The following is a 57,671-nucleotide window of genomic DNA, read 5'->3' as shown; positions in this document are numbered from 1 at the left end:
TAAATTATGGATAATATATACTTATATATGATAATTGCTTTAGCTATATTGGCTATCGCCGATTTAGTAGTAGGAGTAAGTAATGATGCAGTAAACTTTTTAAATTCTGCCATAGGATCTAAAGCTATTTCCTTTAAAACTATCATGATAGTTGCAAGTATAGGTGTAGCTGTTGGAGCTGTTTTTTCTAGCGGAATGATGGAGGTTGCACGTAAAGGAATTTTTAATCCTGGAGAATTTATGTTTAATGAAATCATGATTATTTTCATGGCAGTAATGATAACAGATATTCTTTTATTAGATTTCTTTAACACCATTGGTATGCCAACCTCAACTACAGTATCTATTGTATTTGAATTACTAGGAGCTGCTGTTGCCATGGCTTTAATTAAAATTGGTAACGATGGAGGAACTTTTACTGATGTTGTTAATTATATAAACACCTCTAAAGCATCACAAATTATATTTGGTATTCTCCTCTCTGTAGTAGTCGCATTCTCTATAGGTGCGTTAATACAATGGTTTACTAGATTATTATTGTCTTATAATTTTGAAAAGAAAGCAAAATGGGTTGGTGCACTATTTGGCGGTCTTGCACTTACAGCAATTACGTATTTTATTTTTATGAAGGGTTTAAAAGGCACATCGTATGCCAGTCAACCTTTTGATCTTTTGGGTGGTGATACCATGAAAGACTTTTTAGAGCATCAAGTATTCTCTATCATAATTGTAAGTTCTGTAGTTTGGTCTTTATTATCTTTTGCTTTTATAAGCTTTTTAAAAGCTAATATTTACAAACTAATTATTGTTGTTGGTACTTTTGCTTTAGCCTTGGCTTTTGCAGGAAACGATTTAGTAAACTTTATTGGTGTACCAATTGCAGCATATAATGCCTTTACAGAATGGACAGCTTCTGGTTTGGCTGCAAATAATTTTCCGATGGATGTATTGGCAGAAAAAGTACCAACAAACAACTTGTTACTATTTATAGCAGGAATGATCATGGTATTAACTTTATGGTTTTCAACTAAAGCTAAAAAAGTAGTAAAAACTTCTTTAGATTTATCTAGCCAAAGCGCAACCAAAGAACGTTTTCAACCAAACTTTTTATCTCGTGGATTTGTTAGAGTTGCTATGGGAATGTCTCAAATGTCATCGTATATCTTACCAGAAACTTGGCAAGTAAAAATTGAAAAACAATTTGAAGCTCCTGTAATAAAAATATCTAAAGACAAAGTACATGAGTTACCTGCTTTTGACATGGTTCGTGCTGCTGTTAACTTAATGGTTGCTGCAGTATTAATTTCATTAGCAACCTCCTATAAACTACCACTATCTACAACCTATGTAACATTTATGGTTGCTATGGGTACCTCTTTAGCAGATAGAGCCTGGGGAGCAGAAAGTGCTGTATACAGAGTTGCTGGTGTTCTTAATGTAATTGGAGGTTGGTTCTTTACTGCTTTTAGTGCATTTCTTGCAGCTGCTTTAGTTGCGTATTTATTAAACCTTAACCTGCAAGTAATGTTCCCTATACTTCTTGTAGCTGCTTTTGGTTTATTATTAAGAAACTATATAGCACACAACAAAAAAAATAAAGAAGTAAAAGCTGAAGATAGCTTAACAAAAGCCGAAAGCAGTTCTGTACAAGGTGTTATACACGAAAGTGCAAGCAATATTGCAAGTGTAGTAAAACGCGGAAACAGAATATATACCAATGCTGTTAAAGGGCTTGCAAAACAAGATTTAGCATTACTAAAAAAGAATAAAAAACAAGTTATTAAACTGTCTGAAGAAATTGATGAGTTACGTGATCATATTTTCTATTTCATAAAAAACCTAGACGAATCTAGTGTTGGTGCTAGTAACTTTTACATAAACATTTTAGGATACTTACAAGACATGACACAGTCTTTAGAATACATATCTAAAGTAAGCCATAAGCATATTAACAATAACCATAAGAAGTTAAAATTTAATCAAATTAAAGAGTTAAAGCAAGTAGATGATAAAGTGGAAGTTTTATTTAACGATATTCAAGATGCTTTTGATTCTGGTTCTTTTGAAAAAATTGGAGCTATTTTAAATGATAAAACAGAAGTATACAATTTAGTAAAACAAAAAATACAAGCACAAGTTTCGCGCACACGTACCGAAGAGTCTAGCCCTAAAAACACAACCTTATACTTTGGGTTGTTATTAGAAACAAAAGACTTACTGAACGCTACTATGAATTTACTAGAAGAATACCATGGTGCTCATGATAGCAGTATAGAACCTGCTACTATTATTGCAGAGGCAGAAGTAGAAGAGGAATAGATAGTAATTATTATTTTCTATATTATAAAAAACCACCTCATTAGAGGTGGTTTTTTATTTCTATAACACATACTTCATAAAAAGATATAGGTAACTTCTGTTTAATAATTACACATACATAAATAGCTTTTACTTCTAATATAAAACATCTTTATAATAGCTGTAAACAAAAAAACCATCTCCTTATGAGATGGTTTTTTTCAAATAACACTAATTAAATTATACTAATTAACCTTCGCAACTAGTACATTCTTTCTTTTGCTTAAATTTTTGAGCAGCATTCATACTGTGTTGGTAGTACAGTGATTTAACACCTAGCTGCCAAGCAGTAACATAAATTTTATTAATATCTTTTACAGGCATATCTGGGTGTACCATAATATTTAAAGACTGTCCTTGATCTATGTGGTTTTGTCTGTTTGCTGCTTGATAGATTATGGTCATCTGATCAATTTCAGAATAGGTTTTAAACACATCTTTTTCTTGCTCTGTAAGACCTTCTAAATGTTGTACAGAACCATCATAATCACGAATGCTTTTCCAAACATCTACCGTATTCATTCCTTTTTCTTCTAAAAGTGCTACTAAAAACGGGTTTTTAATAGTGGTTTTAATTTTAGCAATATCTTTTACATAACTGTTAGACCAAATTGGCTCAATACCTTGAGATACTTGCCCTAAAATAAATGCAGATGAAGTTGTTGGTGCTACTGCATTTAAGGTAGTATTACGTCTTCCGTAACCTTTTAATACTTCTGGTTCACCAAATAATTTTGCTAATTCTTCAGATGCTTTTTTAGATTTTTCGCCAATGGTTTTAAATATTTCACTGTTTAAATTAAAAGCTTCCTGACTATCAAAAGACAACATTTTAGATTGTAATAAAGAGTGCCATCCTAAGGCTCCCATACCTAGAGCTCTATTTTCTTTTGCAAAGTTATATGCTTTTTCCATAAACATAAATGTTTGCTGGTCGTCTCTATTACTAGAATCTCTATAATCTTCTAATTTGGTAATAAACTCTTCTAGAACGGCATCTAAAAAGTACACCATAGTTTCTACAGCATCGGTATCTTTCCATTTGTCATAGTGCAATAAGTTAATTGAAGAAAGTACACATACAAAAGACCATCTATCATTAGTTGGTAGCATGATTTCAGAACATAAATTACTTGCGTAGATTTCATGGTTCTTATCTTGGTACACATCTGGAGCAGTATTATTTGCATTGTCTTTAAAGAAGATATAAGGATATCCTATTTCTCCTCTACGTTGTAATACTTTTGCCCAAATAGCTCTTTTATCGGTATCACCATCAATCATTTCTTGCATCCAATCATTACCAACGGTTACACCATGTGTTAATTCTTGAATAGGGTTTCCTTCGGTACCAATTTCTAAAAACTCGTTAATATCTGGGTGATCTATTGGTAAATATGGTGAAAAACGACCTCTTCTTACCGAACCTTGACTTACTACATCTACCATTTTTTCAAAAAGTTGCATGATGTGTACAGCACCAGAAGACTCACCGTTATTTTTAACAGGAGCTCCGCGATGACGTAATTTACCAAAGTAACCAGAAGTACCACCTCCTAATTTAGACATCATTCCTACTTCTGATTGTGTATATAGAATATCTCCCATATCATCAGAAATATGCGAACCAAAACAGCTAATTGGTAAGCCTCTTCGTTTACCAAAGTTTGACCAAACTGGTGAAGCTAAAGAGTAATACCCTTCTGCCATATACCCATAAAACTTATCTGCAAAGCCATCTATTTTTAAAATAGCTTCTGCTCTTTCAGCAATTTCTCTAATTCTTTCTTCTGGTGTTGTATCTTCTGTTAAATACCCTGAAGATAAAAACTTGCGACTATTTTCTGTTAACCATTTAATTTCTGGTTGTGTAGCAGCTTCTTTTCTAGCTTCTTTTCTAGCGTTAATTAATTCATCATAGTTAGAAGCTTTTGCTTCTGGGCTAACATTAGCCTCTGTGTTTTGTTTTGTGTAGTTGCTCATTTTAAAATAGGTCGTCGCTGGTTATACTTTTTGTTCTTTTACTATAGTTAATAGATCTTTTCACGAAGAAATCTCCATGTTTTGTTCCTATAATCTCATCATCAAACCATTCGGTTTGTGCTACTAATTCTTGGTTTACTTCAAAAACTTTGTCAATTCCAATACTCTCTAAAGAGTTGTTAAAACGGTTTTTAATAAACTCATTAATTACATTCTTTGGTAAGAAATCTAATTCTCCTGCTTCAAAAATCCAGTCTATAATCTGACTTTCAGATTCAAAAGCTTCTTTACATAAATCTTGTACTTTGGTTGCGTGTTCTTGATCAAACCAAGTAGGATTTTCTTGTTTTATAATTTTAATAATATCGATCCCGAAATCTCCGTGAATTTGCTCTTCTTTAGAGGTTGCTTCTACTACATTAGAAACTCCTTTAAGCATATTTTTATGCTTATTAAATGCCATAATAATTAAAAACTGAGAAAATAAAGATACGTGCTCAATAAATAAAGAGAACAGTAAAACAGATTCTGCATACTCTTTATTGTCTTCACTTTTAGAGTTTTTAAGTGCCATTTCTAAATAATGCACACGACGCATAATTACAGGCTTTTTCTTAATATTTTTAAACTCGTTATTAAGTCCTAAAATTTCTAATAAATGTGAATAAGCATCTTGATGGCGTACTTCACTTTCGGCAAAAGTTGCACCTACAGAACCTATTTCTGGCTTTGGCATTTTATTATAGATTTCTCCCCAAAAGCTTTTTACAGCAACTTCTATTTGAGAAATAGCAAGCATGGTATTTTTAATGGCATTTTGCTCAACAATATTCAGTCTTGTTTTAAAATCTTGAATATCACTAGTAAAATTAAATTCAGAGTGAATCCAGTATGAGTGTCTAATAGCATCTACATAATCATTAAGCGCAGGATACTCATAAGGTTTAAGATTGATACGCTTTTCAAAAATATTTGTTTTTCTATTTCTAGCTTGTTCATCTCTGTATAAAATATATGCCTTAGCTACATCATGAAATGCGCTTTCCATTAATTTTTCTTCTACAAGATCCTGTACTTGTTCTACAGTAGGAACATATTTATAATCTAATTGTTTTCTATCTAATAAGGCTTTTAGTACATTAACAGAGATAGTATTTGCATCTTCTTTGGTACCATTACCAACAGAAAGCATGGCTTTTTCTATTGCATTAGAAATTTTATTTAAAACAAAAGGGCTTGTTTCGTAATCTCTTTTAATAATTTGGGTAATCTCCATAATACTTTAATTAATTAGCTAGCAGTTTGGTTTATATGAATGAAATATCAATCAAAAACTTAATAATAATCTATAAAAAACGTGTTATATTTTCCTTTTTGAGGAATAAAAAAGGGCGCATTTTTCAAAAAAAAAATAGATTTTTTTTCTCTTCATTTTTGATAAAATTTTAGAAAATCAATTCTATTTTTTGCCTTGAACAAAGATTAACAATTGTCTTTAAAAAAGAAAGAAGGTTTTATAAACGTTGTCAACAAGTTTTTAACAAATGAGTATTTACCTTGTTTTTCAAAGGATTTAACCCCTTTTTTACAACTTATTGAATTTCATAACATTAAAATTATCAAATTATGATAACCACAGTATAATAAGGACTTATAAAAAATTAAAAAACAAAAAAAAACGAGTGTTTTCACACTCGCTTTTCCTCCTAAAATAACTAACTGAAATAATAAAAAATCAATCTATATGTTTATATAATTTAGGTGTTTTTAAAATTATATAAGTTTACTAATAGTACATTAATATTGATTCTTTTTACAATTAATAGCATCACTAATATCTTGTTTTTTTACAACACTTTAATAAACAAATGTATAGTTGGTAAGTTATTATGTATAGTTGGTAACTTTATTAAATATCAAGTCTAAAAAATATAAAATCATGCTTATTACACACAAATAGTAACCAGCCATACATATTAAAGTTAAAGCCTCATTTTATATTATTATATTTGATATTATGATAAAAGCAGTAATTGTAGACGATGAGCAAAAGGCAATCCAAAGTTTAACTTGGGAGCTTGGGCATTTTAAAAAAGACATAGAAATTGTAGAAACATTTACTAGTCCAGAAATGGCTATCACTTATTTAAACAAGACATCAAATACACCTGACTGTCTTTTTTTAGATATACAAATGCCAACAATGGATGGGTTTCAATTTTTAGAAAAACTTAGCAATAAAGGTTTTGCTGTAATAATTACCACTGCTTATGATGAATATGCTATAAAAGCAATAAAACACGAAGCTATAGATTACTTACTAAAACCTATAGACTCCGATGATTTAAGCAGCACCATAAACAAGCTAAAGAATTTACTTATTAAAAATATTAATTATGATAAGCTAGAAGAATTGTTTTACAAGTTTAATAATGAAAACAGCAAACAAAAAATTACTATAAACACAGACGGAAAACTTATTTTTATAAATGTAGATGATATTATTTTTATAGAATCTGATGGTAACTATAGTACCCTTTTTTTACAAGACAATCAAAAACTTCTGGTTACTAAAAAATTAAAAGAAGTAGACGCTATATTACCCGATAAATTATTTTTTAGAATACATAACTCATACATAATAAACTTAAATAAAGTAAAAGAATTTATTAAAACAGAAGGCTATGTAGTTATGCAATCTAACCATAAAATACCTGTTGCCAGACAACGTAAGTTAGATTTTTTAGACCGACTTTAACACATGCAAAAGTTAAAAAATATAACAGCACTATTTTTTAAACTAACAACCATTTTGTTGTTAGCCCATAACACGTATGCACAGCAAACAGAAGTTACAAATTTTGATACGCAAATACAAAACGTTACTTACAACAAACCAAATAACTACCAAGCACTTTACACGTTATTTAACCCTGTTAGTAATGACACTATAAAAATGCGTTACCTAGCTACAAAAAGCAAAGAAACAGATTATTTTGAAGGAGAAAGTTATGCCTTAAATATGCTAGGTATTTTTTACAGAAACTCCTCTAAATACAACCATGCTTTAGAGCTACACCAACAAGCACTAGATCTTGCTAAAAAGGCTAACAATCTAGAATTACAAGTAATAAGCCTTAACATGCTTGGTGTTGTTAACAGAAGATTAGACCTAATACGCTATGCTTTAGACTTTCATAAACAAGCATTAGATCTTGCCGAAACCAACAAAAAAGCCTCTATACATTTACAAAAAAGCATTGCTGTTTCTAGAAACAGTATGGGAAACATTTATCTTGTTTTAAAACAATATGATTTAGCTTTATCTCAATTTAACCAGTCTTTAGAAATTGAAAAAGCCTTAGACAACAAATTAGGTCTAGCCATTAACTACCAAAACATTGGTTACGTAAAAGAAAGCAAGGGCTTACTAGAAGAAGCTATTAAAAACTACAACACCTCACTAAACTACAACAACCAAATAAACTCTAATATTGGTCGTGTAATATGCAACAACAGTATTGGTGTAATTTATATTAAGCAAGAAAAATTTATAGCAGCACAAAACGCACTTAATACAGCATTACAAAAAGCACTACAACTAAATGACCAATACCACATTGCTCCTGTTTATATTAATTTAGGATGGCTACAATTAAAACAAAAAAACTATGAAGCTTCTGAAATAAATTTAAAAAAAGGATTAAAAATTGCTAATGACTATAATTTAGTTTCCTCAAAAATTGATGCCTACAAACACCTTTCTGAGTTGTTTGAATTAAAATTAGACTACAAAAAAGCAAACACATATTACAAAGCTCATGTAGCTTTAGACCAAACAGTAACCAACGAGAGAAACCTACAATATGTAAATGATTTGGTAATTAAATATGAAAGCGAAAAAAAAAGCAATCAAATAAAAGCTTTAGCTAATGAAAATGAAATTGTAAAACTACGCTTAGCACAAAACAGAAAAGTACTACTATTAAGTGCTATTGGTGTACTTTTAATTTTAGGTTTTATATACATATTGTACAGACAATCTAGACTTAAAAGCGAAAAGAAAATTATTACACTTGAGCAGGATATGCTGCGTAACCAAATGAATCCGCATTTTATATTTAACACCTTAAACTCTATTAAACTCTATATAATAAATAACGAAAAAGAAAATGCCGTTTACTATTTAAACAAATTTTCTAAACTTATTAGAAAAATTTTAGTCGCCTCTAAAGAAAAAGAAATATCCTTAGCAGATGAGTTAGAAACCATGACACTTTATATAAACATTGAAAACATAAGGTTTAACAATGAAATTAAATATAACGTGAATATTGAAAAAAATGTAAATACCGAAACAATTAAAGTACCATCCCTTATTTTGCAACCATTTCTAGAAAACGCTTTATGGCATGGCTTGTCTTCTAAAACAAAAAATAAAGAAATTAATATTCAAGTTAGTAAATTAAAACACAATGCTATTTCTATTTGCATTACAGATAATGGAATTGGCAGAATTGCTTCAGAAAAAATTAACAGACAAAAAACACTAAAACGTAAATCTGTTGGTATAGCCATTACAAAAGAACGGTTAGATAATTTTTCAAAACAATTTACCAATGACTATACTCTTGATATAATTGATTTATACGACGAAAACAATCTAGCAATTGGAACAAAAGTTATAATAGAAATTCCTACCCAAGAAATGAAACTAAAAACAGCTTAATTATTTTTTCATTTTATCTGCAACCTCTTCTAGTGCTGCATACCAATCTTCACCAAATTTTCTAATCAAGGCTTGTTTTACAAACTTATATACAGGAACCTGCAACTCTGCTCCTAACGCACATGCATCATCACAAATTTCCCATTTCTCATAATTTACTGCAGAAAACTCAGAATATTCTTTAATTCGAATAGGATATAAATGACAAGAAACCGGTTTTTTCCAATCAATATCTCCCTGATTGAACGCTTCTTCAATACCACAAAGCGCTGTTTTTTTATCATCAAAAATCACATAAGCACAATCTGCACCACCAATTAAAGGGGTTTCATAATCACCAAAATCTGTAACAATAGAAGTTCCTTGTGCCTCAATAGCAGCAATTCCTTCTTTACGTAAATAGGGTTTTACTTTTGGGTAAATAGCTTCTAAAATACTAACTTCCTCTTTATCTAAAGGGGCTCCAGCATCTCCATCTATACAACATGCACCTTTACATGCAGACAGATTACAGACAAAATCTTTATCAATAATGTCTTCAGATATAATTGTTTTTCCTAGTTGAAACATGCTGCAAATATACTAGATATTTAAGCAAAAAAACCAACAAATTAATGACTTAAAATTTACCTATATTTAACTAGGAATATTTTATAATATAACGACATTTGCACCAAATTTTAAAAACAAAAAGAATGCAACTTAATTTTAAAGAAATATTTACCGCATTTATGATTCTATTTGCTGTAATTGATATTATAGGAAACATTCCTATCATTATAGATTTAAGAAAAAAAGTAGGTCATATACAAAGTGAAAAAGCTTCTATTATTGCAGGAATAATAATGATTGTGTTTTTATTTTTAGGGCAAAACATACTATCTTTAATTGGTATTGGTGTTAACAGCTTTGCTGTAGCAGGTGCTTTTATCTTATTTTTTATAGCATTAGAAATGATTTTAGGTATTACATTATATAAAGAAGAAGAAAATAGCTCTATGACTGCTTCGGTATTTCCGTTAGCATTTCCTTTAATTGCAGGACCAGGAAGCTTAACTACTTTACTTTCTATACGTGCAGAGTACAGAATAGAAAATATTATAGTTGCCGTTTTACTTAACGTTTTAATTATTTATATTGTTTTAAAAACGTCTGCAAAAATTGAAAAGCTAATAGGACAAAACGGAATTAGTATTATTAGAAAAATATTTGGCGTTATACTTTTAGCTATTGCAGTAAAATTATTTGCACATAACATTAAAGCACTATTTATATAAATGAAAGCATTTACTATTATATTTACCATTATAGCAGTTGGTTTAATTATTTTTAACATCACACAAGTAAATTTCAATAATCTTTTTGAAGGTCAGAGTGTTGTTGCGTTAATTACTATTTTAACCTCTTTATGCGCTATCGTTTTATTACAAGTTTTAAGACTTTCTAAAAAAGTAACCAAACAATTAAAAAACAAAAAGTAATGTTTGATGTACTTATAATTGGTGGTGGAGCAGCAGGAATGTCTTGCGCATTAGTTTTGGGTTCTGCTCAAAACAAAGCCTTTGCTAAAGACAAACACATTGGCATTGTTATTCATCAAAAAACATCGCATCTACAAAATGCTTTATTTAATAATGTTTTAGGCCTAGCTCCAGGAACTACAGGTGCTCGTATTTTAGACGAAGGCCAAAAACAACTTAAAACACAATATCCGCACGTTACACAAATTGATAATGAAAAAGTTTTAGAAATTACAAAGACTAAAACCGGTTTTGCAGTAACTACAAACAAAGAAACCTACCAAACCAAAACGGTTGTTATTGCTGTTGGCTACACCAACTTAATGACCATAAATGGTTTAGAAAATTATATAGAACCTCACCCAAGAGCCGTAAAAGAAAAAGATAGAATTTGGTTAAAAAACGTAGACCATAAAATAGAAGAAGGCTTATATGTAGCAGGATCTTTAGCAGGCTGGAGAAGTCAATTTGCTATAGCTTCTGGAAGCGGAGCGCATGTAGCTACAGATATTTTAACCCTTTGGAATAACGGTGTACACACTAAGGTACATGACAAGATTAGCCTTTAATTTTCTTTACTTAAATCAATTACTTCTTCAATCATAATATCTTTTTGATTGATTACTTCTTGGTAGGTGCCTGCACCAAATAACTGCTGCCCTAAAGCTGCTTTTATAATGAGTTTAATTTCATCTTTAAAGGTTAAAAAAGTAATATTCCTGTTTAAACGCTCTCTTAAATATATTTGAAAATCTTCAATAACGTCATCAGAAATTATAAAATCATTTACAAAATCTTGTTGCGTTAAATTATCATAAGCTTCTCTTTGCTTATCTAACTGTTCAAAAACAAAATAATTTAAAAACCCTGTTTGTTGTAAAAAGTTAAAGGTTTCATTTTGCATGCTTAAATCTAAAGGCACAAATACATCAGGTATAATACCACCTCCACCATACACCACTTTTCCTTTTGGTGTTTTAAACTTTAAGGAGTCTGCAACTTGTATTTTATCAGGATCTAGTAATTCACCACTATCTAAACGATCAAAATACTCATCGTAATAATCTTTATTTCCGTTTTTATAAGAACGCTGTATAGATCTTCCTGTTGGTGTATAATAGCGTGAAACGGTTAAACGCACTGCACTACCATCTCCTAATTGCATTTCGCGTTGCACCAACCCTTTACCATAAGAACGTCTACCTACAATAGTACCTTTATCATTGTCTTGCAATGCTCCTGCAACAATTTCGCTTGCAGATGCAGAGTTTTCATCTATAAGCACAAAAACGTTTGCTTTTTCAAAGTCTCCTTTTTTTGTAGCAAAGCTTTTTTCAATAGTACCACGTTTATTTTTTGTGAATAATATAAGCTTATCGTCTTCTAAAAACTCATCAACAATTTGTTCTGCAATACTTAAAAAACCTCCAGGGTTACCTCTTAAATCTAAAGCAATTTGTGTAGCGCCAAGCTTTTGCAGTTTATTTAATTCGGCTTTAAACTCTTTAAAAGTAGACTCTGCAAAACGGTTAATTTTTACATATCCTAAATTATTAGTTAGCATATATGCTGCATCCACACTTGCAATTGGCACGTGATTTCTTGTAACTTTAAAGTCTAACAAATCAGGCTCTCCCTTTCTGTAAACCTTTAACTCCACATCACTATCCATAAGTCCTTTAAGCTTATTTACAATAGCACTATTAGAGTAGTTTTTACCAAATAAAGTATCGTTGTTAGCTATAAGTATTCTATCTCCTCCTTGAATACCTGTTTTTTCACTAGGTCCTCCTTCAACCGTTCTAATTACAGCAATAGTATCTTTATAGGTGTAAAAACTAATACCAATACCAACAAAATCACCTTTCATGTTCTCACTAACACGCTGCATATCTTCTTTAGGAATGTACACAGAGTGCGGATCCAGGTTTTCAAGAATACCATTTACTGTAACATCTACAATACTATCTGTATTCACCTCATCTACATATTCGTAATCTATATAATCTATGAGTCTGTTAAGCTTGTCTTTTTTACTGTTTGAAGTAAATAATCTATCAGAAGAGTCTGTAAAATTTAATTTTCCCCCTATAAAAATACCTATCGCAATAGCAACACCAAGAAACAATGGTAAGTATTTTTTTGAGGTTTTCATTATGCTTTTAAATCTTCAATTAATTGTAATTCTATTCCTGCTTTTTCTAAAAAACGCAGTCCAGAATCATCTTTATAGGCTTGGTTGTAAACCACTCTTACAATTCCGGCTTGATGTATTAGTTTACTACACTCCTTGCAGGGAGACAATGTAATATATAAGGTAGCACCTTTACACGATTGTGTAGAAGAAGCTACTTTTAAAATGGCATTAGCTTCTGCGTGTAATACATACCATTTTGTATATCCTTCATCATCTTCGCAATAGTTTTCAAAGCCTGTTGGTGTACCATTAAAACCGTCTGAAATAATCATTCTGTCTTTTACTATTAAAGCACCAACTTGTTTTCTTTCGCAAGCAGAGAGTTTTCCCCATTCTGTTGCTATTCTTAAATAGGCTTTATCATATTTAAGCCTCTTTTTTTCTGACATATTTTAAATTGTAGTTCGCATCATATTACGTTGTAAATACAAGACACAAAGTAGTATAACGAAGATACTTGCTAAGTATTTTATTTACAACAGTTGTACGTTAAATTTTTACCAAAACTTTAGCGGCTAGGCAAGTAAATCACTGTTTATTATCATTGGTATTACTAAACCAATTACTACAGCAGAGATTACCATAACCCAATCGCGTTTAGAAAACCTAAAAATAGTTTGCATTAAAAACCCTAAAAACAACACTACAAAAACAATAACTATTTGTGCTATCTCTATACCTAAAGCAAACTCTAAAAGTGTAATTAATTTATTGTCTGTTTTACCAACCATAATATGAAACTCTCTAGCAAAACCTAAACCATGAACTAGACCAAAAAAGAGTGTAGAAAAAAACAAAACGCCTAGTTTATCACTTTTAGCAGTTTTACCTGCTGTAAACACATTAAAAACAGCCATAATTAATATGGTTACCGGAATTAAAAACTCCACCAATTTACCATTTACAGACACCACGTGATATGCTGCCAACACTAAAGATAAAGTATGCCCTAAAGTAAAAATAGAAACTAATATAAAAACACGTTTCCAATCTTTAAAAATATAAGGAACAGCAAGCACTATTAAAAAAAGTACGTGATCATAAGCATTAATATCCAGTACATGGTTTATACCATATTGTACGTTAAACCAGAATTCTTGAAGCATAAATTATTGTATTTGGGTTTTGGGTAAATATACAATTTAAAATAAAAAACTTTTACAGAAATACCAAGCTTTACAGATTAGGTATAAACAACCTAGACTAATGATTTATTTAAGAATTTAAAGCACAAAAGAAAAAGTTTTTATAAATTTCTCTAACAGAGTAATTAACCGCCTATTACCTCTTTTTTTAAAACTAAACATGAATTAGAAACAACTACCATGCATCTCAAAATAAAGCTAAAATATTTACATTTTATGAATACCAATTAGTTAGCAGTAAGTTAGCATCAACAAATAAATTAGATCCGCAAAAATGAATATTGATAAAACTAACATTTTAAGTAGTATTTGCTATACAGCATTAGTTTACAACCAAATAAATAAAATTTTAACCGTTTTTACTGTAGTAACTATTCTTTTTAGCTGTTCTAATAAACCTTCTCAAATTAAACCTGAAAACAAACAATGGAACGCTATAAAAAGAGCCCAATATTTAAACAATAGAAAAGATTCTACCACTTGGGATCAAGAAAAGTTTGAAAATGACAAACAATTCATAGGAGTTGGTGACTTTGGCCCTTTTGAACTTGGTGCATTTCCTGTGCCTAACTACAACTTAGTAGGAGAAGGAAGTTTTAAAGGCTTAGCAACCCTTTACGAAGAATTAAAATTAGAAGATAAAAACATTATAATGAACGGCTTTTCTATTGGTAAAAACGAGCTAAATAAAAACCGATTAAAAAACACAAAAGATGAAGTTTTCTTCCAGATTCTAGTATTAACAGACACCATAGATACTATAAACTATAAATTAAATCAAAGCATTGTTATTTCTAGAAATCATCCAGACTATTTAGGACAAGGTTTCATTAAAACCAAGAACAACAGAATTGATTATTTAGCTTTTCAAACCGCTGAAAACAACGCTTATGCCATAATTAACACAAGGCTTTTTGACTTAAACTACGGAAAAACAATTCTTATTGCACCACAAAAAGATAAATCGTTAAAATCTATGCAGATAAAAAGTTCACAAATATCTTCAGACTCCATTAAAAGCTACACTAATGAGCTATTACTAGATAAGGAAATAATCCATTTCTTTAAAAAGAACGAAAACATATAAAACACTGGCTAAATTTACAACTACGCTAAAAAGGAACAACCCGAAAAAACAACCAAATAACAATAACGCATAAAATTTTTTACTTATCTTAAACTTAAACAAAGAGCTTTACTACATAGTAATTTACATCATAAGTTTCTTGCAAATAGGCACGCTAACACCAATTTAGACGGAACATGTAGTAGCTTTTCATTAAAATATTAGATATGATACTAGAATCTAAAGCAATTTTACAAATTCAGAAACCAATAGAAGAAGTTTTTGAAGGAATTGTAAATCCGGAAAAAATCACGAAGTATTTCATTGCAGAAAGTAGCGGAAGATTACAAACAGGAAAAGACGTAACCTGGAAATTTCCTGAATTTGACACTAAATTCCCTATTACAGAAGTTAAAACAGAAAACCCAAGCTTTATTTCCTTTGTTTGGGATCCAGAAACTATTGTAAAAATCACATTACAAAAATTACCAGACAACAGCACCATAGTAAGAGTTAACGAAAAAGGAAAACAATTTAATGAGGACAATCTTAAATGGGCTTTAGAAAATTCGGGAGGTTGGGCTAACTTTCTAGCTTGCATGAAAGCCTATTTAGAATATGATATACAACTCAGAAAAGGAGCATTCGACTTTATGCGAAAAAAATAAAAACAAGTAACATAAAAATATAAGTAAAATGAAAGTTACACCAGAACACAATCAACGTATTGCAAAAATGACTTTTGCTTCTGTATACCCTCATTATGTAAACAAAGTAGAAAAAAAAGGAAGAACTAAAAAAGAGTTGCTTCAAGTAATAGAGTGGCTCACTGGTTATAACCAAACTAAAGTTCAAGAATTCATTAACAACAAAGCAACATTCAAGACCTTTTTTGAAAAAGCTAATCTAAATCCTAATGCACATTTAATTAAAGGCGTTATATGTGGCTATCGTATTGAAGAAATAGATAATGCATTAACCCAACAAACAAGATATTTAGATAAATTAGTAGATGAATTAGCTAGAGGTCGTAAAATGGAGAAAATTTTACGTGAAGAAAAGAAATAAAAAATCCTGTAAAATACTGAAAAAACAATATTTCACAGGATGCATTTGTACTCAAGGTGGGAATCGAACCCACACTCCTAAGAATCGGATTTTGAATCCGACGCGTCTACCAATTCCGCCACTTGAGCAATTTTGTTCTGCAAAAATATATTATTTTTCAATATAACCTTTAAAAATACGAAGTAAATGCTTTAAAGAACGAAAAAAAACTCTAAATTTGCACCTCAATAAAAACAGGCTATATAAAAGCCTTATTAATAATAGATTAATCATGTCAAATACAATTACTGAAGCAAAGATATTTTCTTGTATGCAAAGTAAAGTTCTAGCTCAGAAAATTGCTGATGCTTATGGCACACATTTAGGGAAAGTTATAACATCAACATATAGTGATGGAGAGTTTCAACCTTCTTATGAAGAATCTATTAGAGGTACTCGTATTTTTATTATTGGCTCTACACATCCTGGTCCAGAAAATTTAATGGAAATGTTATTAATGATAGATGCTGCTAAACGTGCATCTGCAAGACATATAACAGCTGTTCTTCCTTATTTTGGTTGGGCTAGACAAGATAGAAAAGATAAACCTAGAGTTCCTATTGCTGCAAAATTAGTAGCAAAAATGTTAGAAGCAGCAGGTGCTACTAGAATAATCACCATGGATTTACATGCTGATCAAATTCAAGGTTTCTTTGAAAAACCTGTAGATCATCTATTTGCTTCCACTATATTTTTACCATATTTAAAAGAGTTAAACTTAGACAATCTTACTATTGCATCTCCAGATATGGGAGGTTCTAAAAGAGCTTATGCTTATTCAAAAGCATTAGAAAGCGATGTAGTAATATGTTACAAACAACGCGCAAAAGCTAACGTAATTTCACACATGGAACTTATTGGTGATGTTACAGGTAAAAACGTTGTGTTAGTTGACGATATGGTAGACACTGCAGGAACTTTAACTAAAGCTGCCGATTTAATGATGGAACGAGGTGCTTTAAGTGTAAGAGCTATTTGTACACACCCAATATTATCAGGTGAAGCTTACGAAAGAATTGAAAACTCAAAACTTGAAGAGTTAATAGTAACAGATTCTATTCCGCTTCAAAAAGAAAGTGCTAAAATTAAAGTTTTAACCTCTGCTGATTTATTTGCTGAAGTGATGCAAAACGTGCACCATAACAAATCTATTAGCTCTAAATTTTTAATGTAATTAATAATTAATATAAAAACAAAAAAATGAAATCGATTACAATCAACGGATCTCAAAGAGAAAGCGTAGGCAAAAAAGCAACAAAAGCTTTACGTAATGCTGGTCAGGTTCCTTGCGTATTATACGGAGGAGATAAACCAGTGCATTTCTCTGCACCAGAATTAGCTTTCTCTAAACTAGTATACACGCCTAATGCGCATACAGTTGTGATTGAACTTACAGACGGAACAACATTGAATGCTGTATTACAAGACATTCAATTTCACCCTGTAACAGACAGAATTTTACACGTAGATTTCTATCAATTATTTGATGATAAAGAAATCTCTTTAAATGTTCCTGTAAATATCGTAGGAAACTCTCGTGGTGTTAAAAATGGTGGTGTTTTAAGAAAAAACAACCGTAAATTACGTGTTAAAGCACTTCCTGCTAACTTACCTGATTTTATAGAAATTGATATTACTCCTTTAAAAATTGGAGATAAAATTTCTGTAAGAGACTTAAATCAAGAAAAATACACTTTATTACACTCGGATAACACTGTAGTTTGTCAAATTAAAACTTCTAGAACAGCTGTTGTTGATGATGAGGATGATGAAGACGAAGCAGATGCAGCTCCAGCAGCTGAAGCGCAAGAATAAATTTATTTATTTTTACAATTATAAAAGCATTCTGTGTATTCAGAATGCTTTTTTTATTTTTACAAAAAACAGAACCCTGTTATGTGTACTTTCTTAAAATCTCTTTTCAACAACAAGAAAAACACATATAAAACAGAAGAAATAGATACTATGAAAAAATTTCTAATTGTTGGACTTGGCAATATTGGAGAAAAATACACAAACACCAGACATAATATTGGTTTTAAAATTTTAGATCACTTAGTTAAAACTGAAGATTTACAATTTGAAACACAAAAACTTGGAGACATTACAACCTATAAATTTAAAGGCAGAACCTTTATTTTACTAAAACCAAGTACCTATATGAATTTAAGCGGAAAGGCTATTTTATACTGGTTAACAAAAGAAAAAATTCCTTTAGAAAACTTATTAGTAATTACAGACGATTTAAACTTACCATTTGGTAGCATTAGACTAAAAACTAAAGGTAGTGATGGTGGCCATAACGGATTAAAAGACACACAAGAAAAACTAAACACTACAAAATACAATAGATTTAGATTTGGTATAAGTGATGCTTTTAGCACAGGAAGACAGGTTGATTATGTATTAGGAGAATGGACAGATGATGAAAAAGCTAAACTTCCTGAAAGACTAGATAAAGCCTTAGCGCTTATTAAATCTTTTGGTACAGCAGGAGTAAACAATACCATGAATACCTTTAATGGAAAATAAAAAAGGGAGCGAAAACGCTCCCCTTTTTTTAAACTTGTATAAGTACTTTTTATTTTACAATTACTTTTTTAGTAATTCCTCTTGTTCCGTCAGTTACATTTAATAAATATACACCAGACTCTACATCTCCTAAATTAATAGTTTGATGGAAACTAGAAGTATTAATAAAACTATTATTATATACTTTTCTTCCTCTAATATCATAAACAACTACTCCTATATTATTTCCAGAAGTAGCATTTAATTTTATGGTAAACTCACCAGTATTAGGATTTGGAAAAACACTAACCTCTTCTGCTACAAATTCTTGTGTACTTAAAGAAGCTAATACATTAACCGTATAGTCTTCCACTTCTGCATCATGATCATTTTCACAAGAACTTGCTGTAACATTCCATTTTGTAGTTACACGCATAGTAGTACTACCAAGAGCAGCATCTACAGGCACAGTAACCGATAACGGAGAGTTTCCTGCAGGCCCATCGGCAGTAGAGAAAGCAGAACCTAACTCATAGGTTTCATCGGCATCAAAAACACAGTTTTGATTCCAATCAATCCACACTGTAGAATAACACGTAAATGGCCCATCGGTATTCATGTTTACTGTTAAATCATAAGTGCTTTCTCTATTCACATCTGTTGAAATAGAAGTATAATCACTATAACCAGAAGGTTTTCCTGAAGCATTATCAATAGTTCCAAACTGCACTAATGTTGTACTAGTATCATAAAGTGTGTTTGCAACAGACACACACACTCCATCAGCCACTGTTAAATCTACATCTATATCTTTTGTTTCAGAAGCTGCAGTAGCTGTAACCGTTATGGTATAATCTCCAGCTGCAACACCCATTAAACCTGTAACATCCATTACAGTTTGCCCATCAGTAGTTAAAGTTGCAGGAGTAAAAGTTACTGTTGATCCAGCAGGAACTCCTGTTGCGCTAAGTGTAATAGATTCATTAAAACCATTAATAGTAGCAAAATCTATAGTATAAGCAACAGCATCAATATTACAAACAGACTCTGCACTATTTGCAGTAGTAATACCAAATGTAGGAGTACTATTTATAGAAAAAACGGTGGAAAGCGCATAAAATATATTATCTGCAGCTTCTACCATTATTCTTGCATCATCAGTATCTGCAACTGTAGGCATAGTAATAGTTTCTGAACCATCATTTGCAACACCAGAAGCTAATGTGGTAGGAAAAGTTAATCCTCCGTCTGTAGAAAGCTTAATATTTACTGTTTGACAGTTAATAGGTGCCATATTAGTATCAGCAACATTCCACGATACTGTATTTGCGCTTCCTGTTCCTCCCCAAACTGTAGGAGAAATTACTGTAAAAGGATCACCACCTTGAACATCAATTGTCATTAAATCTGCATCTGTTTGACCAATACCTGCAGCAAAACCACTACCATTATCTCTTACAATAAAAGAGAAATTCATTTCTCTTGCAACACTAGGTGTTACTTCCCAAGTAGGTGTTAAATCTCCTGCAACTACATCACTCCAGCTTGGCATATAACGATCTGGAGATGTTGTTGGTAATATAGATCTATATAATGGACCTTGCGTCCAAGTAGATTCTGGAGAACCATTACCAGGAGCTTGTTCTGGATCATTTTGAGACCAGTTATAGGTTAAAGAAGCTGTTCCGTCAGGATCTGTTGCTGTTCCTCTTAATACATAAGCAGTACTTGGCGGAATTGCATAATCACTTCCTGCATCAGCAACTGGTGGTTGATTTGCTAAGCTTGTTTCAACATCACAAGTACTACTAGTTCCTGACTGAATATTAGCTGCTATATCTCTAATGTTTACATAATTAAAATGCGCATCACTATTAGATTGTACGTTGGTAGAACAGATACCTGCATATCCCATAATAGAACTTCCTGATGCTGGCTCTACTTCTGTAAAACCACTACCAGATCTACTACAGGTATTCATGGTGTGATATCCATCAAATTGGTGACCCATTTCATGTGCTACATAATCAATATCAAATGCATCTCCTGTTGGGTCTGTTCTTCCTGTATATCCTCTTCCTTTATGAAAACTTGTAGTAGTAGTACTAGCACAAACACATCCTAAACATCCAGCATTACCTCCTCCAGTAGTATTAAAATTATGACCTATATCATAATTATCTACACCTATCACACTATCTAAAGTTACTGCTGTTGTTGTATTATACTCTGCAGTCCATGGATCAGTAAATTGGTTTAAATAAATCACCTCATCATTATTAGCTACAAAAATTAAACGAATGGCTAAATCACGTTCATAAATTTCATTAACTCTATTAATTGTTATTGTCATTTGCGCTTGAACATTTGCTTTTTGCTCAGCTTCTGTTCCTGTTCCTGCAAATATTTGCCCATATTCACCAGTACAAGATTGTGCTAACCTATAGGTTCTTAATTTTTGATCGTCTGTATCTTCTCTGTTAGAAGACCCTCTATCAGTTTCTAATGAAGATAAATCAATACTCTCATCTACCAAACACTCAAAACTTTGCGTATCTTGGCTTAAAGAAGCTCTATCATAAACCATATATGTATTTCTATCTTCTGTATAAGGATCTATATACACAGAACTTCTAGTTCCAGACAAAGAAATAACATGTAGTCCAAACTGTGTAACACTAAAACGCATAGTAGCAGTAGGATCATCTATACCTATTGCTTTATATGTTTTAATCATTGGGTAACGTTCTGCTAATCCTGCTTCCATTATAGGAGATTCAGAAACACTAAATTTTTCTAAATTTCCATCTGCCATAGGAAAATCTATAATAAGATTAGATCTACTCGCACTAGTTTCATCAACTAATGGTGCGTTTTCTAAAAGCGCTTTAAATCTTTCTAGATTAAGATTTAAAATCTGAAACTTTGTTGGTTGCGAAGCACGATGTACTTTTTTTTCTAAGCTAAGAGACTCTTTGGTTGTAGAAGACCAATAGTCATTTTGAGCATTTGCTGTTAATGGCGACAATACCACTAATAACAATAATGCAAAAAAGTTAATGTATTTTTTTTTCATAATTAGGTAATTTATATTAATGAAATTTTCATATTTGTTACTTCAAAAGAATAACAAAATTGTATTTTTGTTATGTGTTCTTCTTGTTTAACAAAACACTATTTACACAAATTTAACTTTTTTTATTGAACTTATGAGTAGAATTTTTCTTTTTTTATGTTAAAATCAAACACATTAGATGAATATTCTAACAAATCTTCAATTGCTACAATTGGTACCTTTGATGGAGTACATATTGGTCATCAAAAAATAATTGAAAGATTAGTTAATACTGCCAATCAAGAAAACTTACAAGCAGTAGTTTTAACTTTTTTTCCGCATCCAAGAATGGTTTTACAAAAAGATGCAAATATAAAGCTCATTAACACTATTGAAGAAAGGTCTGCTATTTTAAAAAAACTAGGTATAGATCATCTATGTGTTAAAACATTTACAAAAGAGTTTTCACGCTTATCTGCTGAAGATTTTGTGAAAGAAATTCTTGTAAAACAACTACATATAAAAAAAATAATTATAGGTTATGATCACCACTTTGGCAGAAATAGAGCTGCTAATATTCAGGATTTGATAAAATTTGGTAAAACGTATAATTTTGAAGTTGAAGAAATCTCTGCCCAAGACATAAATGACGTATCTGTAAGTTCTACAAAAATCAGAAAAGCATTATTAGCTGGAGATATGCAAACTGCAAACGCTTATTTGGGGTATAATTTCATGCTAAATGGTACCGTAATTAAAGGGAAAGGTCTTGGTAAAACTATTGATTTTCCTACTGCTAATTTAAGTATCCCTGAAACGTATAAACTTATACCTAAACAAGGTGTTTATGTAGTTACAGCAACCTACAAAAACCAAAAACTTTTTGGGATGATGAATATTGGCACTAACCCAACAATTAGCAACAGTACCAAGCTAACTATAGAAGTACATTTTTTTGATTTTAATGAAGATATTTATGACCAAAACATAGCTGTTAAAGTTTTAAAGAGAATTAGAAGTGAACAAAAGTTTGACTCCCTTGAAGCCTTAAAAGCGCAAATACAGCAAGACAAAATAGATGCAGAACGATATATAACCCAAAACAACATTGAATAAATATTTATTTAAACATATAGACAACAGTGCACTAATTGTTTTTAGAATCTTTTTTGGTCTATTATGCTTTCTAGAATCTGTAGGTGCTATTTTTACAGGTTGGGTTACCAGGGCTTTTATAGAACCAAAATTTACTTTTACTTTTATTGGTTTTGAGTGGCTACAACCACTTCCAGGAAACGGCATGTACTTTTATTATTTAGTCATGGGTATTTTTGGTTTTCTAATCATGATTGGTTACAAATACAGGTTTAGCACCATAATGTTTACACTTATGTGGTTAACTACCTATTTAATGCAAAAAGCATCTTACAATAACCATTATTATTTATTGATTTTATTAAGTGCTATTATGGTATTTCTTCCTGCTAACAAATACCACTCTGTAGATGCTAAACAAAACCCTAAAATAAAGAGCAACGCTATGCCACAATGGTGTCGACTGGTTTTTATTTTACAAATGTTTATTGTGTACACTTATGGCTCTATTGCTAAATTATATCCAGATTGGCTAGATGCTTCTGTAATGAAAATATTTATGTCTGGTAAAAAGAACTATTTTTTAATTGGTGAGTTTTTACAGCAAGAATGGCTGCATTATTTTTTAGCCTATGGTGGTATTTTATATGATGGTTTGGTAGTTCCTTTTTTACTTTTTAAGCCTACCCGAAAAATCGCTTTTTTTGGATCTATCTTTTTTCACTTATTTAACTCTATAGTATTTCAAGTTGGTATTTTTCCGTATTTAGCATTAGCGTTTAGTTTGTTCTTTTTTAATCCTAAAACCATTAAAAACATCTTTTTTAAGAAAAAAGAATTTTATGATGCAGCAGAAATTATTGAACCAAAGTATAAAAAACCATTTGTTATCTTATTCTCTATATACTTTATCCTTCAAATTGCTTTACCATTACGTCATCATTTTATAAAAGACAATGTACTCTGGACAGAAGAAGGTCACAAAATGTCTTGGCGTATGATGCTAAGATCTAAGCTTGCTCATATAAGCTTTAAAGTAAAAGAGAAAGGAAAAAATAAAACCATATTTGTAAAACTTGAAGATTATTTAAGCAAAAAACAAATGCGATTAGTAAGTACTCACCCAGATGTAATGTGGCAATTTGCCCAAAGATTAAAAAAGGAATATAATGAAAAAGGGAAAGATGTTGCTGTTTTTATATCCTGTAATATCAGTGTTAATGGTAGGCCATATACCAAATATATAAATTCTGAAGTAGATATTGCTTCTGTTTCTTGGAGCGCTTTTAAACATAGCGAATGGATTTTACCTTCAAAACTAGATTAATACTAAATAAACCTAACGCGCAATCTAAACTATTTGTTATTTTTGTGCTTTCCTAACGGAAATAATTTCCGATTTTAAAAAAAACAAAACATGTTACAAGTACCATTTATTAGAGAAAACAAAGACTTAGTAATTACACGTTTGGCAAAAAGAAACTTTGATGCTACACAAATTATTGATGAAGTAATTACATTTGATGAAGAACGTAAACAAATTCAAACTGAATTAGACAATACGCTTGCAGAATCCAATGCTATCTCTAAAGAAATTGGTATGTTATATAAATCTGGACAAGCTGAAAAAGCGAATATTTTAAAAGCTAAAACTTCAGATTTAAAAGAAGCTTCAAAAGAATTAAGCGAAAAACTACATGCTAAAACCGAAGCTTTAACAGACTTGTTATATAAAATTCCTAACGTACCTCATGAATCTGTTCCTCAAGGAAACTCCGATGAAGACAACGAAGAAATCTTAAAAGAAGGAGAAATACCTACTTTACATAAAGGTGCAATGCCACATTGGGAACTTGCTAAAAAATATGATATCATAGACTTTGAACTAGGTAACAAAATTACTGGAGCAGGTTTTCCTGTTTACAAAGGTAAAGGAGCCAGATTACAACGTGCTTTAATTGCTTACTTTTTAGATAAAAACACAGAAGCTGGGTATACAGAGTACCAATTACCTCACTTGGTAAACGAAGCTTCTTGCTATGGTACAGGTCAATTACCAGACAAAGAAGGACAAATGTACCACGACTCTCGTGACGATTTATATTTAATTCCTACTGCAGAAGTACCAGGAACAAACATTTTTAGAGACGTTATTTTAAACGAAAACGAATTACCAATTGGCATAACTGGCTACACTCCTTGTTTTAGAAGAGAAGCAGGAAGCTATGGTGCACATGTTAGAGGACTTAACAGACTACACCAATTTGATAAAGTAGAAATTATTAGAGTAGAACATCCTGACAACTCTTACAAAGCCTTTAATGGCATGATAGAACACGTACAAGGTATTTTAAGAGAACTAAACTTACCATATCGTATTTTAAGACTTTGTGGTGGCGATACTGGTTTTCCTTCTGCTATGACTTATGACTTTGAGGTTTTCTCTACAGCACAAGACAGATGGCTTGAAATTTCAAGTGTTTCTAATTTTGAAAACTACCAAGCAAACCGTTTGAAATTACGTTTTAAAAATAGCGAAGGTAAAAACGAACTGGCTCACACTCTTAACGGAAGCTCTTTAGCTTTACCTAGAGTTTTAGCTGGTATTTTAGAAAACTACCAAACCGAAGACGGAATTGTAATTCCCGAAGCATTAGTACCTTACACTGGTTTTAAAATTATCAACTAATAGTTAATAAGTTTTTTCTTTCAAAATTATAGCAAATCGTTCTTTTTTATCGACAAAGAAACAAAAATCAACGTCGTTCAACGATTTTATGCCAATTTTTAAGGATAATTAAAAAAAAAATCAGATTTTTATAAAACCAACGATAAAGCCTGTATAAAAAATCAAGTACATCCTACTTGTTATTTACTGTTGTTTGCTGTTGCTTAATGTTGTTTTCATTTTTTTACATAAACAGTATAAACACCAATAGATTAAGATTTAAAATGAGAAATATAAAATATTTGTCCCAATCGAATATTTGAATCATGTTAAATTGACATCGATTAATAGCACATTTATTAGATTGGCAAATGCCTGAAATACAATTTCAGGCATTTTTTTAGCATAAATTTTACAACTTCTACTAGTTACATTTGTTATATTTACGCAAAGCTATTGCTACACGTTTATGAAGTTTATATATCTATTTTTTTTTCTATTTAGTTTTCACGCTATTGCGCAAGAAGATTTTTTGGCGAAAGAATACTTTAAAAACGGAGAGTTTGAAAAAGCACAATTGCTTTACAAAACACTACACCAAAAAAACCCAACCCATTACGTTTATCTAATACAATTAGTAAAAACACATCAACAGTTAGAGCAATTAGATCAATCTCAAGAATTACTACAAAATTCAACACTAAAAAACCCCGCTTTATTTGTTGAACTTGGCTATAATTACCAACTAAAAAACGATTTAGAAAACGCTAACTTAAACTACAATAAAGCCATTGAAGCTATAGATATAGAGCCAAATGCTATTTTTTATATTGCTCGTGCGTTTGAAGATCATTCGCTTCTTGAACAAGCAATCGCTGCCTATGAAAAGGCTATACAAATTAAACCCGAATACAATTTCAACATACAATTAAATCTATCTAAAATTTATGGCGAACAAGGGAAAATAGAAAAAATGTTTTCTAGCTATATTGAAATTATTCAATATCAAGTAAACTATACAAACACCATAAAACGTGCTTTTAGCGAATTTATAAGTGAAGATAAAAACAACCCAAACAATATTATCTTAAAAAAAATACTGTTAAAAAAAATTCAAGAAACACCAGACTTGTTGTTTAATAATTTATTAAGCTGGTTATTTATTCAACAAAAAGAATACTACAAAGCATTTACCCAAGAAAAAGCAATTTTTAAAAGAGATCCAGTAAGCCTAGACAGAATAGAAAGCATTGCTTTAATTGCTGCCAATGAAAACCAAGATGCTATTGCAATAGAAATTTTTGAATATATTATAAAAATTGCGCAAGACCCAGAAATCACCTTACAAGCAGAAAACCATATACTTCAAATTAAAACAAAAAATGCAGCACCTAAAGACTATGCAGATTTAAACAAAAAATATTTAGATTTATTAGAAACCTATGGCAAACATCAAGGCACATTAGATTTGCAAGTAGCTTATGCGCATTTTTTAGCTTTTAATTTAAACAATACACAACAAGCAACCCTACTTTTAAAAGAAAGCTTAAAGCAACGCCTATCTTCTTACCATGCAGCTAAAGTAAAATTAGAACTAGCAGACATATTAGTGTTTCAAGAAAAATTTAACGAAGCATTAATTTATTACACACAAATTCAACGAAGTCTAAAAAACAGTACCATATCACAAGAAGCACGCTTTAAAGTAGCAAAAACCAGCTATTATAAAGGTGATTTTAAATGGGCAGAATCTCAATTAAAAATATTAAAATCTTCTACTTCACAACTTATTGCTAATGATGCTTTAGATTTAAAGCTACTCATTTCAGACAACAAATATGAAGACTCTACACAAACCGCTTTAAAACTATATGCTAAAGCAGATTTGTTTGCTTTTCAAAACAAAACAGACCAGGCAATAAGCTTACTCGATACAATTTTAGAAGCACATAAAACCGAAACTATTATTGACCAAGCCTTATACAAACAAGCACAACTTTTTGAAAGCAAAAAACAATACCAAAAAGCTGCAGATAACTACAAACTAATCATCACCAATTATAAAGAAGAAATTCTTGCAGACGATGCGCTTTTTTATTTAGCAAAATTATATAATGACCATTTAATGCTTCCAGAAAAAGCTAAAGAATTGTATGAACAGATTATATTTAACCACCAAGATAGCATCTATTTTGTAGAAGCAAGAAAAAACTACAGAATGCTGCGTGGAGACGCTATTAACTAACACGCAAAACAGATGACCAACGATTGAAACCTATGCAATCTCCAGCCTGTAGAGAAATCTTATTACACCAAAATAAAAAAATGATTGTAGCAGAAACCAAAAGACTAACACTATCTAAATTTACATTAGCAGATGCTCCTTTTTTATTGCAGTTAGTAAACACGCCACATTGGCTAAAATACATTGGAGATAGAAATATTAAAACCATAGAAGCTGCCAAAAACTATATAACCAACACACACCTTAAAAGCTACAAAACAAACAAGTTTGGTTTTTACATACTAAAGCTAAAAGAAAACAATACTCCTATTGGTACTTGCGGACTCTTAAAAAGAGACACCCTAGAACATGTAGATATTGGTTTTGCTATGCTACCAGAACACGAAGGAAAAGGTTATGGATCTGAAGCCTCATTAACCGTATTAAAACTAGCAAAAGAAACTTTTGAGTTAAAAAAAGTTGTAGCCATTACTTTACCAACCAACACCAATTCTATTAAATTATTAGAAAAATTAGGCTTATCTTATCAAAAAAGAGTGAAACCTTTTGATGATGATGAAGAACTTCTGTTATTTGCAAAAACTTTATAATTAATTTTAAAATTTAGTTTTAGCACATTTCACTTATAAAATTATGGTAATATACAACGTAACAGTAAACATAGACGATAGCATTCACCAAGAATGGCTGGTTTGGATAAAAGAACATATTCCGCAAGTGTTAGGCACTGGTAAATTTGAAAAAGCAACACTTACTAAAGTTTTAGTAGAAGAAGAATTAGGAGGCCACACCTACTCGGTACAATACAGATCGTATTCTAGAGAAGCGCTGGATGCATACTATAAAGAAGATGCCGAAAAACTAAAAGCAGAAGGCCTAAAAAAGTTTGCAGATAAAATGCTTTCATTTAGAACAGAACTTCAAATTGTAGATGAATATACAGTAAACTTTAAATAAGCTAGCTTTGTCACTGTAAGCGCAGTTAAAAAGCCTATATTAACAACTAAAAAAGTAATTACGTGGCAAATAACCATCAAGTAAAAGCAAAAAAACATCTAGGTCAGCATTTTTTAAATGATGAAACTATTGCACAAAAAATTGCAGACACACTAACGCTTAAAAACTACAAAACCGTTTTAGAGATTGGTCCAGGAATGGGTGTGCTTACCAAGTATTTACTAGATAAACCAATTACCACACACGTCATAGAAATTGACACAGAGTCTGTAGAATACTTAAAAAATAATTACCTAAATCTAGCCTCTAGAATAATAGAAAAAGATTTTTTAAAACACGATTTAAACCAAGTTTTTAAAGGAGAACCCTTTGCCATCATTGGTAATTTCCCGTACAACATATCTACACAAATTGTTTTTAAAACTATTGAAATGCGCGACCAAATTCCAGAATTTTCGGGCATGTTTCAAAAAGAAGTAGCACAACGTATTTGCTCTAAAGAAGGCTCTAAAGTTTACGGTATTCTTTCGGTACTAACCCAAGCATTTTACAATGCCGAATATTTATTTACAGTACCTCCAGATGTTTTTAATCCACCACCAAAAGTAGAGTCTGGAGTACTTCGACTTACACGAAAAGAAAACCAAACCTTAGCATGTAGTGACAAACTACTATTTAAGGTTGTTAAAACAGCTTTTCAACAGCGCAGAAAAACACTTCGTAACAGTTTAAAAACATTCAATCTGTCAGATAATCTTAGAGAAGATGTTATCTTTGCCAAACGTCCAGAACAATTAAGCGTTGAAGCATTTATTGCGCTTACCCTTAAAATAGAAGAAGATATTAAAAACTCTTAAACCTCTTTAGCTTGGCAGAAGAAAAAGAAAACATACAATTTGAGCTAACCAAGGAACTCATTGAACAAGTTGAACAACTTATCGAAAACCAAAAAGATAAGGAACTCCGTAAACTGTTACATGATTTTCATTACGCCGATGTAGCAGAAATTCTAGATGAAGTAAATCTAGAACAAGCCACCTATGTTATCAAACTTCTAGATTCTGAAACCACTTCAAATATATTAATGGAGCTGGATGAAGACAACAGAGAAAAAGTACTAGAAACCCTTTCTGCTAAAGAAATTGCAGAAGAAATTGAAGAACTAGATACCGATGATGCTGCAGATATTATTGCAGAGCTTCCAGAAGAACGCCAACAAGAGGTAATTAATAAAATAGTAGACCAAGATCACAAAGCAGAAATTACAGAGCTTTTAGCTTATGATGAAGATACTGCTGGAGGCCTCATGGCAAAAGAACTTGTTAAAGTGTATGAAACATGGACCGTTGCAGGATGCATGCGTAGAATTCGCGGACAAGCAAAAGACGTAAGTCGCGTACACTCCATTTACGTAGTTGATAAAAGAGACAAACTTATTGGTCGCCTCTCTTTAAAAGATTTAATTACCGCAAAAAGCGAACAAAAAATAGCAGAAATTGCCAATCCTAATGTAGACTTTGTTTTTGTAGAAGAACACGTAGAAGACGTTGCAAAAGTAATGCAAAAGTACGATTTAGAAGCAATTCCTGTAATTAACCAACACCATATACTTTTAGGTAGAGTTACCATTGATGACATTGTAGATGTTATGAAAGAAGTAGCAGAAAAAGACTACCAACTAGCTGCAGGTATCTCTCGTGATGTAGAAGCAGATGATAGTATTTTAAAACTTACCATAGCAAGACTACCTTGGCTATTAATAGGTATGTTTGGTGGCTTAGGTGCCGCAAGTATAATCGAGCATTTTAACCAAAGCATGGGAGACTTTATCGTGCTCTTAAGTTTTGTACCACTAATACAAGCAACAGCAGGAAACGTTGGCGTACAATCCTCTGCAATTGTAGTGCAAGGTTTAGCAAATGACAGTATAGATGGCAACATTTTAAAACGCCTATTTAAAGAATTTTTATTAGGCTTGGTCAATGGCTTAGCCATTGCTGTTATAGGTTTATTAATCACTCATTTTATTTTTGGAACCACTTATTACGTTTCTATAACCATAGCAATTGCTTTAATTGCTGTAATAGTAATGGCTGCGCTAATTGGCACATTTATCCCTATTTTTTTAGACAAAAGAGGTATTGATCCAGCAGTAGCAACAGGACCATTTATAACAACAAGCAATGATGTTTTTGGTATTTTACTTTACTTTGTAATTGCTAAATTAATCTTAGGTTTTTAATATTTTGGGCGTTACCACAAGGGTCGCGCTTTTCGCTACAATCTTTTGCAAAAAAGCAAAAGGATTTTCACTACAATCCCTAACGCAAAACAAATAACAACACATTTATTCTGTTTGTATTTGTTTCAGCATGGCATTATAATTACATTTGAGTATAAAACACATACTCATGAAAATCCTTCACTTAGATGCTAACCATCCACTACTAATAAACCAGTTAAATGCTTTAGGATGCACTAACCATGAAGATTACACCGCTTCAAAACAAGACATTCAAAACAAAATAGCAGAATATGATGGCTTTATTATACGCAGTCGTTTTAGTATAGACAAAACCTTTCTAGACGCAGCAACCAACCTAAAATTTATAGGTCGTGTTGGCGCAGGATTAGAAAACATTGACTGTGCTTATGCAGAAAGCAAAGGCATACATTTAATATCTGCTCCAGAAGGAAACAGAAATGCTGTTGGTGAGCATACCTTAGCCATGCTACTCTCCCTTTTTAACAAACTAAACAAAGCAGATCGTGAAGTAAGAGAAGGTAAATGGTTACGCGAAGAAAACCGAGGAATAGAACTTGACGGAAAAACCATTGCTCTAATTGGCTATGGTAACATGGGAAAAGCTTTTGCTAAAAAACTTCGTGGTTTTGAAGTAGATGTATTGTGCTATGATTTAAAACCTAATATTGGTGATGCTAATGCAGAACAAGTACCTTTAGAAATACTTTTTAGCGAGGCAGATGTGCTTAGCTTACACACACCAGAAACAGTAACTACAACCAACATGATTAATGAAGAATTTATTAATCAATTTGCAAAACCTTTTTGGTTTATAAACACAGCAAGAGGAAAAAGTGTAGTCACCAAAGATTTAGTTGCTGCTTTAAAAACAGGTAAAATTCTTGGTGCTGGTTTAGATGTTCTTGAATATGAAAAAGCCTCGTTTGAAAATCTATTTAAAAAAGAAAACGCTTCAAATAACATCGAAATGCCAGAAGCCTTTCAATATTTAATACAAGCAGAAAATGTACTTCTTTCTCCACATGTTGCTGGTTGGACTATAGAAAGCAATACAAAACTAGCGCAAACTATAGTAGATAAAATTAAACATAAGTTCAAACTTTAATGCGCAACAATAAAATTTACAATTAAATTCACTATTTTAAACGTATTAAACAATAAATATGCACCCAATTATTAGAAATATTTTAGCGGTAATCTTTGGTTGGTTTACAGGAAGTGTTATCAATATGTCACTCATTCAACTAGGAAACAAATTATTTCCTATTCCTGGTATAGACCCTAATGACATGACTGCTTTAGCAGAAGTAATACCAACATTAAATGCACAATATTTTATATTTCCTTTTCTAGCACACGCTTTAGGTACTTTAACTGGAGCTATTGTTGCTGGTTTAATTGCTTTTAATCATAAAATAAAATTTGCCTTAACTGTTGGTGGCTTGTTTCTATTAGGCGGAATTATGGTAAACTACATGTTACCAGGACCTACCTGGTTTGCTATAGCAGATATTGTACTTGCCTATATACCTATGGCTTGGATTGGTGGTAAAATTGCAATCCGTAAATCTAAAACAAAAAACTAACGCAAGATGCAATACAAAGCTACCACTCCAGAAGAATACATAAATCAGGTTCCTGAAGAAAGGCAAGCCGTTTTAAAAAAACTACGCAAAACCATTAAAGATAATTTACCAGAAGGCTTTCAAGAAGTAATTGCTTATGGTATGATTGGCTATGTAGTACCACATACCATTTATCCAGATGGATACCATTGCAACCCAAAAACACCATTACCTTTTATGAGTTTTGCTTCTCAAAAAAACTCTATCAATCTTTACCATAGTGGCATTTATGCAAAACCAGAAATACACAATTGGTTTGTTGCTGCATACCCAAAATACTGCAAACGCAAACTAGATATGGGTAAAAGTTGTATACGATTTAAAAAAATAGAAGAAATTCCATTACAATTAATTGCAGAACTGTGCACTAAATTAACAGTAGAGGAGTGGATTTCTATATATGAAACGAATTTAAAAAAGAAATAAATATGAAACTAGGAGCCTTTTCAATTAGTCTAAGTGTTAAAGACCTAAACACCTCTAAGCAATTTTATGAATCACTTGGGTTTAGCCAATTTGCAGGAGATTTAGAAAAAAACTATCTCATCATGAAAAACGGAAATGCGTTAATTGGTTTATTTCAAGGTATGTTTGAAAATAATTTGCTAACGTTTAATCCTGGTTGGGATGAAAATGCCCAGAAACTAGAATCTTTTAAAGATATTAGAGAAATTCAAAAATCCTTAAAAGAAAACAATATTGCCTTAGTTAGTGAAGCAGATGAAAACACAAATGGTCCTGCAAGCTGTATAGTAACAGACCCTGACGGAAACACCATTCTTTTAGATCAACATGTATAAACTGTAAATCAAAAAAAGATACTGCTTTTAGTAAAAATAAAAAACAACATTAAGAGCTTTTATTTAAGAGCTACAAATATAAATTTAGAGTAAAATGAAAAAAAGAGTTACAGGTATTGGCGGATTATTCTTTAAAAGTAAAGACCCAAAAGCAGCAAAAAACTGGTATAAAAAACATTTAGGTTTTAATACAGATGATTATGGCTGTACGTTTAAATGGAAAGATACCGAAGGTAAGGATTGCACCACACAATGGAGCCCTTTTCCAGAAGACACTAAATACTATGCGCCTTCAAAAAAAGACTTTATGTTTAACTATCGTGTAGAAAATTTAAAAGAATTATTAGCTACACTTAAAGAAGAAGGTGTTACTATAGTAGGAGAAATGGAAGAATATGAATACGGTAAATTTGGTTGGATCTTAGACAATGATGGTAATAAAATAGAACTTTGGGAACCTATAGACCAGCCTTTTTTATAAGTATATAACTTTATTATTTTGCCAAAAAAGGTGTTAAAAAGCATCAATATACATAAAGCCTTTTTCTAAAGATTTTACACACTAAACAAATAATAACCAACACATTAAAAAACACAAGCTAGATAAAAATCTAGCTTTTTTTTATTATTTTAGAAGGAAATAATAAAAACAAAACAAACATGGATGATAATAAAAATTTAAGTGACGACCTAGAAGATATGATAGGCAGCGCTAAAGAAGGCGCAAAAAAAGGTGCTAAAAAAGCCACAGAAAAAGCAGAAGAGTTTGCGCATGAAGCTAAAGAAGCCGCAAGTGAATTTGCCGAAGATGCTAAAAAAGTGCTTGGTGATGGTAAAAATGTTGCCATTATAGCACATATTACCATTATTGGGCTAATTATAGCTTTAGTAATGAATACTGCAGATAAAAAAACCGAATATGCTTCCTTTTATATCAGACAAATGGTTGGTTTAACCATAAGCGCTATAATTTTAGGGTTTATTCCTGTTATAGGATGGATCATTTCATTATTATTTATTGTTGGATGGGTTTTAAGTTTAATAGGATCTTTAAGTAATGAAAAGAAACCCTTACCTATTATAGGTCCATTATTTCAAGATTGGTTTAAATCTCTATAAATAAAAAAGCCAAAATATACATTTTGGCTTTTTTATTATTTTTAACATCGCAATATTACAATATTACTCTTATATTTATACTTATTATAAAAACACTATTATGGGAACCACCAAACTAAACATTCATGATACAGATAATAATTACTTAGCTAAAGTTGCTAAAGTATTTAGCCATCCTGCCAGAGTTGCTATAATAAAATATATTAGCGCCTGTAATTCTGGTTGTATTTGTAATGATCTTGTAGAAGAAATTGGCCTAGCACAACCTACCATTTCACAACATTTAAGCGAAATAAAAAAAATAGGATTATTAAACCAATCTGCACATGGTAAAAGCTTAAGTTACTCTATTAATACGGAAAAACTAAATGCCTGTAGAAGACTTATAAATGACTTTTTTGTAAAAACTCAAGTTAGTGCATCAAGATAATACTCTTGTTGAGCTTTAAAAAAACACTTTCTTTTTTAGTGTAGCTAGAAGAGAAGGTATTAGATTAAAACTAAAAACAACCAACATTTGGCCATGACAACAATAACTTTTTTAACATTTGTAGGCTACCAATAGAACAACGTGTATAATTCATTACTAGTTCTACCCTACTTGCAATCTTGTATGTTTTTTCTGTAAAGTAAACTTAAGCAGCGGCAAATACGTTTTAGCAAATGGTAAAAACCAAGTTTGAAAATGAATAAAAACAACCTTTTATTACTACTTTTTTTATTACCAATTTCATTGTATGCTATTGGGCAAGAACAAAAATTAGAGGATTTAACCATTGGTTTTGCTTGCGGAATAGCTGCACAAACAACACCTCTTGTTGACCATGTAGCTGATTTAATAAAAGCAAAAGCATATTCTGAAATCAAAAAACTTTTATACACTAAAAATAGTGGAGAAATGTATTTGGCAATAATAATTCTTGAACGATTGGTTGAAAAAAAACTTTATAAACTTAATGAAAAAGAAAAAACATTTATTTCAAAAATTAAGGCTTCAAACATAATTGTATATAATTGTCTTGGTTGTTTTAAGCAAACAAATTTAATGCGTGAACTATTTAAAAAAGAAGATCTTATTGAAGAAAAAAAATGGCTAAACCAACTAATACCTATGAAATAAAAAATCTTCAGGACTCCCTTCTATTGTAAGTTCATTAGCTAAACTTGAAACTATCTTTACAAATAAAGGCTAGTACAAAATACTTAAAAGAGTTTTTATAATTTACTTACTCCGTTTCACTTTCGGCATTTTCACCATTTGCAAATTTACTTTCTAGCTCTGCTTGAAACTCTTCCATAACAGGACGTACAGTACTTTCTGGCAGATCTGCAATTTTAATATACATTAAACCATCAACCGCATTATTAAATAATGGATCTACGTTAAAAGCTACTAACCTAGCGTTTTGTTTAATGTATTTTTTAAGTAATACAGGAAGACGTAATGCACCAGGTTCAACCTCATCAATAATTTTATCAAACTTGTTTAAATCTGCTTCTGCTTCATCAAAAACAAAATCTTTATCTGCATCTTTTAGTTTTACTTTAAACTCTTTTTTAGGATGCACATATTGCGCTATATATGGATCATAGTAATTTGATTTCATAAACTCTATCATTAAAGATTTTGAGAAGTTTGAAAACTGATTACTAATACTTACTCCTCCTATTAAGTACTTATGCTCTGGAAAACGCAAAGTAGTATGTACAATACCTTTCCAAAGTAAAAATAAAGGCATTGGTTTTTGCTGGTAACTTTTAATAATGAATGCTCTACCCATTTCTATAGACTGGCTCATCATTTTATGCAGCTCTGGTTCAAACCTAAATAAGTCTTGCAGGTAAAAACCATCAATACCGTATTCTGCAAATATTTTAGAGCCTAAACCCATTCTATAGGCACCTACTAGTTTGTTGGTTATATTGTCCCACAGAAACATGTGGTGATAATAATTATCAAAATCATCTAAATCAATAGCTTCATTGGTACCTTCACCTACCTCTCTAAAAGTTATTTCACGTAAACGACCTATTTCATGCAGTATATTAGGTATTTTGCTTGCTGGTGTTAAAAAGACTTCGTAATTTTTACTTTGTAATAACCTTAAATCTTCTTTTCTTAAGGTTTCAACCTCATCTATCATAGACTCCATTTTTACAGGAGTTACAATACGCTTAGGGGCTTTTGTTTGAGTTTTTAATGTATTGGATAGGTTGTCTAATATTTTAGGTTTATCTTCAAAAGCATGAGATAACATATATGTTTTTTTTCTTAAAAACTCTGAAAAGCTCTCAATAGTTACATGCTCTTTTTGATCATTAACACTAATAGGTTTTCCTATTCTAACTTTAATAGTTCTACGTTTTTGTGTTAATAGCTCAGAGGGTAGTTTTGCTGTTCTAAAAGTATCGCTAATTTTAGAAAGTTTATAAAACAACTTAGAATTTTTGGCGTGAAAATAAATAGGAACTACAGGTACTTCGGCTTTTTTAATAAGCTTAATAGCTGTTTCTTCCCAAGGTTTATCTACCATTAATTTACCATCTTTATAGGTAGAAACTTCTCCTGCAGGAAACAACCCTAAAGGATGCCCTTCACGTAAGTGCATAATGGCGTTTTTAAATCCTGCTACACTAGACTTTACATCCTTTCTATCTTCAAAAGGATTTACAGGCATGATATAAGGCTTCATTGGTTCAATACGATGAAGCAAGAAATTTGCTATAATTTTAAAGTCTTTTCTTTGCTCTAACATAAGCTTTAAAAGCAAAATACCATCAATGCCACCAAGTGGATGATTAGAAACTGTTATATATGCACCATCTTTTGGTAAACGTTTTAAATCTTCTTCTGGAATTTCAAATTTTATTTGAAACTCGTCTAAAATAGCTTCTAAAAAAGGTAAGTCTTTTAGGTTTTTATTTCGATTATAGATCTTATTTAAAGTAGAAATTTTTAGAACTTTCATAAGTAGCCAGCCACAAAATGTACCTATAAAACCATACTTATCTACATGTATAGCCTTTGCTACTTCTTTTGCTGTTACTAGACCCATAGTTGTTTGTTTTTGCTGAAATTGTTCCAGCAACTTTTTAAAATTACATCCATTTATAAAGATACTGAAACAAGTTCAGTACCTAATCGCAAATGTAATAAATGTTTACTTAGTAACAATCTGTGTTGTTGCTTGTGTTACTTGTTTTAAAAGTACAAATTTATCCTTCTCTAACTGCTTAACAACTTGCTCATTACCATGCCTCACAGTATACAAAGAAACATTTTCATTATATACTACTCTAAATTTTGCCTTTAAATGCTGCAACAATGTATTTAAATTATCATAATTGTTCTCTATACAAACAGAAAAACTAATTGCGGAGTTTTGTATAACACTAACCTTCATTTTATATAGATGAAGTAGGCTAAATATTTCACTGATATTTTCTTCTACAATATAAGAGAAGTCTAAGGAAGATAGTGAAATTAAAACCTGGTTTTTCTTTACAATAAAGCAAGGTATATTTGGCTCTAAATCTACACCTTTACTAACAACAGTACCTGCTTGTTCTGGATGTAAAAAAGATTTTACATATAAGGGTATTTCCTTTTTTTGTAAGGGTTGCAGTGTTTTTGGGTGTATTACAGAGGCTCCATAAAAAGCTAATTCTATTGCTTCTCTATAAGATATTTTATTTAGTAATTGTGCATTTTCAAAATAGCGAGGATCTGCATTTAAAACTCCAGGAACATCTTTCCAGATTGTTACACTTTCTGCATTTAAACAATAAGCAAAAATTGCTGCTGTGTAGTCACTTCCTTCTCTTCCTAAGGTGGTAGTAAAATTATTGGCATCACTACCTATAAAACCTTGTGTAACACATAATGTATTGGCATTAAAGTTAGCATGAATATGGTTTTTGGTAGTTTCCCAATCTACGTTTGCTCTTCTATAATAATTATCTGTTTTAATAAATTCTCTTACATCTAACCATGTGTTTTTTATTCCTACTTCATTAAAATAGGTACTAATAATGGTAGTGGAAACCAACTCACCATAACCTATAGTTTGATCATACACATAATTGTAATCTGGTGATTTATTGGTTTTAAAAAATGCGTATAACTCATCTAACAAAGTGTTAATGGTATTAAAAACAGGATGGTTTTCACTAGTAAATAAATCTAATAAAATTTCATTATGAAACTTTCTAACCTCTTGAATAGAACTCTGTAATGCTGTTTTATTATTAAAATAATTATCTATAACCAACTCTATAGAATTGGTAGTTTTACCCATTGCAGAAATTACAATTAAAGTATCTTTATAGCCTACCTTTTGTATTGTTTTTACTAAGTTTTTTACACCTTCTGCATTTTTAACAGATGCTCCTCCAAATTTAAAAATCCTCATATATTTTGCAAATAGTTTTGTATGCCTTCAGCATCTAGCTGCACTACATCCCAATCTCTAAGCACTTTTGCTCCTTTTTTTTCATAAAACTTAATAGCAGGTTCGTTCCAATCAATTACTTCCCAATTTATTCTTCTTGCACCAAGTGTATTTGCATATATAACAACTTGATTTAAAAGCAAGGTACCAAGACCTTTACCTCTGTATTTATTACTTACTATTAAATCTTCTAGATGTATTATTTTACCTTTCCATGTAGAATATCTATTATAAACTAATGCAATTCCAGCAATTTCATCATGGTATTCTGCTACAAAACACTTAAAAACAGGATTTGTACCAAAACCGTCTTTTTCTAAATCTTCAACAGTAACCTCTACGGCGTTTGGTTCTTTTTCAAAAACGGCAAGTTCTACAATTAAATCTAAAATTTGTTTTGCATCTTGTATTGTTGCTTCTCTTATAATAAAGTCCATATGCTAATTTTTATGTCAAATATAGTTTAAAGCCATTAAATTTTATGCATTAAAAGCAAACGATAACGTTGTAGTTTATTAAAAAATACGATATTTGTAAAAAACCATAAAAAGCTATTATGTCTAGAACAAAACAAACATTAGGAGAATTTATTATAGAAAACCAAACCTCTTTTAAATATACTTCTGGAGAGTTATCTAGACTAATTAACTCCATTAGATTGGCTGCAAAAGTAGTTAATCACGAAGTAAACAAAGCAGGATTAGTAGACATTATTGGAGCTGCTGGCGATGTTAATATTCAAGGAGAAGACCAACAAAAACTTGATGTTTATGCCAATGACAAGTTTATACAAACACTTACTAAGCGTAATATTGTATGTGGTATTGCCAGTGAAGAAGAAGATGATTTTATTGCCATTAATAGTCAAGATGAAAACAATCAAAATAAATACGTTGTATTAATAGACCCTTTAGATGGCTCCTCTAATATTGATGTAAACGTATCTGTTGGTACTATTTTTTCTATTTATAGAAGAGTAACACCTGTAGGAACTCCTGTTACTTTAGAAGATTTTTTACAAAAAGGAGAACAACAAGTTGCTGCTGGTTATATTGTTTATGGTACATCTACCATGATTGTTTATACCACTGGAGATGGTGTAAATGGGTTTACTCTTAACCCAGCAATAGGTACTTTTTACTTATCGCATCCTGATATGCAATTTCCTTTAGATGGTAAAATTTATTCTGTAAATGAAGGTAATTATGTACATTTTCCACAAGGAGTAAAAAACTATATTAAATACTGCCAAATGGAAGAAGGTGACAGACCATATACCAGCAGATATATAGGCTCATTGGTTTCCGATTTTCATAGAAATATGATTAAAGGAGGTATCTATATGTACCCTAAAAGCTCTAAAAATGAAGAAGGTAAATTACGTTTATTATATGAATGTAATCCTATGGCATTTTTAGCAGAACAAGCTAACGGAAAAGCTAGTGATGGCTTTAATAGAATTATGGAAATTCAACCTACAGAATTACACCAACGTGTTCCTTTTTTATGCGGAAGCAAAAACATGGTAGAAAAAGCAGAAGAATTTATGCGAAAAGCTTAAATTTTAACAGCTTAAGCAATTCTTTTTTCATTATTTTTGTACATTACTCTTTTAATAAACAGTTATACTATAATGGCTAAAGAAAAACATATAAACAATACTACTTTAAATAATAATACTGATATTGAAGCTTCTTCAAAAATTGACGCTATAAAACAGCTTATTTTTGGTGAAAACATGCAAGCTTATGAAAGTGAGTTTGAAGCTGTAAAAAATGATATTCTTTCCAAAAAACAAGAATTAGAAAACTTGATGGATGATGTAAGAAATGAATTACTTCAAAACATCGACAATCTAAGCACAGACATTAACATAAGAATTACAGAACTTGAAAATTCTTTTAATGACAAAGCAGAAACTCTTGACGACAAAAAATTAGACAGAAAATTATTTGGTGAATTGTTAATGAATCTTGGCGAAAAAATAAGTAAGTAATAAAAATTACTACAACTTATGAATCAAGAAGATAAACTTAAAATACTTAAAGACATATTGCTTACCGATGAGCGAGAGTATGCTTTATCGATTCATGAAAAAATAAAAAATCTTGAAGATACCATAAATCAAAAACCAAATTTATCTGAAAAAGTAGACCCTATTATTCAAGATAAATTAAATGAATTTGTTCAAGAAATACCTAAAACATTAGGCCCTACAATTACAGAAGCTTTAAAAACAGAGATAAAAAACTCACAAGATGCAGTAGTTGAAGCATTATACCCTATTTTAGGTAGAATGATAAAAAAGTACATTCAAAATGAATTTGCTATGTTATCTGAAAAAATTAACAAGCAAGTAAACAATGCTTTTTCTTTTAAAAATTTAAAACGTAAAATTAAAGCAAAAGCCACTGGTATCAGTGAAGTAGATTTAATTATGCAAGAGCAATACGCTCCTAGATTAAACCAATTTATGGTTATTGAAAAAGGTTCTGGTTTGTTAATTTCTAAATATTCAAGAACAGATGATATAGATGAAGACATGGTTGCAGGAATGCTTACTGCTATTAAAAGCTTTGTAGAAGATGCTTTTAAAAAAAACAACCAAAACCTAGAACTTATAGAATATGAAACCTACAGTATACATATTCAAAATTTTTCTTCTTATTATATTGCAGTTGCAATTTCTGGCATATTTAATGCTAGTCATAAAAGTATATTAGAAGATAAATTATTAAATTTTGCCCAAAACGAAATAAATAAAACAGATCTAAAAAACACAGAATCTTTAACTAAAAAATTAAAAGCATATTTTGCTAATGAGTATTTCTAAAAAAATAATTTTATTAGGTCATTTCGGAGTTGGTAAGTCGTCATTAATAAGACGATTTGTAGAAGACACCTTTACAGACAATTACAAAGTAACCATTGGTGTTCATATATTAAAAAAAGAAGTAAACATATCTAAAGAGGAAACAGTATCTTTAATTATATGGGATTTAGAAGGTAATGATGATATCACTAACACTAGACCTTCTTATATGCTAGGTACTAGTGGTATAATTTATGTATTTGATCTTTCAAGACCAGCCACTTACAAACAACTTGAAAACGATATAAATTACATTAAAACAAACTACCCTAATACACCTGTTAAAGTTGTAGGAAATAAAAAAGACTTGGTTACTAAAGACTTTTTAAAAGAAAACAACGATGTTTTTAAACCGTTTGTCGATTTTTTTACAAGTGCAAAAGCAAATACTAAAGTTAATGATCTATTCTCTACATTAGCTAAAGAACTAATATTATAAAAGAAAAATAATGCTTGCAGAACACAAAATAGTTCACCAAAAAGCTATTTATCAATATCTTACAACAGACAACAAAGGACTTGTCTTAGAGTCTGATGATACTTTTTTTGCTAACATTCAATCGCAAAACATTATTGCCTTACATCCTTTTTTTTATAGCATTACAAATTTATTAGACACAAAAAAAGAGGAAGAATTTTTATTTTCATGTATACACCTAGATACAGATAACAAAAATATAATAGCAGACATCACGCTTAAAACTTTTGCTAAAGAAAACCCTCTGTTAATAATCCAAGACTTAACAACACACTATAACAATTACCAGTTAACAGCACAAAAAAGAAACGAGTCTGTTATAAATTCACAAATTCTTGAATTAAAAAACAAGTACTTAATAGAAAAAGAAGAATTTAAAAATACGTTTATTGCTAATTTTAGTCATGAAATTAGAGAACCTCTTTCTGGCATTAGCACCTTTGTAGATATTTTAAAAAAAACCAACCTAAACACAGAACAAGCAGATTACCTAAATATTATTAAAACATCTTCAAACCATTTAAAACACATGATTGAAGATATTTTAGATATTTCTAAAATAGAAGTTGGTAAACTAAATCTACTAGAAGAATCTTTTAATACTACTGCCTTTTTAGAAGAAATTATTTTCACTTATAAAGTAAAAGCAAAAGAAAAAGGGTTAGACTTTAATAATAATATTGAAGAAAAATTACCCAATTTTTTATTAGGAGACCCTTACAGGCTAAAACAAATTCTTAGTAATTTATTAGATAATGCCATTAAATACACAAAAAAAGGAAGTATCACTTTAGATGTTTCTTTAAATCAAATAAGAGCAAATAAAGCAAATATTCATTTTGAAATTAAAGACACAGGTATTGGTATTGAAGAAGAAAATTTTGAAAACATTTTTACAAGCTTTTCGCAAATAAACCAAAACCAACAAAACAAAGGAACTGGATTAGGATTAGCTATTGTTAAAAGCCTAGTAGAGTTAATGCATGGTAATATTGCTATTCAAAGTGATTTTAATAAAGGCACCTCTATTTCATTTAATTTAAGTTTTAAATTAGATGGATCTTCAAAAAAGGAAAAAGTAAAAACCATAAGTGTTGAAAAAAAGGAAAAAGAAAAATACAATGTTCTTTTAGTAGAACACTCAGAAATCACACAGCTTTCAGTACTTAAAATACTAGCAGCTCAAAAAAGATTTTTTTTAGATATTGTTTCTAATCCTGAAGACGTTATACCAACACTAAAAAATCAAAAAATAGACATTATTTTAATGGATATTAACCTACCTAATAAAACGGGAGACACGCTAGCACAAGAAATAAGACAACTACCAGAAAAAGAACTTAAAAAAATACCCATACTTGCTTTAACAGGAAAACTATTTCCTGAAGATTTAAAACGCTATAAAAAAGCTAAAATAAATGATGTTATTAGAAAACCATTTGACGAAAAAAGTTTACTAAAAACCATTCATAAATATTTAAAATAAAAAAAGGCGAACCATAAATAGTTCGCCTTTTTGTATTCTATAAATAACAAATAATTACTTATTCATTGTTTTAATTTCTTCTATAAAAGTATCTAAATCTACTTTATTACTAACCAAAGTAAGTGCTTTATCTACAACATACTTTACGTTATCTGTAGAAAAACCTAAACCAACAGCAATTTTACGCAAAACAAGTTCTTCATGTGCTCCCTTAATATGGTCTACATAAACCATTCTTGCTAAATCATATAAACGCTCTAAACGTCTATCATAAGTTGTTGGCGGATTAATATTATGAGAAGCATAATCTTTTAAAATTATAGCATAATCCCCTTCACTTATATCTAAATTTCTAGCTAAACGATCTAAAAACGCTTTTTCTTCGTCAGAAATAACACCATCTTCCATTGCAACCCTTACAATTGAAGCAAAATGATCTTCATTACGCTTTTTAAACCCACTATCAAATAAATCTGAAATTGACATATATTCTTTTTTTTTAGTGCTGCAAAGATAATTAAACAAAACACTTTTTAAAACATTATTATTAGCTTTTTTATAAGCTAAAAAACACAGTATCAAAGTAAGAAAACAGCACTATTTTTATGCGTTTTTAAATTTTTAAAGTAAAGTTAAAAAAAAGCACATTACTTAATACAAAAAAAAAGGATGTATTTATGGCAAAAAAAAATCTAAAACTTATCTTTACCCAAAACTATATTTAGGTGAGTAAAACACTTCTCTCGCAAACCTACGCACAGTCTTTGCAAACGCAAGAACTGCAAAATGCTATTGCCAAAACTCAAGCAAAAACACATATAAAAGGACTTGTTGGTTCTTCGCTTTCCCTTGTTATTGCTCAAAACTTTAAACAAGCAGAAAAACCATTCTTACTTATTTTTAACGATAAAGAAGAAGCGGCCTTTTACCTCAATGATTTAGAATTATTACTAAATGATAAAGATGTACTCTTTTACCCTGAAAGCTACAGAAGACCATACCAAATTGAAGAAACAGACAATGCCAATGTATTATTACGTGCAGAAGTTTTAAACCGAATAAACTCACGTAAAAAACCAGCCATAATTGTTACTTATCCTGACGCTCTTTTTGAAAAAGTAGTAACACGTCGCGAATTAGAAAAAAACACCTTAAAAATTACTGTAAATGATAATTTATCTATAGATTTTGTAAATGAAATACTATTTACTTACAAATTTAAGCGTGTAGATTTTGTTACAGAACCTGGTGAGTTTTCTGTAAGAGGTGGTATTGTAGATGTCTTTTCTTTTAGTAATGACGAACCTTACAGAATTGAGTTTTTTGGTGACGAAGTAGACAGTATTCGTACCTTTGATGTAGAAACACAACTCTCTACAGAGCAAATAAAAAAAATTAACATCATACCAAATGTTGCTAATAAGTTTTTAGAAGAAAACAGACAGAGTTTCTTAAAATACATTGCACAAAAAACAGTTGTTTTTTCCAAAAATACAGACTTAGCATTCTCTAGAATAGATACACTTTTTGAAAAAGCCGTTGAAGCATTTGGCAACCTTTCATCAGAAATAAAACACGCAGAACCTAAAGAGTTATTTTGTAATAGTACACTATTAAAAAAACAGCTTTTAGAATTTAACATTATAGCTTTTGGCTCCTCTACTGTATTATCTAATACTACAGATGAAACACCTTTAACTATAGAATTTAAAACAACACCACAGCCTGCTTTTAATAAAAATTTTAATTTACTTATAGATAACCTTAACAGTAATCACAACAAAGGCTTTACTAATTATATTGCCTGTTCTAGCGAGCAACAGGCAAAACGTTTTCATGATATTTTTGAAGACGTAGATCAAGATGTACAATACAAAACTATTGTACTTTCGTTATTTCAAGGTTTTGTAGATCATGATAATAAAATAATTTGTTATACAGACCATCAAATATTTGAGCGTTACCACAAATTTCATCTTAAAAATGGTTACGCTAAAAAACAATCTATAACCTTAAAAGAACTTACAAATCTAGATATTGGTGATTATGTAACACACATAGATCATGGAATTGGTAAATTTGGAGGATTACAAAAAATAGACGTAGAAGGCAAAAAACAAGAAGCCATTAAATTAGTGTATGGCGAACGTGATATACTGTATTTAAGCATTCACTCTTTACATAAAATCACGAAGTTTAATGGTAAAGATGGCAAACCACCAAAAGTATATAAACTAGGTAGTAAAGCCTGGAAAGTTTTAAAACAAAAAACAAAATCTAGAGTTAAAGAAATTGCTTTTAATCTTATTAAAGTATACGCAAAGCGAAAACTAGAAAAAGGCTACCAATACAATCCAGATTCTTATTTACAATTAGAGTTAGAAGCTTCCTTTATTTATGAAGACACTCCAGATCAAAGCTCTGCAACTGCAGATATTAAAGCAGATATGGAAAGTGAAAGACCAATGGATAGATTGGTTTGTGGTGATGTTGGTTTTGGTAAAACAGAAGTTGCTATTCGTGCCGCTTTTAAAGCTGTAGATAATGGTAAACAAGTTGCTGTTTTGGTGCCAACAACTATTTTAGCATACCAACACTACAGAACCTTTAAAGAGCGTTTAAAAGAATTTCCTGTAACGGTAGATTACCTAAACCGTTTTAGAACCGCAAAAGAAAAACGCGAAACACTTGAAAAACTAGAAAAAGGCCATGTAGATATTATTATTGGTACTCACCAGCTGGTAAATAAAAATGTAAAATTTAAAGACTTAGGATTACTAATTGTTGACGAAGAACAAAAGTTTGGCGTCGCTGTAAAAGAAAAGCTAAAAACACTAAAAGACAATGTAGATGTTTTAACCTTAACAGCAACTCCTATACCTAGAACGCTTCAGTTTAGCTTAATGGCTGCTAGAGATTTATCGGTAATTACCACAGCGCCACCAAACCGTTATCCTATAGAAAGTAATGTTATTCGCTTTAGCGAAGAAAGAATTCGAGACGCTGTGAGTTATGAAATTCAACGTGGCGGACAAGTGTTCTTTATTCATAACCGAATAGAAAACATCAAAGAAGTTGCTGGTATGATACAACGCTTGGTTCCAGATGCTAAAATTGGTATTGGTCATGGGCAACTAGATGGCAAAAAATTAGAGCAGTTAATGCTTGGTTTTATGAATGGTGATTTTGATGTTCTAGTAAGTACAACCATTATAGAAAGCGGACTTGACGTACCAAATGCTAACACCATTTTTATTAATAATGCTAATAATTTTGGACTTAGTGACTTACACCAAATGCGTGGTCGTGTTGGTAGAAGCAATAAAAAAGCTTTCTGCTATTTTATAACTCCAGAATATTCTGCAATGACCACAGACGCTAGAAAACGAATGACTGCTTTAGAGCAATTTACAGAACTTGGTAGCGGATTTAATATTGCCATGAAAGATCTTGAAATTCGTGGTGCTGGAGATTTACTTGGTGGTGAACAAAGCGGGTTTATTAGTGATATTGGCTTTGATACCTACCAAAAAATACTAAACGAAGCTATTGAAGAACTTAAAGAAAATGAGTTTAAAGATTTATATCAAGATGACGAAAAAGAAAAAGAATACGTTAAAGATATTACTATAGATAGTGACTTTTCTATACTCTTTCCTGATGATTATGTAAACAATATTACCGAAAGATTAAACCTATACACACAACTAAATAGTATAAAAACCGAAGAAGAACTCACTGCTTTTGAAACACAGCTTATAGATAGGTTTGGCGAATTACCAACACAAGTTATAGACCTATTAAACACAGTGAGAATAAAATGGATTGCTACTAAAATAGGACTTGAAAAAATAGTTATGAAAAAAGGAAAACTTGTAGGTTATTTTATCAACGACCAACAGAGTGCTTTTTACCAAAGCAAAGGGTTTACTAAAGTGTTACAATACATACAGCAAAACCCGCAAGCTTGTAAGATGAAAGAAAAACAAACCAGAGCAGGATTAAGGTTATTACTTACTTTTGAAAAAATAAATACTATTGAAAAAGCTTTAAACGCTTTAAAACCTATTTTGGCATAACGTTTGAAACACTTTAAAGAAAAAATTATAATGACTAGAAAATTACTTTTTTTACTCGCTTTATTACCAAATCTATTATTAGCTCAACATACCATTAAAGGTACATTTTCTCCTGCTGAAGATTATAAGTTTGCAATTCTTTATAAAGTAACACCAACAACCTCTATTTATGTAAATAATGCAGAAATAGATAGTATTGGTAATTTTGAGTTTAAACTAGATACTACAGTAAATAAAGGCATGTACAGAATTGTATATGCATTACCTCAAGACGAATATAATTTTGACTTTATTTACAATGCTAAAGAAGATATAGCGCTTACTTTTAATGTAAATGAAGGTGCTAAATACACAAAGTCACAAGAAAACAAAATGCTAAATGCATACACCAAAAGTTTACAAGAAGCAAGCAAAAGTATTAATGCTTACTACGCTAGTAACAACCAGAACAGTACCGAATTCAATAAAGTATTTAATGTTTTAGCCCAAACCCAAAACGAATTTGAAAAAGCTTCAGAAGGCATGATCGCTTCACACTTTATAAAAGCAAGCAGACCTTATATTCCAACAAAAATGGAAGATGCTAAAACCTTTTCAGAAAACATAAAATCTAATTATTTCAGCAATATAGATTTTAGCGATACTATTTTACAAAGCTCTAGTTTTTTAATAGAAACGGTTTTAAATTATGTCTTTAATTTTTCAAACCCAACAGATAAAAACCAAGGCTATAAAGACCGCATAGACATCACTAATTTTGTTATTGGAAAAAACCCAGAAGTTAAAGAAACCATTATAGAGGTGCTGTTTAATCAATTTGCAGAAACAAATAATGAAGAAGTTGCTAACTATATTTCAGACAAATATTTATTGCCAATTGCAAAAGCAAAAAAAGATAACGATTTAATAGAAAAACTAACGGTATATAAAAACACATCTATTGCTGCACTTGCTCCAGACTTTAATTTTGAAGTTTCTAATAACAAGAAAACAGAACAAATAAACTTACATGACTTTAATGAAGCTGCACAATATGTAGTAGTATTTTGGAGCAGTACCTGCTCACACTGTTTAGCAGAACTGCCTAAGTTTCATAAATATGTACAAAGTTTAGAAGCAGGAAAACTAAAAGTAATAGCCATAGCTCTAGAAGATGACTTTTACAGATGGAAAGAAAAAACCTATGACTTTCCTGAATTTATTCATGTTTACGGTGAAGGAAAATGGCAAAACCCTATAGGTGATGCCTATGGTGTAACTGCTACACCAACCTATTTTATTCTAGACACTAACAAAAAAATACTTGCAAAACCGTATGATTTTCCTGCTTTAGAAAACTACTATAAAGAACACCCTATTGTAGTAAAAAAAGAACATGTGCAACTTGATGATTAATTATAAAAACAAGACGCAACACTTACTCTAAGCATTTAAAAGAAATCAATAAATTAAAAACACTGTAGTAATACCACTACAGCTATTTTAGATATAATTTACTAAATTAGTTGTAGTAATTAATACTAACTGCTGTCTATAAAATCAAACTAATATGAAAAAAATAAATCCAACATTTTACTTTTTAACTTTATTAAGTTTTATAGCACTAAGCTCTTGTAAAACAGATAAAAAAGAAGCTACAGAAAATAGCACAAAAGTAGTTCCTGTAAATAAAGCATATTTCATTCAAGAAAACCTATTAGAAGAAATTACCCAAGAAACGGTAGACCTTAACGGAACAGAAACCCTTTGTTACAAAATAAAAACCAACTCTCGTGCTAGTGAGCACCAAATGGGTCCTTGGTGTCCTAGACATATTGAAGACGGAAAAGAAAAAGCTGGTATTTGGTTTAAAGATGGAAAAGTATATGACGTGTCAGGACATTTTATTGCTTCTCTTGATGAGTTTTATAGCGATAACAAATGGAAACTATATAATGAAGATGGCTCTATAAGAGTTACAGATACCGAAGAAGGTTGCTTAGCAGCTGCAAAACCAGATGTAGAAGAAGCCTACCAAAACCATTGTGTAGAGTGCTTACCAGAATATTTTAAACACCAAACAACAACCTACTACCTACCTGTTACTCCGGTATATTTAGAAAAAACCCAACGTTTTGGTAGAGGCGGAATTGGGTTAGCTTTTAACGGAGTTAAATTTGACCCTCCAGCACCAACACACGCCATATTAGCAGCACACACCATTGCTCCTTTAGATGATCATGGTGGTCACGTAAATCCACATGGTGGCTACCACTATCACGCAGTTACTGGGTCTACAAAAGAGGTAGAACAAACAGATACGCATGCACCAATGATTGGTTATGCTCTTGATGGTTTTGCTATTTTTGCCTTATTAGATAAAGAGGGAAATAAACCTACAGATTTAGATGATTGTGGTGGTCATGTAGATGCTACAAGAGGGTATCATTACCACGCAGGAGCTCCTGGAGATAACCAGATTATTAAATGCCTACATGGTCTTTCTGGTTACACACGAATTCAAGAGTAACAAAACAAGTATATCTAACCAAAATTAAAACCCTATTGCTTTAAAAAGGTAATAGGGTTTTCGGTATGCAAACATTTTATCAAAAAAACTAATTAGCCTATCTTTACCGCTTATTTAAAGTCTATGATTATGAAAGAAAATAAAATGCTAGTTTACATGAATGAAGTTTTAAAAAATATGCCAACAGGTTGGTTAAGCACAACCACGCATAGGTTAGATATTTATGACGAAAAATTAGCTAAAGTTCAATTTCTACAAGAATTTGAATCCTTATTTAACACCAATAATTATGAGGCTTCTGCACTAGATGCATTACCAACTGCTTATGATTATATTCGTTTAGGGCATCCTTTATCCTGTGTTCTAGAGTGGGCAATTGCTAAAACGCAGCATGTAAATGCCCAAAATGTAATTAGTTTTGATTCTAAAACCATTCCTGTTTTAGCCATTCTTAGAAAGAATTTGTTTGCCAATAAAAAAACTCAAATTCTATACTCAGGAAACTTACCATCCTGCTTTGATGCCAAAACAATACAACAAGTATATGGTTATCTATTTGAACTAAAACAAATAGAAAAGGTTTCAGACATCTCTGCCTTTGACGGAAGTACCATTTATATTTCTGAAGAAAATAAAATTGGTAATTTTAATCTACATGCAAATATTGATTTTCACATTCAGCTTCACGCACATCTCGGAAGCATTTTAGTGGTTAATGGTGAGCATAATGAAAATTATATTTCAGATATTCAACATGTTCGAAGAAGAGAAACCATTGCTATGACTCCTGCAAATGCACTTATAGCCTTAAAAGCTTTAACTGCACAAACTACTTTTAATGTAAATAAAACAAATGTAGAACCAAATAAAAAACTGGTAGTACAAGCAATAAATAAGGTTACCAATACAAACACCAAAGCACTGGTAGCTTCTAGTGGTTTATCTATACAGTACGCTATTTTAATGGGGTTAATTCATGATGCATTAGAAAACCATAAAGGCAAAACCATTAAAATTATTGTTCCTCCAAACTGTTATGGTGGCACTAATGATCAGGCAAGACGTGTTGCTGCTTGTCTAGACCATGTAGATATAGTAGATTTACTAGTAGATGGTGATAATGATATGGTACAAAGTATTCATAGCGTTTTAAACCAAATTGCAAGCCAAGATGCTGTGCCTTTAATCATAGCAGAAATACCTACAAACCCAAGGGTTGAAGTTCCTAATCTTATAGAACTAAAAGAAGCATTAACCAAACAACGTAAAACACCTACTGGTGAAATTGCAATAGATCCTGTTTTTATTTTAGACCAAACTTTTTGTCCTAATGTGCACTTTTTAGGCGAAGAAGATATCCTTTCTTCGGTAAGAACCATTTCTTTTGCTAGTGGCTCTAAGTTTCCTAGTGGCGGAAAATGTACTGCTGGCTACTGCGTAGGAAACAATAAAACCATTGCATTAATAGAAAAAATAGAAAAACATTTAACGCTTTGTGATAATGAAGCTACAGCTTTTCAATATGAAATTTTAGCAGAACAATTGCCTTCTATGAATCAAAGAATTATAGATGCTTATAAAAACACCAGAGCATTTGTAAACTTTATTCACAAAACCTTACCTGAAGCTAAAATTAATTTTGTTTCCGAAGAACTGGCAGAACAAGGGTTTACACCTTCCGTTTTTTCATTAGATCTTCCTACAAAAGGAAATACAGACCAAGAAAGAGAAACCTACAAAAGAGCCTTAAATTTAAAACTAATACACTTAATGATTACCAAAATTCCAGACGAAAGTAAATTTTGTGTTAGTTACGGACAATTAAAAGGATGCTATTGGACCATTCCTGCTACCTCAACCCAAGGAACCACAAAAGAAGGAGACAAAGACTATATTGTACGTGCATCTCTTTCTCCTAACTTAGATCTAGAACTACATAAAAAAGTGTTTTTAGATTTTGTAGAAAGTATATAGCCTATGCTTTACATTAAATTTAATATTCAGGACCTTTCTAAATTTGAAGATTTTAGAAAATTATACCAACACATGCAATGTACAAGAGAACCTGGTTTTAACTTTAATCAAGATAATAGTGACCCAGAAATAGATTGGGATAAAAAGAAAACACAAGAAGAAATTGATGCAGCAGTTAAAGAATTAAGTGATTATTTAGACCAAAGCTCAGCATTTCATAGGTATCAAGAACATATCCCATCTTATGTAAATACCTTTTATAATAACTATCTGGAATATGATAATAATAAATTAGGGCAACTAGGTACACTAGATACTATTTCTATTTTTAATTATTTAGAAGCTGGTTTTGAGGTAGAACTGGTACAACTTACTAAATTTAGAAAATCAGGAATTCTTAAATTTACTACTGCAAACTATCCTTTTGGTGGCTTAGAACGCTTTTTTATTACACTAAAAGCTTATCATTTAATAGCAACAGAATGTTATAATGGCTTTACCACTAACAAAATAGAATGGACTTCTAACTTTGAGTACAACGAAATAGAAATACCTAAAAAGAACTCCTTTTTAATCCAACTTTTACACCTTATAACACGTAGTTAAAACCATACCTTTATTCTTTTTTAATACTACAGAAAGTAAGGATTTCACTTCGGTTACTTTAAAATTAAATGGAGCTGCTAACACATCTAAACCACTTTGCTTTTTTAGGCGAATTCCTTGCCCAGAAACAATATCTAAGTTTGGTGTAAAATCTCCTTCAGGAACATGTTCTGTAAGAATAACATATTGGTAATTATTTAATTTACTTATTATACTTTGCACCTCTGCATTAGAGAGGTGTTGTAATACTTGTCTTAAAATCACACAATCTGCATTAGGTAAATTATCTTTAGCAATATCTAAACATTGAAACGCTAAATTTTCAGCTTTAAAATGTGCTTTATTATAAGTAATAAGGTCTTCAACAATATCTACAGCAATATATTTTTTGGTGTATAGAAGCAATTGCCTACCAATATTAAAATCACCACAACCTAAATCGCAAACAGTAAGTTGGTTATTAAAACTTTTTAAAAAGCTAGTAACAGCAGTAACATAAGGATCTACTAGTTCTGGATTATGAGATCCTTCTCCAGAATAAAAACTAGAAGCATTATCACCCCAAAGTTTCATGGCATACACTTGCTCCATAGCGTCTTTGGTTGGCCAAGGCTTCTTTATTTTTTTCTCTTTCTTTTTCATACAAACCTAATTGCTTACACAAACTAATTACGCTATTTAAAAATACTATTAAATCAAATATACACAAGCAAACTATAAATAAAAGTTAAAACCTTTATTCGTTTCTAACCAATTGTTTAGTTTTGTTCTTGAATTAGATTTTTTTTACACAAAAAATAATCATGGCAAGAAAAAAAGAATATAACGAAGATGAAGTAGTAGAAAAAGCAATGCTCCTTTTTTGGAAAAACGGCTATGAAACTACCTCTATGCAAATGCTTGAAAAAGAAATGGGCATAAACAAGTTTTCTATATATTCTAGCTTTGGTAATAAGTATGGCTTGTTTTTAGAAAGCCTAGAGTGTTATAAAGAAAAGGTAAACATTATATTAAATAAGTTTAAAAATGCTTCTAATGGTGTAGAAGATATTAAACAATTTTTTTATGATTCTGTAAGTTCTAATTTTAAAGACGACAACTTAAAAGGATGTTTATTAACAAACACCTATAATGAGTTTTCAGAAAAAGAAGATGTATTAATTAAACAACAAATGAATGTATTTATGGATAATTTAAAATCCATTATCATTGAAAAGTTACAAACAGATACATCTAAAGATGAAGAAACTATAGCACAACAAGCCAATTATTTATTATTAGCAAAACATGGCTTAGCAGCAGCAGCAAGAGTAAACACAAAAAAAGAGATTGAAGATTATATAGAAATGATTTTCAAAAATATATAAACCCTTTTTTTTACCCAATAACTAAACGATTGTTTAGAAATAATTAACATAAATAAAAAAAGAAAAATTATGACATCATTAAAAATTCAAACTTTAGAAACAGCACCAGAAGAGAGTAAACCTTTGTTAGAAAAATCACAAAAAGGATTCGGAATGATTCCAGGCTTACATGGTGTTTTATCTGCATCTCCACAAATATTTGAAGCATACCAAACCCTACATGAGCTATTTACACAAACTTCTTTTAACGCAGAAGAATTAACGGTTGTTTGGCAAACTATTAACGTAGAGCATGCTTGTCATTATTGCGTTCCTGCACATACTGGTATTGCAAAAATGATGCAAGTAGACGATTCTATTACAGAAGCTTTACGTAATGAAACTCCTTTAGAAAACGCTAAATTAGAAGCTTTACGTACCATGACCCTAACCATTACTAAAAACCGTGGTCATGTAACCCAAGAAGACTTAGATACTTTTTATGCTGCTGGTTATGGTGAACAACAAGTATTAGAAATTATTTTAGGATTGTCACAAAAAGTAATTAGTAACTATACAAACCATATAGCAAATACACCAGTAGATGCACCATTTCAAAAATTTGCATGGTCTAAAGAAAATGTGGTTTCTTAATCCCATAAGACCACAGGTTGATTGATAGCCATAAACCTTCCGTTAATTCGGAAGGTTTTTATAAAAAAACTATGAAAGAAAAACTAAAAATAGATATCGTTTCTGATGTTGTTTGTCCTTGGTGTACCATTGGATATAAACGTTTAGAAAAAGCGATTTCAGAATTAGAAATAGAAGACCAAATTGAGATAGAATGGCAACCGTTTGAATTAAACCCAAATATGCCAAAAGAAGGCCAAAACGTAACAGAACATATAGCAGAAAAGTATGGTGCTACCTTAGAGCAACAAAAAGAATCACAACAGCACATGAAAGATGCTGGCGCAGAACTTGGTTTTACTTTTGATTATTTTGATGGTATGCGCATGGTAAACACTTTTAATGCACATGTTTTATTAGAATATGCCAAAAAATTCAACAAGCAAACCGAATTAAAAATGGCACTTACTAAAGCTTTTTTTAGTGATAGAAAAGATGTTTCTAAAGAGAATATTTTAAAAGAAACGCTACTAGACGTTGGTTTAAATGCAACAGAAGCACTTGCAACATTAAAAAATGAGGAAGCTCGTTTACAAGTAAGAAACAAACAAAACTACTGGAAAAACTTAGGTGTAAACTCTGTACCAACTATTGTTTTTAACAGAAAAAGTGCTGTTACAGGAGCACAACCAGTAAACACCTTTAAACAGGTATTAACAGAGCTACTTACCCAACAATAAACCATTTACCCTAAATTTACAATAACAACACATTACCAATATGGACACAAAAAAAAGTAACGAAGAATTAGATACCTTATTAGCTATAAAACGAAAAGAAGGTGCTGCAAAATTTACAAAAGAAAAAAATCAAATTTACGCAGATGGTATTGCTAGTGTAGCAAATTCTGGAGTACTGGATAATGCGTTACATGTTGGTGATACAGCTCCAAATTTCGCATTAAAAAACGCTCTAAACCAACCTATTTCTTTATATAGCGAATTACAAAACGGACCCGTAGTATTAACATGGTACAGAGGTGGTTGGTGTCCTTATTGTAATATTACATTACGTTATTTACAAGAAAAATTACCCGAAATTAAAAAAACTGGAGCAACACTTTTAGCATTAACTCCAGAATTACCAGACAACTCCTTAAGTACTGCAGAAAAAAACAATTTAGAATTCACTGTTTTAAGTGATGTTAGTAATACCGTTGCAAAAGAGTATGGTGTAGTTTTTACCTTAACCAATGAAGTAGCTTCTATATACCAAGAAGCCTTTGGTTTAAACCAAGTAAATGGTAATAACACAAACAAATTACCTCTAGCTGCTACTTATGTTATTGATACTAACGCAACCATTCAATATGCTTTTTTAGATGCAGATTACAGAAAACGTGCAGAACCTTCTGAAATAGTATTAGCTTTGAAAAAGCTGAAATAAAAAATTATGATACAAGCCAAACCAAAAGTATTATTCTTTGATGTAAACGAAACACTTTTAGACCTCGCCATTATGAAAAAGCAGGTAAAAGGTGCTTTAGGAGGTAAAGAAGATTTATTATCATTGTGGTTTACTACCATGTTACAGTATTCTTTGGTCATGTCTGCCAGCAAGCAATACAAACCTTTTGGTTATATTGGTGCGGCAGCTTTACAAATGGTAGCTGCCAATAACGGCATTACACTTACACAAGAAAAAGCACGCGAAATTGTTGTAAAATCTATGCAAAATTTACCTGTACATCCAGAGGTAAAAGAGGCTTTATCAGTACTAAAAAACGAAGATTACAAATTAGTTGCGCTTACAAACTCATCTAAAGAAAGTTTAAAAAACAAGTTTGAAAATGTTGGCTTAACCAATTATTTTGATGCTTTGTTAAGTATTGAAGCGGTAAAAAAATTCAAACCCTTTACAGATACTTATCATTGGGCGGCAAGTACCATGCAAGTAAAACCAGAAGAATGTATGCTTATTGCAGCACATGGTTGGGATGTTGCTGGAGCACTTTGGGCTGGTTATAGAGCTGCATTTGTTAGCAGACCAGGACAACAAGTATTTCCGTTAGCACCACAATGCGAAATTAATGAAACAAACTTAAAAAAAGTAGCAGATATTCTCATTACTTATAACTAGTAAAAAAAGCAGCATTTACATACATTAAAAATGATAAAAAGCATTTTCTAAATGCTCTATTTCAAATTTTTTACCTGTTTTAACTATGGCAATAATATCAAAACGCACCTCAACGTCTAGTTTGTTTGTTGTTACATATTGATCTACTGCATTTACTATTCGCTGTATTTGTTTTGGTTTTAAAAAATCTTGTGGATTCCCAAAATTAATAGTCGATCGTGTTTTCACTTCAATAATAGCAAGGGTTTCTTTTTGTTTAGCAATAATATCTACTTCTGCTTTTTGGTATCTGTAATTACGTTCCATAATTTCATAACCATTTTGCAATAAATAATCTACTGCTAACTCCTCTCCTTTTTTACCAAGTTCATTATGTTGCGCCATCTTGTTCCTACGCAGGCAGAAATTTCTTCATGCCTACTAAATTGTTATTCACACGCCAGCCCTCAGACAGACAAAAAAATGGGAATTTTATTAATTACTCTTTTTCTTTACCACGAATACACAAATACTTTTTTAAAATCTTTCAGCAAGCTTAAGCATTTGATTTACAAAACTTAAAACTGTTGTAGTTTCTTTGGTAAACTTGAAAAAATCAAAAATCTGTTGAGGCAATTCTTTGTTTAATTTTTCAGTTTCATCTTCTGTTAAT

General features: G+C 30.9%; 57 protein-coding genes and 1 tRNA gene (1 of these 58 cut by a window edge). 43 read left to right on the top strand and 15 right to left on the bottom strand.

The genetic code is table 11. The annotated features are described in order from the left end of the window. The first annotated feature begins 6 nt into the window (after positions 1-6). Positions 7-2,319 (top strand): inorganic phosphate transporter, encoded by a 2,313-nt coding sequence (locus KO494_RS02055; RefSeq protein WP_215965919.1) that lies wholly within the window; start codon positions 7-9, stop codon positions 2,317-2,319. A gap of 228 nt (positions 2,320-2,547) precedes the next feature. Here KO494_RS02055 and KO494_RS02050 read toward each other — a convergent pair whose 3' ends face one another. Both KO494_RS02050 and KO494_RS02045 read right to left on the bottom strand, forming a co-directional pair. Further along, complete coding sequence (locus KO494_RS02050) at positions 2,548-4,341, bottom strand: ribonucleoside-diphosphate reductase subunit alpha (protein WP_215965918.1); 1,794 nt, start codon at positions 4,339-4,341, stop codon at positions 2,548-2,550. A 1-nt stretch (position 4,342) separates the two neighbouring features. Further along, positions 4,343-5,617: a ribonucleotide-diphosphate reductase subunit beta gene (locus tag KO494_RS02045; RefSeq protein ID WP_215965917.1), complete on the bottom strand. Its 1,275-nt coding sequence runs from the start codon at positions 5,615-5,617 to the stop codon at positions 4,343-4,345. A gap of 741 nt (positions 5,618-6,358) precedes the next feature. Here KO494_RS02045 and KO494_RS02040 point away from each other — a divergent pair. Together KO494_RS02040 and KO494_RS02035 are read left to right on the top strand one after the other, a co-directional pair. Continuing rightward, entirely contained in the window at positions 6,359-7,099 is a 741-nt protein-coding gene (locus KO494_RS02040; RefSeq protein ID WP_215965916.1) for a LytTR family DNA-binding domain-containing protein, read from the top strand. A 3-nt stretch (positions 7,100-7,102) separates the two neighbouring features. Next, positions 7,103-9,070, top strand: coding sequence for a tetratricopeptide repeat protein (locus KO494_RS02035; RefSeq protein ID WP_215965915.1), 1,968 nt, complete (start codon positions 7,103-7,105; stop codon positions 9,068-9,070). Here the strand turns inward: KO494_RS02035 and KO494_RS02030 are convergent, their stop codons facing one another. Further along, complete coding sequence (locus tag KO494_RS02030; protein WP_215965914.1) at positions 9,071-9,640, bottom strand: DUF3109 family protein; 570 nt, start codon at positions 9,638-9,640, stop codon at positions 9,071-9,073. Between the two features lie 125 nt (positions 9,641-9,765). On the opposite strand from KO494_RS02030, the gene KO494_RS02025 reads away from it, so the two are divergent. Genes KO494_RS02025 through KO494_RS02015 form a run of 3 tightly spaced genes read left to right on the top strand, consistent with a single transcriptional unit; the run spans position 9,766 to position 11,159 of the window. Then, a complete protein-coding gene (locus KO494_RS02025) occupies positions 9,766-10,347 on the top strand; it encodes a MarC family protein (RefSeq protein ID WP_215965913.1) in 582 nt (193 codons plus the stop codon). After that, positions 10,348-10,551 (top strand): hypothetical protein, encoded by a 204-nt coding sequence (locus KO494_RS02020; RefSeq protein ID WP_215965912.1) that lies wholly within the window; start codon positions 10,348-10,350, stop codon positions 10,549-10,551. Then, complete coding sequence (locus KO494_RS02015; RefSeq protein WP_215965911.1) at positions 10,551-11,159, top strand: FAD-dependent oxidoreductase; 609 nt, start codon at positions 10,551-10,553, stop codon at positions 11,157-11,159. The genes KO494_RS02020 and KO494_RS02015 overlap by 1 nt, the downstream gene beginning before the upstream one ends. On the opposite strand, the gene KO494_RS02010 is transcribed toward KO494_RS02015, so the two are convergent. The 3 genes from KO494_RS02010 to KO494_RS02000 all read right to left on the bottom strand — a co-directional run bounded on the left by KO494_RS02010 (position 11,156) and on the right by KO494_RS02000 (position 13,893). Then, on the bottom strand, positions 11,156-12,745 hold the full coding sequence (locus tag KO494_RS02010) for a S41 family peptidase (RefSeq protein WP_215965910.1): 1,590 nt from the start codon (positions 12,743-12,745) through the stop codon (positions 11,156-11,158). The two genes, KO494_RS02015 and KO494_RS02010, sit on opposite strands and share 4 nt — an antisense overlap. Further along, a complete protein-coding gene (locus KO494_RS02005) occupies positions 12,745-13,176 on the bottom strand; it encodes a dCMP deaminase family protein (RefSeq protein ID WP_215965909.1) in 432 nt (143 codons plus the stop codon). Before KO494_RS02005 ends, KO494_RS02010 begins: the two co-directional genes overlap by 1 nt. A 126-nt stretch (positions 13,177-13,302) precedes the next feature. Beyond that, positions 13,303-13,893, bottom strand: coding sequence for a HupE/UreJ family protein (locus KO494_RS02000; protein WP_215965908.1), 591 nt, complete (start codon positions 13,891-13,893; stop codon positions 13,303-13,305). Between the two features lie 313 nt (positions 13,894-14,206). On the opposite strand from KO494_RS02000, the gene KO494_RS01995 reads away from it, so the two are divergent. From KO494_RS01995 to KO494_RS01985, 3 genes are all read left to right on the top strand, one after another. Further along, complete coding sequence (locus KO494_RS01995; protein ID WP_215965907.1) at positions 14,207-15,019, top strand: hypothetical protein; 813 nt, start codon at positions 14,207-14,209, stop codon at positions 15,017-15,019. Between the two features lie 206 nt (positions 15,020-15,225). Continuing rightward, positions 15,226-15,666 (top strand): SRPBCC domain-containing protein, encoded by a 441-nt coding sequence (locus KO494_RS01990; protein WP_215965906.1) that lies wholly within the window; start codon positions 15,226-15,228, stop codon positions 15,664-15,666. Between the two features lie 28 nt (positions 15,667-15,694). Then, positions 15,695-16,066 (top strand): DUF2200 domain-containing protein, encoded by a 372-nt coding sequence (locus KO494_RS01985; RefSeq protein WP_215965905.1) that lies wholly within the window; start codon positions 15,695-15,697, stop codon positions 16,064-16,066. Between the two features lie 48 nt (positions 16,067-16,114). Here KO494_RS01985 and KO494_RS01980 read toward each other — a convergent pair. Continuing rightward, positions 16,115-16,194 (bottom strand) — tRNA-Leu (locus KO494_RS01980). A 143-nt stretch (positions 16,195-16,337) separates the two neighbouring features. On the opposite strand from KO494_RS01980, the gene KO494_RS01975 reads away from it, so the two are divergent. From KO494_RS01975 to pth, 3 genes are all read left to right on the top strand, one after another. Further along, positions 16,338-17,279, top strand: coding sequence for a ribose-phosphate pyrophosphokinase (locus KO494_RS01975; RefSeq protein ID WP_215965904.1), 942 nt, complete (start codon positions 16,338-16,340; stop codon positions 17,277-17,279). 26 nt (positions 17,280-17,305) lie between these two features. Further along, complete coding sequence (locus KO494_RS01970; protein WP_215965903.1) at positions 17,306-17,920, top strand: 50S ribosomal protein L25/general stress protein Ctc; 615 nt, start codon at positions 17,306-17,308, stop codon at positions 17,918-17,920. 81 nt (positions 17,921-18,001) lie between these two features. After that, positions 18,002-18,637, top strand: a complete 636-nt coding sequence (gene pth, locus KO494_RS01965) for an aminoacyl-tRNA hydrolase (protein ID WP_215965902.1) — start codon at positions 18,002-18,004, stop codon at positions 18,635-18,637. A 49-nt stretch (positions 18,638-18,686) separates the two neighbouring features. On the opposite strand, the gene KO494_RS01960 is transcribed toward pth, so the two are convergent. Next, a complete protein-coding gene (locus KO494_RS01960) occupies positions 18,687-21,692 on the bottom strand; it encodes a zinc-dependent metalloprotease (RefSeq protein ID WP_215965901.1) in 3,006 nt (1,001 codons plus the stop codon). A 156-nt stretch (positions 21,693-21,848) separates the two neighbouring features. On the opposite strand from KO494_RS01960, the gene KO494_RS01955 reads away from it, so the two are divergent. The 16 genes from KO494_RS01955 to KO494_RS01880 all read left to right on the top strand — a co-directional run bounded on the left by KO494_RS01955 (position 21,849) and on the right by KO494_RS01880 (position 35,566). Next, a complete protein-coding gene (locus KO494_RS01955; RefSeq protein ID WP_215965900.1) occupies positions 21,849-22,787 on the top strand; it encodes a bifunctional riboflavin kinase/FAD synthetase in 939 nt (312 codons plus the stop codon). Next, a complete protein-coding gene (locus tag KO494_RS01950) occupies positions 22,780-24,093 on the top strand; it encodes an HTTM domain-containing protein (protein WP_215965899.1) in 1,314 nt (437 codons plus the stop codon). Before KO494_RS01955 ends, KO494_RS01950 begins: the two co-directional genes overlap by 8 nt. Positions 24,094-24,183: 90 nt before the next feature. Further along, entirely contained in the window at positions 24,184-25,455 is a 1,272-nt protein-coding gene (gene serS, locus KO494_RS01945) for a serine--tRNA ligase (RefSeq protein ID WP_215965898.1), read from the top strand. A 448-nt stretch (positions 25,456-25,903) separates the two neighbouring features. Next, positions 25,904-27,679 carry a tetratricopeptide repeat protein gene (locus tag KO494_RS01940; protein ID WP_215965897.1) on the top strand — a complete coding sequence of 592 codons (1,776 nt, stop codon included), beginning with the start codon at positions 25,904-25,906 and terminating at the stop codon, positions 27,677-27,679. Between the two features lie 32 nt (positions 27,680-27,711). Continuing rightward, positions 27,712-28,269 (top strand): GNAT family N-acetyltransferase, encoded by a 558-nt coding sequence (locus tag KO494_RS01935; protein WP_252730224.1) that lies wholly within the window; start codon positions 27,712-27,714, stop codon positions 28,267-28,269. Between the two features lie 43 nt (positions 28,270-28,312). Then, on the top strand, positions 28,313-28,636 hold the full coding sequence (locus KO494_RS01930; protein WP_215965896.1) for a DUF4286 family protein: 324 nt from the start codon (positions 28,313-28,315) through the stop codon (positions 28,634-28,636). A 62-nt stretch (positions 28,637-28,698) separates the two neighbouring features. Then, positions 28,699-29,493 carry a 16S rRNA (adenine(1518)-N(6)/adenine(1519)-N(6))-dimethyltransferase RsmA gene (gene rsmA / locus KO494_RS01925; protein WP_215965895.1) on the top strand — a complete coding sequence of 265 codons (795 nt, stop codon included), beginning with the start codon at positions 28,699-28,701 and terminating at the stop codon, positions 29,491-29,493. Positions 29,494-29,504: 11 nt separating this feature from the next. Next, on the top strand, positions 29,505-30,878 hold the full coding sequence (gene mgtE / locus KO494_RS01920; RefSeq protein ID WP_215965894.1) for a magnesium transporter: 1,374 nt from the start codon (positions 29,505-29,507) through the stop codon (positions 30,876-30,878). Between the two features lie 169 nt (positions 30,879-31,047). Further along, positions 31,048-32,007, top strand: coding sequence for a 2-hydroxyacid dehydrogenase (locus KO494_RS01915; RefSeq protein WP_215965893.1), 960 nt, complete (start codon positions 31,048-31,050; stop codon positions 32,005-32,007). A 58-nt stretch (positions 32,008-32,065) separates the two neighbouring features. Continuing rightward, positions 32,066-32,488 (top strand): hypothetical protein, encoded by a 423-nt coding sequence (locus KO494_RS01910; protein WP_215965892.1) that lies wholly within the window; start codon positions 32,066-32,068, stop codon positions 32,486-32,488. 6 nt (positions 32,489-32,494) lie between these two features. Continuing rightward, positions 32,495-32,953, top strand: coding sequence for a DUF1801 domain-containing protein (locus tag KO494_RS01905; RefSeq protein ID WP_215965891.1), 459 nt, complete (start codon positions 32,495-32,497; stop codon positions 32,951-32,953). A 2-nt stretch (positions 32,954-32,955) separates the two neighbouring features. Beyond that, on the top strand, positions 32,956-33,327 hold the full coding sequence (locus tag KO494_RS01900) for a VOC family protein (RefSeq protein ID WP_215965890.1): 372 nt from the start codon (positions 32,956-32,958) through the stop codon (positions 33,325-33,327). A gap of 94 nt (positions 33,328-33,421) precedes the next feature. Further along, positions 33,422-33,808, top strand: a complete 387-nt coding sequence (locus tag KO494_RS01895) for a VOC family protein (RefSeq protein WP_215965889.1) — start codon at positions 33,422-33,424, stop codon at positions 33,806-33,808. 179 nt (positions 33,809-33,987) lie between these two features. Next, positions 33,988-34,446, top strand: a complete 459-nt coding sequence (locus tag KO494_RS01890) for a DUF4870 domain-containing protein (protein ID WP_215965888.1) — start codon at positions 33,988-33,990, stop codon at positions 34,444-34,446. A gap of 100 nt (positions 34,447-34,546) precedes the next feature. Continuing rightward, positions 34,547-34,876: a helix-turn-helix transcriptional regulator gene (locus tag KO494_RS01885; protein WP_215965887.1), complete on the top strand. Its 330-nt coding sequence runs from the start codon at positions 34,547-34,549 to the stop codon at positions 34,874-34,876. A 255-nt stretch (positions 34,877-35,131) separates the two neighbouring features. Further along, positions 35,132-35,566, top strand: a complete 435-nt coding sequence (locus tag KO494_RS01880) for a hypothetical protein (RefSeq protein WP_215965886.1) — start codon at positions 35,132-35,134, stop codon at positions 35,564-35,566. Positions 35,567-35,672: 106 nt separating this feature from the next. On the opposite strand, the gene KO494_RS01875 is transcribed toward KO494_RS01880, so the two are convergent. The 3 genes from KO494_RS01875 to KO494_RS01865 all read right to left on the bottom strand — a co-directional run bounded on the left by KO494_RS01875 (position 35,673) and on the right by KO494_RS01865 (position 39,334). Further along, entirely contained in the window at positions 35,673-37,502 is a 1,830-nt protein-coding gene (locus KO494_RS01875) for a lysophospholipid acyltransferase family protein (protein WP_215965885.1), read from the bottom strand. A 105-nt stretch (positions 37,503-37,607) separates the two neighbouring features. Continuing rightward, positions 37,608-38,858 carry an aspartate kinase gene (locus KO494_RS01870; RefSeq protein WP_215965884.1) on the bottom strand — a complete coding sequence of 417 codons (1,251 nt, stop codon included), beginning with the start codon at positions 38,856-38,858 and terminating at the stop codon, positions 37,608-37,610. Next, a complete protein-coding gene (locus tag KO494_RS01865; RefSeq protein ID WP_215965883.1) occupies positions 38,855-39,334 on the bottom strand; it encodes a GNAT family N-acetyltransferase in 480 nt (159 codons plus the stop codon). Before KO494_RS01865 ends, KO494_RS01870 begins: the two co-directional genes overlap by 4 nt. A gap of 119 nt (positions 39,335-39,453) precedes the next feature. Between KO494_RS01865 and fbp the strand changes: the two genes are divergently transcribed. From fbp to KO494_RS01840, 5 genes are all read left to right on the top strand, one after another. Continuing rightward, on the top strand, positions 39,454-40,458 hold the full coding sequence (gene fbp, locus KO494_RS01860; protein ID WP_215965882.1) for a class 1 fructose-bisphosphatase: 1,005 nt from the start codon (positions 39,454-39,456) through the stop codon (positions 40,456-40,458). Between the two features lie 72 nt (positions 40,459-40,530). Beyond that, complete coding sequence (locus tag KO494_RS01855) at positions 40,531-40,893, top strand: fructose 1,6-bisphosphatase (protein ID WP_215965881.1); 363 nt, start codon at positions 40,531-40,533, stop codon at positions 40,891-40,893. A gap of 18 nt (positions 40,894-40,911) precedes the next feature. Further along, a complete protein-coding gene (locus tag KO494_RS01850) occupies positions 40,912-41,730 on the top strand; it encodes a cell envelope biogenesis protein OmpA (protein ID WP_215965880.1) in 819 nt (272 codons plus the stop codon). Continuing rightward, on the top strand, positions 41,717-42,208 hold the full coding sequence (locus KO494_RS01845) for a Rab family GTPase (protein WP_215965879.1): 492 nt from the start codon (positions 41,717-41,719) through the stop codon (positions 42,206-42,208). Before KO494_RS01850 ends, KO494_RS01845 begins: the two co-directional genes overlap by 14 nt. A gap of 10 nt (positions 42,209-42,218) precedes the next feature. Then, positions 42,219-43,733, top strand: coding sequence for an ATP-binding protein (locus KO494_RS01840; RefSeq protein ID WP_215965878.1), 1,515 nt, complete (start codon positions 42,219-42,221; stop codon positions 43,731-43,733). 54 nt (positions 43,734-43,787) lie between these two features. Here the strand turns inward: KO494_RS01840 and KO494_RS01835 are convergent, their stop codons facing one another. After that, positions 43,788-44,219 carry a TerB family tellurite resistance protein gene (locus KO494_RS01835; protein ID WP_215965877.1) on the bottom strand — a complete coding sequence of 144 codons (432 nt, stop codon included), beginning with the start codon at positions 44,217-44,219 and terminating at the stop codon, positions 43,788-43,790. 239 nt (positions 44,220-44,458) lie between these two features. On the opposite strand from KO494_RS01835, the gene mfd reads away from it, so the two are divergent. The 5 genes from mfd (at position 44,459) to KO494_RS01810 (ending at position 52,901) form a co-directional block, all read left to right on the top strand. Then, a complete protein-coding gene (gene mfd / locus KO494_RS01830) occupies positions 44,459-47,812 on the top strand; it encodes a transcription-repair coupling factor (RefSeq protein ID WP_215965876.1) in 3,354 nt (1,117 codons plus the stop codon). A gap of 30 nt (positions 47,813-47,842) precedes the next feature. After that, the gene (locus KO494_RS01825) at positions 47,843-49,207 is read left to right on the top strand and encodes a TlpA disulfide reductase family protein (protein ID WP_215965875.1); all 1,365 of its coding nucleotides are present in this window, start codon (positions 47,843-47,845) and stop codon (positions 49,205-49,207) included. 154 nt (positions 49,208-49,361) lie between these two features. Then, the gene (locus tag KO494_RS01820; RefSeq protein ID WP_252730223.1) at positions 49,362-50,321 is read left to right on the top strand and encodes a YHYH protein; all 960 of its coding nucleotides are present in this window, start codon (positions 49,362-49,364) and stop codon (positions 50,319-50,321) included. A 129-nt stretch (positions 50,322-50,450) separates the two neighbouring features. Beyond that, on the top strand, positions 50,451-52,295 hold the full coding sequence (locus KO494_RS01815; protein ID WP_215965874.1) for a PLP-dependent transferase: 1,845 nt from the start codon (positions 50,451-50,453) through the stop codon (positions 52,293-52,295). Positions 52,296-52,298: 3 nt separating this feature from the next. Then, the gene (locus KO494_RS01810; protein WP_215965873.1) at positions 52,299-52,901 is read left to right on the top strand and encodes a hypothetical protein; all 603 of its coding nucleotides are present in this window, start codon (positions 52,299-52,301) and stop codon (positions 52,899-52,901) included. Here the strand turns inward: KO494_RS01810 and KO494_RS01805 are convergent. Next, complete coding sequence (locus KO494_RS01805) at positions 52,878-53,543, bottom strand: class I SAM-dependent methyltransferase (RefSeq protein WP_215965872.1); 666 nt, start codon at positions 53,541-53,543, stop codon at positions 52,878-52,880. The genes KO494_RS01810 and KO494_RS01805 overlap by 24 nt on opposite strands. A gap of 161 nt (positions 53,544-53,704) precedes the next feature. On the opposite strand from KO494_RS01805, the gene KO494_RS01800 reads away from it, so the two are divergent. The 5 genes from KO494_RS01800 to KO494_RS01780 all read left to right on the top strand — a co-directional run bounded on the left by KO494_RS01800 (position 53,705) and on the right by KO494_RS01780 (position 57,019). Then, a complete protein-coding gene (locus KO494_RS01800) occupies positions 53,705-54,268 on the top strand; it encodes a TetR/AcrR family transcriptional regulator (protein ID WP_215965871.1) in 564 nt (187 codons plus the stop codon). 69 nt (positions 54,269-54,337) lie between these two features. Beyond that, the gene (locus KO494_RS01795; protein ID WP_215965870.1) at positions 54,338-54,901 is read left to right on the top strand and encodes a carboxymuconolactone decarboxylase family protein; all 564 of its coding nucleotides are present in this window, start codon (positions 54,338-54,340) and stop codon (positions 54,899-54,901) included. 71 nt (positions 54,902-54,972) lie between these two features. Next, positions 54,973-55,620 carry a DsbA family oxidoreductase gene (locus KO494_RS01790; protein ID WP_215965869.1) on the top strand — a complete coding sequence of 216 codons (648 nt, stop codon included), beginning with the start codon at positions 54,973-54,975 and terminating at the stop codon, positions 55,618-55,620. A gap of 40 nt (positions 55,621-55,660) precedes the next feature. Continuing rightward, entirely contained in the window at positions 55,661-56,326 is a 666-nt protein-coding gene (locus KO494_RS01785; protein WP_215965868.1) for a peroxiredoxin-like family protein, read from the top strand. Between the two features lie 6 nt (positions 56,327-56,332). Further along, positions 56,333-57,019 carry a haloacid dehalogenase type II gene (locus tag KO494_RS01780; protein WP_215965867.1) on the top strand — a complete coding sequence of 229 codons (687 nt, stop codon included), beginning with the start codon at positions 56,333-56,335 and terminating at the stop codon, positions 57,017-57,019. A 24-nt stretch (positions 57,020-57,043) separates the two neighbouring features. Here the strand turns inward: KO494_RS01780 and KO494_RS01775 are convergent, their stop codons facing one another. Both KO494_RS01775 and KO494_RS01770 read right to left on the bottom strand, forming a co-directional pair. Continuing rightward, a complete protein-coding gene (locus KO494_RS01775; RefSeq protein WP_215965866.1) occupies positions 57,044-57,403 on the bottom strand; it encodes a YraN family protein in 360 nt (119 codons plus the stop codon). 132 nt (positions 57,404-57,535) lie between these two features. Next, positions 57,536-57,671: the end of a hypothetical protein gene (locus KO494_RS01770; RefSeq protein ID WP_215965865.1), read on the bottom strand. 275 nt of this gene lie beyond the right edge of the window; the window shows 136 of its 411 coding nt (coding positions 276-411); its start codon lies off the right edge, out of view — the gene reads right to left on this strand; it ends in the stop codon at positions 57,536-57,538.

The sequence above is a fragment of the Lacinutrix sp. C3R15 genome (assembly GCF_018860825.1).
Lineage (GTDB): Bacteria > Bacteroidota > Bacteroidia > Flavobacteriales > Flavobacteriaceae > Oceanihabitans.
This window is presented reverse-complemented; position numbering and strand designations above follow the sequence as displayed.

What these genes read in the sequence shown, in the direction of transcription:
- KO494_RS02055 (WP_215965919.1), top strand. Translation starts at nt 7, where the DNA reads ATGGATAATATATACTTATATATGATAATTGCTTTAGCTATATTGGCT.
- KO494_RS02050 (WP_215965918.1), bottom strand. Translation starts at nt 4,341, where the DNA reads ATGAGCAACTACACAAAACAAAACACAGAGGCTAATGTTAGCCCAGAA.
- KO494_RS02045 (WP_215965917.1), bottom strand. Translation starts at nt 5,617, where the DNA reads ATGGAGATTACCCAAATTATTAAAAGAGATTACGAAACAAGCCCTTTT.
- KO494_RS02040 (WP_215965916.1), top strand. Translation starts at nt 6,359, where the DNA reads ATGATAAAAGCAGTAATTGTAGACGATGAGCAAAAGGCAATCCAAAGT.
- KO494_RS02035 (WP_215965915.1), top strand. Translation starts at nt 7,103, where the DNA reads ATGCAAAAGTTAAAAAATATAACAGCACTATTTTTTAAACTAACAACC.
- KO494_RS02030 (WP_215965914.1), bottom strand. Translation starts at nt 9,640, where the DNA reads ATGTTTCAACTAGGAAAAACAATTATATCTGAAGACATTATTGATAAA.
- KO494_RS02025 (WP_215965913.1), top strand. Translation starts at nt 9,766, where the DNA reads ATGCAACTTAATTTTAAAGAAATATTTACCGCATTTATGATTCTATTT.
- KO494_RS02020 (WP_215965912.1), top strand. Translation starts at nt 10,348, where the DNA reads ATGAAAGCATTTACTATTATATTTACCATTATAGCAGTTGGTTTAATT.
- KO494_RS02015 (WP_215965911.1), top strand. Translation starts at nt 10,551, where the DNA reads ATGTTTGATGTACTTATAATTGGTGGTGGAGCAGCAGGAATGTCTTGC.
- KO494_RS02010 (WP_215965910.1), bottom strand. Translation starts at nt 12,745, where the DNA reads ATGAAAACCTCAAAAAAATACTTACCATTGTTTCTTGGTGTTGCTATT.
- KO494_RS02005 (WP_215965909.1), bottom strand. Translation starts at nt 13,176, where the DNA reads ATGTCAGAAAAAAAGAGGCTTAAATATGATAAAGCCTATTTAAGAATA.
- KO494_RS02000 (WP_215965908.1), bottom strand. Translation starts at nt 13,893, where the DNA reads ATGCTTCAAGAATTCTGGTTTAACGTACAATATGGTATAAACCATGTA.
- KO494_RS01995 (WP_215965907.1), top strand. Translation starts at nt 14,207, where the DNA reads ATGAATATTGATAAAACTAACATTTTAAGTAGTATTTGCTATACAGCA.
- KO494_RS01990 (WP_215965906.1), top strand. Translation starts at nt 15,226, where the DNA reads ATGATACTAGAATCTAAAGCAATTTTACAAATTCAGAAACCAATAGAA.
- KO494_RS01985 (WP_215965905.1), top strand. Translation starts at nt 15,695, where the DNA reads ATGAAAGTTACACCAGAACACAATCAACGTATTGCAAAAATGACTTTT.
- KO494_RS01975 (WP_215965904.1), top strand. Translation starts at nt 16,338, where the DNA reads ATGTCAAATACAATTACTGAAGCAAAGATATTTTCTTGTATGCAAAGT.
- KO494_RS01970 (WP_215965903.1), top strand. Translation starts at nt 17,306, where the DNA reads ATGAAATCGATTACAATCAACGGATCTCAAAGAGAAAGCGTAGGCAAA.
- pth (WP_215965902.1), top strand. Translation starts at nt 18,002, where the DNA reads ATGTGTACTTTCTTAAAATCTCTTTTCAACAACAAGAAAAACACATAT.
- KO494_RS01960 (WP_215965901.1), bottom strand. Translation starts at nt 21,692, where the DNA reads ATGAAAAAAAAATACATTAACTTTTTTGCATTATTGTTATTAGTGGTA.
- KO494_RS01955 (WP_215965900.1), top strand. Translation starts at nt 21,849, where the DNA reads ATGTTAAAATCAAACACATTAGATGAATATTCTAACAAATCTTCAATT.
- serS (WP_215965898.1), top strand. Translation starts at nt 24,184, where the DNA reads ATGTTACAAGTACCATTTATTAGAGAAAACAAAGACTTAGTAATTACA.
- KO494_RS01940 (WP_215965897.1), top strand. Translation starts at nt 25,904, where the DNA reads ATGAAGTTTATATATCTATTTTTTTTTCTATTTAGTTTTCACGCTATT.
- KO494_RS01935 (WP_252730224.1), top strand. Translation starts at nt 27,712, where the DNA reads ATGCAATCTCCAGCCTGTAGAGAAATCTTATTACACCAAAATAAAAAA.
- KO494_RS01930 (WP_215965896.1), top strand. Translation starts at nt 28,313, where the DNA reads ATGGTAATATACAACGTAACAGTAAACATAGACGATAGCATTCACCAA.
- KO494_RS01915 (WP_215965893.1), top strand. Translation starts at nt 31,048, where the DNA reads ATGAAAATCCTTCACTTAGATGCTAACCATCCACTACTAATAAACCAG.
- KO494_RS01910 (WP_215965892.1), top strand. Translation starts at nt 32,066, where the DNA reads ATGCACCCAATTATTAGAAATATTTTAGCGGTAATCTTTGGTTGGTTT.
- KO494_RS01905 (WP_215965891.1), top strand. Translation starts at nt 32,495, where the DNA reads ATGCAATACAAAGCTACCACTCCAGAAGAATACATAAATCAGGTTCCT.
- KO494_RS01900 (WP_215965890.1), top strand. Translation starts at nt 32,956, where the DNA reads ATGAAACTAGGAGCCTTTTCAATTAGTCTAAGTGTTAAAGACCTAAAC.
- KO494_RS01895 (WP_215965889.1), top strand. Translation starts at nt 33,422, where the DNA reads ATGAAAAAAAGAGTTACAGGTATTGGCGGATTATTCTTTAAAAGTAAA.
- KO494_RS01890 (WP_215965888.1), top strand. Translation starts at nt 33,988, where the DNA reads ATGGATGATAATAAAAATTTAAGTGACGACCTAGAAGATATGATAGGC.
- KO494_RS01885 (WP_215965887.1), top strand. Translation starts at nt 34,547, where the DNA reads ATGGGAACCACCAAACTAAACATTCATGATACAGATAATAATTACTTA.
- KO494_RS01880 (WP_215965886.1), top strand. Translation starts at nt 35,132, where the DNA reads ATGAATAAAAACAACCTTTTATTACTACTTTTTTTATTACCAATTTCA.
- KO494_RS01875 (WP_215965885.1), bottom strand. Translation starts at nt 37,502, where the DNA reads ATGGGTCTAGTAACAGCAAAAGAAGTAGCAAAGGCTATACATGTAGAT.
- KO494_RS01870 (WP_215965884.1), bottom strand. Translation starts at nt 38,858, where the DNA reads ATGAGGATTTTTAAATTTGGAGGAGCATCTGTTAAAAATGCAGAAGGT.
- KO494_RS01865 (WP_215965883.1), bottom strand. Translation starts at nt 39,334, where the DNA reads ATGGACTTTATTATAAGAGAAGCAACAATACAAGATGCAAAACAAATT.
- fbp (WP_215965882.1), top strand. Translation starts at nt 39,454, where the DNA reads ATGTCTAGAACAAAACAAACATTAGGAGAATTTATTATAGAAAACCAA.
- KO494_RS01855 (WP_215965881.1), top strand. Translation starts at nt 40,531, where the DNA reads ATGGCTAAAGAAAAACATATAAACAATACTACTTTAAATAATAATACT.
- KO494_RS01850 (WP_215965880.1), top strand. Translation starts at nt 40,912, where the DNA reads ATGAATCAAGAAGATAAACTTAAAATACTTAAAGACATATTGCTTACC.
- KO494_RS01845 (WP_215965879.1), top strand. Translation starts at nt 41,717, where the DNA reads ATGAGTATTTCTAAAAAAATAATTTTATTAGGTCATTTCGGAGTTGGT.
- KO494_RS01840 (WP_215965878.1), top strand. Translation starts at nt 42,219, where the DNA reads ATGCTTGCAGAACACAAAATAGTTCACCAAAAAGCTATTTATCAATAT.
- KO494_RS01835 (WP_215965877.1), bottom strand. Translation starts at nt 44,219, where the DNA reads ATGTCAATTTCAGATTTATTTGATAGTGGGTTTAAAAAGCGTAATGAA.
- KO494_RS01825 (WP_215965875.1), top strand. Translation starts at nt 47,843, where the DNA reads ATGACTAGAAAATTACTTTTTTTACTCGCTTTATTACCAAATCTATTA.
- KO494_RS01820 (WP_252730223.1), top strand. Translation starts at nt 49,362, where the DNA reads ATGAAAAAAATAAATCCAACATTTTACTTTTTAACTTTATTAAGTTTT.
- KO494_RS01815 (WP_215965874.1), top strand. Translation starts at nt 50,451, where the DNA reads ATGAAAGAAAATAAAATGCTAGTTTACATGAATGAAGTTTTAAAAAAT.
- KO494_RS01810 (WP_215965873.1), top strand. Translation starts at nt 52,299, where the DNA reads ATGCTTTACATTAAATTTAATATTCAGGACCTTTCTAAATTTGAAGAT.
- KO494_RS01805 (WP_215965872.1), bottom strand. Translation starts at nt 53,543, where the DNA reads ATGAAAAAGAAAGAGAAAAAAATAAAGAAGCCTTGGCCAACCAAAGAC.
- KO494_RS01800 (WP_215965871.1), top strand. Translation starts at nt 53,705, where the DNA reads ATGGCAAGAAAAAAAGAATATAACGAAGATGAAGTAGTAGAAAAAGCA.
- KO494_RS01795 (WP_215965870.1), top strand. Translation starts at nt 54,338, where the DNA reads ATGACATCATTAAAAATTCAAACTTTAGAAACAGCACCAGAAGAGAGT.
- KO494_RS01790 (WP_215965869.1), top strand. Translation starts at nt 54,973, where the DNA reads ATGAAAGAAAAACTAAAAATAGATATCGTTTCTGATGTTGTTTGTCCT.
- KO494_RS01785 (WP_215965868.1), top strand. Translation starts at nt 55,661, where the DNA reads ATGGACACAAAAAAAAGTAACGAAGAATTAGATACCTTATTAGCTATA.
- KO494_RS01780 (WP_215965867.1), top strand. Translation starts at nt 56,333, where the DNA reads ATGATACAAGCCAAACCAAAAGTATTATTCTTTGATGTAAACGAAACA.
- KO494_RS01775 (WP_215965866.1), bottom strand. Translation starts at nt 57,403, where the DNA reads ATGGCGCAACATAATGAACTTGGTAAAAAAGGAGAGGAGTTAGCAGTA.